Genomic DNA, 55,242 nt, shown 5'->3' with positions numbered 1-55,242 from the left:
CCCGAGGGAATCGGCCAGGCGGACCTGCGCCGCGACCTGGTCGCGGATGGTCAGGTAGGGGAAGCGGGATGCCCACTCGTATCCGGAGGGCGCGATGCTGGCAGGACCGGTTGAGCCCTGGCATCCGCCGAGCATGTTCGGGGCGATGACGAACCAGCGGTCGGTGTCGAGCGGTGCTCCAGGCCCGGTGACGTCCTCCCACCAGCCCGCGGTCGGGTGTCCCGCCCCGGCGCCGCCGCGCACATGACTGTCTCCGGTGAGCGCGTGGAGCACCAGGATCGCGTTGTCGCGGGCCTCGTTCAACTCGCCCCACGTCTCGAATGCGAGACGGATGCCGGGGAGCTCGGCGCCGCTCTCGGTCGGGAAGGGCCCGAACGAGGCGAAACTGCGTCCGCCCGCCGGGTCGCCATCTCGCCAGGCGCCGGTCGCGGGCGGTCGTGCGCGAAGCAGACGCACGTCGGCCTCCGTCACGGGCGCCGAGGGCACCGTGTCTTCAGAGGTCGTCTGCCAGTCCATGCTCCCATTCTCGCCTGGCACGCGACCCGTCGGCCGCACGTTACGTACCGGGGTGTGCCGCAGTCCGATGTGCCGACGCGTGGTCTCAGAAATCGAGAGTCGTCAGGGTCGCCAGGTGGTCGCTGCTGCCGGCTCGCACCGTGGTCGATTCGAGCACGGTCGCCCCTCGCACGAAGACGTGATCGATTCTGGCGAGCGGCAGAGACGCAGGCCAGGTGAACCCGAGGGTGCCGTCGGTCGGTCGAACCCAGTCGAGCTGCGACCGGACGGCCCCCAGCGCCGGGTCGGCGGAGGCGGCATTGAAGTCGCCGACGACGACGGATTCGGCGGTGTCGGCGGCGACCGCGTCGGCGATACCGGACAGCATCGCGTCTCGGTCGTCCTGCACTCCCGGCCGCACGGAGGCGGCGTGCATGACGTAGACGGCGACGTCGGCATCCGGCGCGTTCACCACCACACGCAATGCGCGCTTCCAGTCGAGGCCGAGCGACAGCGCCTGCGCATCGGCGATCGGAAGGCGGCTCCAGACGGCGACTGTGCCGATCGCATAGGAGTGCGGGTAGTCGGCGGCGAGCGTGTCTCGGGCGGCGGCGAGGCTGTCGGCGTCGAGCTCCGTCAGCGCGATGATGTCGGCGCCGGAGGCGGCGAGGTCGGCCGCGGACTCCGCCGCGCCGCCGGAGTGCGCGCGCACGTTCTGGCTGACGATCTCGACCGTGGACGTCTGGTCGGCGGCACCTGATGCGAATCCGGGGGCTGAGGGCGCGATCGCCAGCACCCAGACGAGGATGGGCACGAGCAGCACCAGGACGACGCGGCGCGCGCGGACGAGCGCGATCACCGACAGGACTCCGAGTGCGAGGCCCCACCAGGGGAGGAGCGCGGCGGCGGCCGTGCCTACGACGCCGGGGATCCAGACGCCCACGACCATGGCCAGCACCACGAGCCCAGCGACCGCGATGATGCGCCCCGCGCGCGCACTCGAGCGTCGGCGTGTCGGCGAATTCAGCGTGGCGGTGATCGTGAGCTCCTCTGGCAGGCCTCTCATTGTCGACCGAGCTGTCTGTGCACCGGCCGTACGCGCCCCGGAACGCAGCAGGTGCCCCGAGCCGAAGCCCGGGGCACCTGGTGTGTCCGACTGAGCGTCAGGCGCGTGCGGCCTCCGACACGCGGCGAGCCGCGCCGAGCGCCTCGTCGAGGTCGGCCTTGAGGTCGTCGATGTTCTCGATGCCGACCGACAGGCGCACGAGACCGGGGGTGACGCCGGCCGTGAGCTGCTGCTCGGGCGTGAGCTGCGCGTGCGTGGTCGACGCGGGGTGGATCACGAGCGAGCGCACGTCGCCGATGTTGGCGAGGTGGCTGAAGAGCGACAGGCTGTTCACGAACTCGCGACCGGCCTCGACGCCGCCCTTGAGCTCGAACGACAGCACCGCGCCCACGCCCTTGGGGGCGTACTGGTTCGCCTTGGCATACCAGGGGGAGGAGGGCAGGCCCGAGTAGTTGACCGACGCGACGTCGTCGCGGCCGTCGAGCCACTCGGCGATCTCCTGGGCGTTCTGCACATGGCGCTCGATGCGCAGCGAGAGCGTCTCGATGCCCTGGATGAGGTTCCAGGCGCTCTGCGGTGCGATGGCCGAGCCGAGGTCGCGCAGCAGCTGCACCCGCGCCTTGATGATGTAGGCGAGCGGGTCGCCGACGGCAGCGGTGTAGCTGGCACCGTGGTACGAGGGATCGGGCTCGGTGAGCCCGGGGAACTTCTCGACGTTCTTCGACCACTCGAAGGTGCCGCCGTCGATGATCGCGCCGCCGATGGTGGTGCCGTGCCCGCCGAGGAACTTGGTGACGGAGTGCACGACGATGTCGGCGCCGTGCTCGAACGGGCGGATCAGATACGGCGTGGCGATCGTGTTGTCCACGATCAGCGGCACGCCGCCCTCGTGCGCCACGTCTGCGACGGTGCGGATGTCGAGGATGTTGATCTGCGGGTTTCCGATGGTCTCCGCGAAGAACAGCTTGGTGTTCGGGCGCAGGGCGCGTCGCCACTCTTCGGGGTCGTCCTGATTCTCGACGAACGTGACCTCGATGCCGAGCTTCGCGAGCGTGTACTTGAACAGGTTGTAGGTGCCGCCGTAGATCGAGCTCGACGACACGATGTGGTCGCCCGCCTCCGCGATGTTGAGCACCGCGAACGTCGATGCAGCCTGGCCGCTGGCGAGGACGAGGGCGCCGGTGCCCCCCTCGAGTGCCGCGAGACGCTGCTCCAGGACGTCCTGGGTCGGGTTCTGGATGCGGGTGTAGATGTTGCCGAACTCGGCCAGGGCGAAGAGGTTCGCCGCGTGGTCGGCACTGTCGAACACGTACGACGTGGTCTGGTAGATCGGCGTGGCGCGGGCCTTGGTCACCGGGTCGGGAGCAGCTCCGGAGTGGATCTGCTTCGTCTCGAAACGCCAGGTCTCGGGTGCGGACATGTGTTCCCCCTGGAACTGTTGGAAGGTCGGTTCGACTGATGTCGATGATGCGACAGTACGGAATATCGCCGGCTGTCAACAGCGGGTGGGAAATGTGACGTAATGAACTCGGGCCGAATTCGTGGGCTGACGGGCGGGTGGTTCAGGCCTGACCCAGCAATCTCGCAGCCCACGTGCGAGCGATCATGAACGGCTCGGCGAACGTCGTCATCCCGACCGTCACGATCGCCCCCTCGTACAGCAGCATCATCGCCTGTGCCATCGCCCGGGGATCGGGGATCAGCGCCTCGGCACAGAGCTCCTCGAACACGTCGAGCAGCCAGATCTTCTGACGCGACACCTCGGGGAACACCGGGTGGTCGTCGTTTCCGTCGCCGATCTCGGCGCGGGCGTTGATGGCGCTGCATCCCTTCGGGCTGTTCTCGTCGGACCAGGTGATGGCGGCGTCGAAGATGGCGAGCACGCGCTCAGGGCCGGGCAGGGGCACACGGGCGAGATGTGCGGCCACATGCTCTCTCCACCGGGCGTCGCGGTGCTGGAGGTAGGAGACGACGAGCGCCTCCTTCGATCCGAAGCGGTCGTAGAGCGTCTTCTTCGTGACGCCGGCCGCTTCGGCGATCGTGTCTACTCCGACGGCATGGATGCCGCGTTCGTAGAAGAGCCGGGACGCGGCGTCGAGAACACGCTGCCCTCCGGGGGTGAGCGGGGCGAGCTCGGGAACGGGCGTCGTCATGCGATCGACTATACCAGTCTGTATAGTCGATCGCATGAGTAAACAGATCGGTCTACTTCATGCCCTCGTGACGGTCGCCGCGTCCGTCGCCTTCATCGTGACCTGGAGCGCGGGATTCATCATTCCCGCCTACGCCACGGTGGAGGTGTCGCCGTTGACGCTCCTCGTATGGCGTTTCGTGCCCCTGGCAGTCCTCCTCCTCGCCGTCCTCCTTCTCTCCGGTGGAGCGAAGGGGCTGAGCGCCCGCGATCTGCGCACCCAGGCCACGATCGGACTCTTCGCGCAGTTCGGATACTGTCTCGCGGTCTATGGCGCCGTCGCGGTGGGCATTGCGACCGGGACCGTGGCCCTCATCGACGCGGTGCAGCCGCTCGTCGTGGCCGTGCTCGTCGGCCCGGTGCTCGGTCTGCGGGTGAGAGGTGCGCAATGGGTGGGGCTGGTCATCGGAGCGATCGGCGTGCTGCTGGTGGTGCGTTCGCAGTTCGGTTCCTCCGAGGCGCCTCCACTGGCGTATCTGCTCCCGGCCGTCGCGATGGTGTGTCTCATCATCGGCACCCTGCTGCAGCGGAGATCTGCGGTGAAGAGCGGCGTGCTCCTCACCCTGACCGTCCACGTGACGGTCACCGCGGCGCTGCTCCTCCTCATCGCGGTGGTGACCGGAACTCTGATCCCGCCGGCGTCGGCCTCCTTCTGGCTCGCGGTCGTGCTCACCGCGGTGTTCCCGACACTCGCCGCCTACGGCCTGTACTGGTGGCTGCTGCAACGGGTGGGCATCACCGCGTTGCAGGCTCTGCTCTTCCTGATCGCGCCCGCGACGTCGCTCGCCGGCAGCATCCTGCTGGGAGAGCCGATGACCGTCGTCACCGTGGCAGGGTTCGCACTGTGCGGAATCGGTGTCGCGGTGGTGCTCACCAGCGAGGCGAGGTCGCGGGAGACGAACGCATCGTCGACCCGAAAGCGCGACGTGGCCGTGCACGAGGCGAGATAGTCGCCGGAACATCGTACGGTGGAGGAATGGTGAACAGGCGTGCGGTCGTGACGGGTGCGAGTTCGGGTATCGGAGAGGCCACGGTACGAGCGTTGCGCGCGCGAGGCTGGGGAGTCGTCGGAGTCGCACGACGTGCGTCCCGGCTGGCGGCGCTCTCAGCCGAGACGGGTGCCTCGACGATCGCGTGCGATCTGACGGATCCGGATGCCGTGGCAGCGCTGGTGACGGAGCTCGAGGCCTCTGGACCCGTGCATGCTCTCGTCCAGGTCGCCGGCGGCGCGCGAGGGACGGACCGGGTCGAGAACGCGTCGATCGACGACTGGCAGTGGATGTACGACGCGAACGTGCTCTCGAGCCAGCGTCTGGTCGCAGGTCTCCTGCCTCTGCTGCGGCGGGCCGCGGCGGCGGACGGGCACGCCGACACGGTGTTCGTGACGTCGACGGCCGCACAGGTGGCATACCCCGGCGGAGGTGGCTACAACGCAGCCAAGGCCGCACAGGCGATGCTGGTGCACGCTCTCCGCCTCGAGCTGAACGGTGAGCCGATCCGTGTCGCCGAGATCGCTCCGGGCATGGTGCACACCGAGGAGTTCACCCTCAACCGGCTGGGCGGCGACTCGGTCGCTGCAGAGGCTGTGTATTCGGGGGTCGAGGCGCCGCTGCAGGCCGAGGACGTCGCCGACGTGATCGCCTACGCGCTGGATGCCCCCGGCCATGTGAACCTCGACCTCATCACGATGCGACCCGTCGCGCAGTCGGCGAACCACCTGCTCGCTCGCGGCCCGCTGCGCGTGCGACCCATCGACTGAACGATGGCTGCGCGAACTCTGGCCCAGCTCGCCGACGACGGCCTCATCGATCCCGAGTGGGCTGACGCGCTCGCTCCGGCTCAGCAGACGATCACCGCCCTCGGCGAGCGACTGCGCGACGAGCAGGCCGCAGGGCGGGGCTATCTCCCCGCGGGCGATCATGTGCTCCGGGCGTTCGAGCGCCCGATGTCCGACGTCAAGGTGCTCATCACCGGTCAGGACCCCTATCCGACTCCCGGGCATCCGATCGGCCTGTCGTTCGCCGTCGACAGCCACGTGCGTCCGCTGCCGCGCAGCCTCGGGAACATCTACAAGGAGCTCGAGAGCGACCTCGGCATCGAGTCGGCGCCCCATGGAGATCTGACCGCGTGGAGCGACCAGGGCGTGCTGCTGCTGAACAGGGTGCTGACCGTGCGCCCAGGGGAGGCCGGCTCCCATCGCCGATGGGGGTGGGAGCAGGTGACCGAGCTCGCGATCCGCGCCCTCGTCGATCGCGACCGACCGCTCGTCGCGATCCTCTGGGGAAAAGACGCCGCGAACCTGCAGCCGCTTCTCGGCGACACCCCGGTGATCGTGTCGGCGCATCCGTCACCGCTCTCCGCCAGTCGGGGATTCTTCGGCTCCCGACCGTTCTCGCGGGCGAACACGATGCTCGAAGGACTCGGCGCGAGCCCGATCGACTGGCGCATCGGCGGCGAGCCCCCTCTAAGCTGATCGCATGCAGTTCGAGCCCGGTGATCGCCGACGTGTGCTGCCGCGCCATCTGCGCCCGCAGCCCGAACCCGAGGTGTTCTCCTATTCGATCCGCCCTGCGCGGTCGGGCGATCTGCCGTACGTGCGCGAGATCTACAACCATTTCGTCAGCAACTCGGTCGTGACCCTCGATGAGCGGCGCAGCAGCATCCCCTACTGGCGGGAGAAGTTCGCACTGCTGAGCAAGCTCGGCCTGCCCTTCCTGGTGGCGGTCTCGCCGGCCGGTGTCGTGATCGGGTATGCGCTGGCGCAGCCGTGGGCCGGGAAGAACGCGTATCGGTATACCGTCGAGGATTCGATCTACCTCGGACCAGGGGCCGGAGGCAAGGGCCTCGGGGCCGCCCTGCTGCAGGCGCTCATCGACGCATGCGAGCACCTCGGTATCCGCGAGATGGTGGCCGTGATCAGCGACACCAAGGCGGATGCGTCGATCCGCCTGCACGCCAAGCTCGGATTCGTCGAAGCAGGGCGCATGGGTCGCGTCGGACACAAGTTCGGCCGCGACCTCGGCACCGTCTACATGCGACGAGCCCTGCGCCCGAGTCGTCGGCGGAAGTTCTTCAGCACGAGCTCCGGGCGCTGACAGCCGCACTCACACCGGGGGAGCGGGGATCACCGGGATCGCTGCCAGAAGCGTCTTCGTATAGTCCTGCGTCGGACGCAGCAGCACGTCTGCGGTGGCACCTCGCTCGACGATACTGCCGTCCTTCATCACGACCACGGCGTCGCAGAGGTTCTGCACCACCCCGATGTCGTGCGACACCAGGACCAGCGTGAGGTCGGCGGTGCGCCGCAGCTCGATCAGCAGCTCGAGGATCTGAGCGCGAACGGTCACATCGAGTGCTGACAGGGGCTCATCGCCGACGAGTATGCGCGGACGGTGCACGATGGCCCTCGCCAGGGCGATCCTCTGCCGCTGTCCGCCCGAGAACTCATGCGGATACCGGTCGCCCATATCGGGCTCCAGGCCGACCTGCTCGAGGACCTCACGCACCCTGGCGCGATGATCTCCGTCGATCCCGAGCGCCCACAGGGGCTCACGGACGATCTGCGCGGCGGTCATCCTCGGGTCCAGCGATGCGTAGGGGTCCTGGAACACGAGCCCGGTCTGACGGCGCAGCCAGTGCAGCGATCGCGCGGAGGCTGAGGCGTCCACCGTCCTGCCATCGACCGTGACGGTGCCGGATGTCGGGCTGTCGAGGCCGAGAAGCAGCCGGACGAGAGTGGACTTGCCCGATCCGGACTCGCCGATGATGCCCACGGATGACCCCTCGAGGATGTCGAGATCGGTCGGTGCCAGTGCGGTCTGTCGCCGGGTGCGTTCGAACGTCGACCGCTTCGGGACCACGAAGTCGCGTCGCAGCGCCCGGGCCTCGATCAGACTCATCGCACGCCCCCTTCCGGTCGCCAGAGGGTGGCGGTGGCATCGCGGAGAAGCCCCTGCGTGATCGGGGATGCCGGAGCGGTGAGGAGTGTGCTCACGGGGGCGGCCTCGACCACGAGTCCGTGTTCGAGGACGACGCCCTGGGTCGCCACCTGGGCGAGCACCGCGAGATCGTGCGTGATGAACATGAGCGACATGCCCTGCTCCTCGACGAGATTCAACAGCAGCGAGAGGATCTCCGCCTGGATCGTGACGTCGAGAGCGGTCGTCGGCTCGTCGGCGATGAGCAGGCGGGGCCGGCACGCGAGCGCTATCGCGATCGCCACTCGCTGTCGTTGACCGCCGGACAGCTGATGCGGATAGCGATCGACGATCGCTGCGGGGTCGGGCAGTCGCACGCGCGCTGCCTCCTCGATCGCCCGCTCGCGGGCTTCCCGCCGACCGATGCCCTCGTGGATGCGGATCGACTCGGCGATCTGTCTGCCGATCGTGCGGATCGGGTTCAGTGCGGTGCGGGGCTCCTGGAACACGATCCCGATCTCGTCGCCGCGCAGTCTCGCGAGTTCGCGATCGGGCAGTCCGATCAGCTCGGTGCCGTCCCAGCGGATGCTGCCGCTCGCGACCGCGCCATCGGGGAGCAGGCCGAGCACCGCGAGAGCGGTCAGTGATTTGCCGGAGCCGGATTCGCCGATCAGTCCGAGGCGGGATCCGTCCGGCACCTCGAACGAGATTCCGTCGACGACGGGACGCCCGTCGATGCGGACGACGAGGTCTGTCACCTCGAGGCTCATGCGATCACCGCCGGTGTGTGGGTCTCCGCAGCGCGGTGGCGCAGCGTGGGGTCGGTGGCCTCGCGCAGGCCGTCGCCGAGGAGGTTGAGAGCGAGCACGGTGATCGTGATCGCGAGACCGGGCCAGATGACCGAGAGCGGATGCACCCCGATGTAGCGCTGGAGGTCGGCGAGGAGCAGCCCCCAACTCGGCTCGGTGACCGAGGCGCCGAAGCCGAGGTACGACAGTCCGGCCTCGGCGAGCACCGCGACCGCCATCGACCACGAGAGCTGCACGATGAACACCGGGGCGACGTTCGGAAGAAGATGGCGAGCGAGGCTCTGTCCGGTCGTGAGGCCTGACGCCCGCGCGGCGAGGACGAAGTCGCTCTGCTGCACACGGCGCAGCTCGGGTCTCGTGACACGTGCGATGTTGACGCCGAAGCCGATGCCGACCGACCAGATCACCACCCACAGCGAGCCGCCCCAGACCGAGGAGATCATCATGGCGATCAGCAGCACAGGGAAGGCGATCAGGATGTCGACGAGCACGGCCACCGTCTCGCGCAGCCAACGGGCGGTGAGCGCTCCGAGTGCGGCGAGGGCGATGCCGACGAGGGTCGCGATGACGCCGGCGCCGATGCTGACGAACAACGTCGTGCGAGAGCCCGCCATGAGGAGGCTGAGGATGTCGCGCCCTGTGTCGTCGGTGCCGAGCAGATGCGGCCAGCTCGGGACCGACCAGCGAGCGCGCAGGTCGGATTCCTGTGGATCGAACGGTGTCCAGAACAGCGAGACGAGGGCGGTGAGCGCGACGACGGCGACGACGATCAGGCCGAATCGCCCGGTGGCGGATCGCGCCAGCCTCGGAAGCCAACCGGGCATCACGCCTCCCTCTGCCGCGGATCGATCGCACGATGGATGAGGTCGACGACGAATCCGACCACGAGCACGAATCCGGTGAGGACGAGGAGTTCGCTCTGCACCTTGATGAGGTCGCGCGTGCCGACGTCGGCCACCAGCATCCGTCCGATCCCCGGCAGCGTGAAGAGCTGCTCGATGACGACCGACCCGACGATGATCCCGGCGATCTGGAGTCCCAGCACGGTGATGATCGAGAGCCCCACGGCGGGGATGCCGTGCGAGATGAGGGCGCGGGTGCGGGTGAGCCCCTTGGCCGCCGCCGTGCGGACGAAGTCCTGGCCAGCCGCCTGAAGGGTGGCGCTGCGGACGAAACGCATGAGCATCGCCCCCTCGACGATGCCGATCGTCAGTGCGGGCAGCAGGAGCGACTCGATCGCCTTCCAGGGCGTGGCCCATCCTGTGCGAGGGAAGCCCTGCGGCGGAAGCCAGCCGAGCCAGACCGAGAAGACGACGATGAGCATCATCCCCGCCCACACGACCGGCACGGCCGCGAGGGCCTGTGCGCCGACGCTGAGGGCCGTGCCGCCGTGGCCCCCGCGACGCAGCGCGGCGAGGATGCCGAAGGGCACTGCGATGAGAACGGCGATCAGCAGGGCGAGCATCCCGAGCGGAACCGTCACCTGCGCCTTCTCGAGCAGCTCCTCGCCGACTGATGCGCCCGAGAGCAGCGACGTGCCGAGATCGCCGCGGAAGATGCCCCCGATCCACTCGGCGTACTGTGCCGGAAGGGGGCGGTTGAGGCCCAGCGATTCGCGGAGCGCCTCGACCTCGGCGGGGGAGGCCTGGGTTCCCGCGATCAGTTGTGCGACGTCGCCGGGAAAGACCCGCAACGTCAGGAAGATCACTGCACTCGACACGAGGAGCCCTGCGATGAGCAGGACTCCTCGGACGAGCGCGTAGCGGATCACGAAGTGCGCGTCATCACTTCTCGGTGGCCACGGTGACGCCGGCCAGGTTGATGCGCGAGTTGATCGAGTCCTCGGGGAAGCCCGTGACGAGCGGGCTCACGGCAGTGATCGTCGCACCGTTGTACAGCCAGTCCGCGGCGTGGTCCTCGGAGACGATCCGAGCGGCCTCGGCGAGCAGGGCTGCGGACTTGTCCGGGTCGACCTCGGCCAATGCCTCGGTGTACAGGCCCTGGACCTCGGCGTTGTCGTACCCGAAGTAGTACTCGGGGTTCGCGAAGTTGCCGAAGTCGCGCGGCTCGACGTGCAGCACGAAGCTCAGGTCGTAGTCGTGGTTGGTGTAGACGTCCTCCAGCCAGGCCGGGAACTCGACCGAGTCGACGTCGAGGGTGACTCCGACCTTCTGGAAGTCGGAGATGAGAACCTTCGGAACAGTCGTGCCGTAGAAGTTCGGGATCGTCAGGGTGAGCTCGAGATCTTCCTGCCCGGCTTCGGCGAGCAGTTCCTTGGCCTTCTCGGGGTCGTAGGAGATGACGTCGGAGAGGTCCTCGTAACCGGGATCCAGCTCGGGGATCGGTCCATAGAGGGTGGAGCCCGCGCCGACGGCCTCGACGAGAGCCTCGTGGTCGATCGCGAGACGCAGTGCTTCGCGCACCCGGACGTCATCGAGGGGCGCCTTGGCGTTGTTGAACGCGAGCGTCGCCTTGTCGGTGGTCCGGCCGGTCGTGAGCGAGAAGTCACCGGACTCCTCGAGCTGCGGGGCGAGATTCGGATCCACCGCCGTGAGGACCTGTACACCGCCGTCGAGAGCCGTGTTCACCCCTGCCGTGAAGTCGGGGATGTACTGGAACTCGACCTCGGCGACCCCTGCCGGCTCGCCCCAGTAGGCCTCGTTGCGGGCGAAGGTGATGGCGCTGCCCTTGTTCCATCGCGTCAGGGTGAACGGCCCCGTGCCGTTCTCGGCGGTCTTGAGATCGGTCGTGTCTCCGGTCTGGAACACGAGGCCGGCAGGACCCGTCAACGAGAACAGGAAGTTCTGGTTCGGCTCCGTCAGCACGATCTGCACGGTGGTCGGGTCCGGCGCTGTGATCGACGCCACCGAGGTGAACTCGGCATTGCCCTGCAGCGTGGGGTCCGTGCGCACGGCCTCGTACGAGGCGACGACATCGGCGGAGGTGAGCGCGGTACCGCTGTGGAAGGTGATGCCGTCGTTCAGGGTGAACGTGTAGGTGAGTCCGTCTTCGGAGACCTCGTAGTCGGAGGCGAGCCGCGGCACGATCTCGTTCTCCTGCGTCCGGCTGATGAGACCCTCGTAGATGTTGTCGATCAGGATCTGCTCCAGCGCGGCGCCGCTGGTGTGACGGATGTCGAGGTTCGTGGGCTCCAGAACGAGGCCCACCTGGAGCGTCGCGTCGGGATCAGGCTCTCCGGCCGGTTCGGTGGTCTCCGGCTCTGCGGCACCTGCGCAGGCGGTGAGGACGATGGCGCTCGCCGCGATCGCGGAGATCAGCGCGAGTCGTCGCGTACGTCGGAACATGGGTTGTTTCCTCTCGGTGCGGCAGTTGCTGTGTGCCGTTGGATCGAGCCTAGGGATGTGTCGGGCGGTGAGGGCGGAATGTGGAACGGAACGTCACATTCCGCGAGGTGGAAGGGACGAGGAGATCAGCGACGCCAGTTCGGCGGGCGCCGTCTCCTGAACATTGTGGGTGGCCTGGATGGCGGTGACGCGTGCATGCGGCAGGCGCTCGCCGAACTCCTGCGCATCCGCCTCGCTCACGAAGCCGTCGATTGCCCGGACCAGGGTCACCGGGGCCGTCGTCTCCGCGAGATCCTGCCATCCGGTGGTGTGGAGCGGGGACGGCGCCGAGACGTCGCCACGGTCGTGCGCGGCCAGCGTCTGAGCGGCCAGGTGCGCGAAGTGGTGCTTCCACTCGACACGGCCGTCGTCACGCACACGGGTGTTCAGGAACACGCCGCGCTCGGTGTCGGATCGGGCGCCTCCGAACCCGAAGGAGATCGCGCGATCGACGAGCTCGTCGCGGGTCTCGAAATCGGTCGGGCCCGCGTAGAACTCCCGCAGGGCGGCCGGTCCGGCAGAGGTGTCGATGCCAGGGGTGATGTCGACGACGATCAGCTCCGAGACGAGGTCGGGGCGGGCTGCAGCGAGGGCGGCGCCGGTGAGGCCGCCGAGCGACTGGCCGACGACCAGCTGTGTGCCATCGGTCCAGGCGTCGAGTGCTGCTGCGACGTCGATCGCGAGCGTGCGAGGGGTGTAGTCCACGTCGCTGCGCCACGACGAGTCGCCGTGCCCGGCGAGGTCGATCGCGAGCACCGGCTGCTGCAGTGCGAGCACCGTCGTGTCCCACGTGTGGGCGTTGAGACCGGCACCGTGCAGCAGCGTGACGCGGGGCGTCTCGTCGCCGAACAACAGCGCGCTGACATGACGGCCATCGGGGAGTGGCAGGGTCACTCGTCGGACGGGCGGCACGGGGACCCCCATCGCCTGCGCCTGTGCGGGAAGATAGTTGAACTCGTTGGTGTCGTTCGCCACCTGCATATTCTGCTCTGCTTTCCGGGTGCTGCGGAAATGCGAGGTCAATTTGTGAAGCGAGAACGCCGCTACGGCGCACAGAACGCTCATGAGAGCGCCTACTTGCTTATTGTTCTGCATTCACGGCCACTCGCATCAACTCGCCGGGACGAGTGCATTTCGGAATATCATTGAGGCATGAGCGAGACCCGAGTGCATCTCTCCAAGACCGAGCCAGCGGCCTATCAGGCGCTCGACGCGTTCGCCCGCACGGTCGGGGACATCTGCGCCGCGAACGGCATCGACGATCGGATCAAGGAGATCGTGATGATCCACTCCTCGCAGCTGAACGGATGCAGCTACTGCACACGTCTGCACGTCGACAGGGCGCTGAAAGCCGGCATCGACACGGACACGCTCATGCAGATCGCGACATGGCGTGAGAGCGATGTCTTCAGCGACCGCGAGGAGGCTGCGCTCGAGCTCGCCGAGGCCTTCACGTTCATCTCCGAGGAGGGCATCTCCGACGAGGTCTACGACCGTGTCGGCGGTGTCTTCACAGAGAAGGAGTACGCGGCTCTGAGCTGGGCCTGCGTCTCGATCAACGCCTTCAACAGGGTCGTCATCGCCGGTCGATACCCTGTTCCGCCGCGTGCCCCGCAGGCGCAGGCATGAGCGTCCTCGAGATCGACGGCGTCAACAACTTCCGCGACGTCGGCGGGCTCCCCGCTGGCGGCGGGCGGATCCGCTCGGGGATGCTGCTGCGCTCCGGCCAGCTCTCCGCCGCCACCACGGCCGGTGTGAATGAGGTTCGTCGTCGTGTCGCCCACATCGTCGACCTCCGCGACGGTGAGGAGGTCGCCGCGGAGCCGACCGAGATCGAGGGACCGGACACCACCCACCTTCCGCTCTTCCTCGGTTCCGTGCGTTCGTTCTTCGAGACCGACACGAGTCTGGAAGACCTCTATCTGCATCTTCTGGAGGAGAGCGGCGAGCGGCTCGTCGCCGCCATCCGCATCATCGCGGCCGGAGAGCCGACCCTGGTTCACTGCACCGTCGGCAAGGACCGCACCGGGGTGACGGTAGCCCTCGCGCTCGCAGCAGTGGGTGCCGATCGTGAAGCGATCGTCGAGGACTACGCCCTCACCGAGTCGCTGCTCCCTGCCGAGCGATCGCACCGGATCGCCGCATACCTGAGGTCGCAGCATCCGCAGGCGGTGCACGCCGTCGCGTTGGCCACGCAGTCTCCTGCGCCGGTCATGAGGGCTCTGCTCGAGCAGGTCGACGAGCGGTGGGGCTCTGCCGCCGGCTATCTGCGCGCGAACGGAATGACGGATCAGGAGCTCGCTGCTCTCCGGTCGGCGCTCGTGGAAGAAGTCGTCGAGCAAGGTTAGGCAACCCTTCACGTGCTGTATGATTGTTGAATCATGGAGACCTTCGTCGAGACTCGCAGCACGCGTGCCGAGCGCCGCGCCGCACGTCGTCGCGCTCACCACCTGGTCACTGCCGACGAGCATTCGCTCGTCGAACTCGAGGTCTTCCTCTCGACTCTGCCGCTGTGCGCATCGGGCCGGATCTTCATCGAGGTCGCGGACGCGTCGGACATCGGCGTGATCGAGGCCCCCGGACGCATGACGGTCACCTGGCTCGCACGAGCTCAACGATCGGGTGCACCCGGAACGGGCCGCGCCTGCGCTCCTGGTCAGGCGCTCGCGCGAGCGACCTGCGCCTGGGCTGATGAGATGCTCTGCGACGACGAGCTCGAGACGCACATCACCCTGTTGGGCGGATACCTCGGCACTGCCGACATCGTCGAGCACCTGACGGACACCCTCGACATCCAGCCCGCTCAGATCCACGCGCCCGAGCGGTTCGGACTTCTGCCCCTCGAGCGCTGAGGGCTCTGCGCTTCCAAGGCGGAGGGCTCTGCCCCCCCTAAAGCGAGGGCTCCGCTCGTCTACGGCGGAAGGCTCTGGCCGACTACGGCGCAGACCTGCTGCGGCGGACGTAGTTGCCGTCTTCGAGGCCCGCCTCGATCTCGAAGCGGTTGCGCAGCGGGTCCCGACCCGCGAAGAGATAGAGCACCGGGAGCAGGAAGCCGTAACGCAGCCACTGTGCTTTGTGCACGGCCTCATGTCGCAGCATCGCGTCGCTCGGACGCGTGTCTCCGGTGAGGAAGCAACCGCCCACGCAGACCCCACCGCGATTGAACGTCCATTTCGGCATCCCGCGGAACACCCAGAGTCCCGCTCGTCGCTCGACGGGGCCGGTGCTCCACAGTGAGCCCCAGATCCAGCCGACGGCCGTGCCCCACCAATAGCCGATCCGGCTGATGGGCGAACGGAGGAGGAACGCGGGGATCCGTCGGTCGAGTCGTCGACCGCGGGCCAGGGCGAGCTCGGCGGCCGGACGCCAGTCAGCAGTCATGCGACTGCACCGACGAGACGAAGCAGCGCGCCGAGATCATCGACCGCATCGGCAGGCGACCGAGGGGCGAACCCCGCGATGGTGGCGCCTGCCAGCGGCACGCGTGCCCGCAGCGCGCGGATCGCTGCGCTCAGAGCTGCGGGCGCGAGTCCGAACGGGGCAGGAGAGGAGACTCCGGCGATCTCGGCGGGGTCGAGCACATCGACATCGATATGCACCCACACGCGGCGTGCGCCTGTCGCCTCGACCGCGTCGGCCAGGGCATCGGGCGACTCGAGATCTTCGACGGAGAGCTGTGTCAGGCCGTCCAGAGCGGTGAGCTCGGCATCATCGAGGTTGCGCATGCCCACCGTGACCACTCGATCACGGGGAATCCCGGGCGTCACGGCGAGCTGAGTCTCGCCCTCGCCGAGCACCGCGCGGAGCGCCATACCCGAGAAGGCGCCGGAGGGCGAGGTGTCGGGCGTGTGCATATCGGCGTGAGCGTCGCACCACACGACGGCGAGGTCGTCTGTCCCACCCGGCAGAGCCGCCAGGGCCGCGACCGTCACGCTGCAATCGCCGCCGATGATCACCGTGTCGGCCGACATGCTCGCATCGACGAGCTCCCTGGTGCGCATGAGTGCGCTGAGGCGGCGAACGCCCGTGCCCAGAGACTCGCCTGCCTCCACCGGCACATCGAGCACGGTGGTCGCCGCACGCGGAAGGTCACCGGCGATCGCCGAGGCGCCGTCGACGAGAAGCATCGCGCGGGCGGCGGGGGAGCCCTGCCACTGCGGGACGACGAGGAAACGCACCATGGGTGCCTCCAGCTGAGAAAGAGGAGCGGGTGCCTCGGACACGAGGATCCGAGGCACCCGCAGGTGTGTCAGGAGCCTTCGATGGCCTGGCGAGGGGCGGAGCCGCCCGCCTTCAGCTCGGCGAGACGAGCTTCGACCTCGGTGAGCTCACCGAGGTCCTCGAGGCTCTCGAACTGCGCGTCGAGGCTCGATGCCGCGAGTTCGATCTTGCCCTGCGCAAGAGCCTCCTGGCGGCGGACCTTGTCTTCGAAACGGCCCAGCTCGCTGGTGGGGTCGAGGACGTTGATCGAGGAGACCGCGTCCTGCACCTTCGTCTGCGCCTCGGCGACCTTCGCGCGGGCGAGCAGCTCGCTGCGCTTGTTCTTCAGCTCGCCGAGCTTGTCCTTCATGCCGTTGAGGCCGGACTTGAGCTTGTCGACGATCTCGGTCTGTGCGGCGATCTGGGGCTCTGCCCCGGTCGCCTCCCGCTCGGCGCTGATCTGGCGCTGGAGAGCGATCTTCGCGAGGTTGTCGAACTTGTCGGCGTCTGCGGCATCGCCCTTGGTGCGCATCTCGTCGGCCTTGCGGCTCGCCGCGAGCGCCTTGTTGCCCCACTCGGTGGCCGCCTGGACGTCTTCTTCGTGGTCGCGCTCCAGCAGACGCAGGTTGCCGATGGTCTCGGCGATGGCCGACTCGGCGTCGGCGATGCTGTTCGTGTAGTCGCGAACGAGCTGGTCGATCATCTTCTGCGGGTCTTCCGCAGAGTCCAGAAGCGAGTTGATGTTCGCGCGGACAAGGGTCGAGATACGTCCGAAGATGGACTGCTTGGTCATGCGTGGTTCCTTTCAGAGGGTCGGACTCGATGTCTGGGGTCGATAGATGTGCGGTTCAGAAGCGTCGCCCTCCCGAACGGCCGCTGCGGCCACTGGAGCGGCTGCCGCCTCCTCCGCCGAAACCGGAGCTGCGGAAGCCACCGCCTCCGCTGGATCGCCAGCTGCTGCTGCGGGAGGACCCGCCGCCGCCTCCGCCGCCGGAGAGCAGGCCGCCGATGATGCCGCCGAGGATGTCTCCTCCGAGGCCGGATCCGCCGGAGCTCGAGCCGCCGAAGATGCTGCCGCCTCCGCCCCATCCGTCGTTCTGGTACCGGCTCGGGTTCATCGCCTCGACGTCGGCCTGAGCGGACGACGTGGCCTGGCGGACGAGGTCGAGTGAGCGCCCGGCCTCGGTGAGCGCCGCTTCGGGGTCGGATGCGCGCAGGTTCAGCGCCTGTGTCAGCGAGGCTTCGGCCTGCGAGAGCCGAGTGCGCGCAGTGGACCCGACCGTGCCGCGGCGGGTCTCGATGAACTCCCGCGCTGCGCGGATCTCCGAGCCGGCCTGGGTCAGTGTCTGCTCGAGCATCTGCTGTGCTCGGCGGGCGCGCTCTGCGGCCTGCGTGCCCTGGGCGATCGCGGCATCGATCTGCGCATTCGCCGCGGTGAGGGCGTCGAGGACCCGCTGGGGGCTCCGAGAGGTGCCGGCGAGACCGGTCTGCGCCTGCTGCAGCTGCTGGACGGTCGCCGCAGCGACGGAGGAGATGGTTCCACCGGAGTCGGGCAGCTGCTGCGCGGCGGCGATGTCGGCCTGCAGCTCTGCGACGAGGGCCTGCGCCCGGGCTTCGATGTCCGTCAGCTCCGCGCCGAGTGCGGTGATCGCGTCGACCAGCTGAGCGGCCTGGGCGATCGACTGCTCGGCCGTGCGGATCGCGAAGGCCGCCTCGCCGGATCTGCCGGCAGCGATCGCCTGAGCTGCGGCCTCGATCGAACGGTCGGCGAGCAGTGCTCGCTCCTGGGCCTGCACAGGGTTGTCGGCGACGGTCGACAGGGCGGTGGCGTCGTAGGTGTCGGCGAGCGCCGACAGAGCGGAGGAGGCGCCGGCGAGAAGAGGGGTGAGCGCTGCCCGCTCGCCCCTGACCCGCTCGAGCTCCTGCGGCGCGTTCTGCTCGAGCTTGCGAAGGGCGTCGAACGCCTCGGTGTTCTCGTCGAGGACGTCGTCGATCTCGTCGCAGATCTGGATGATGCGGATGTGCCAGGCCCGGCGATCGTGGACAGTGTCCTCGATCTCGTCGTCGAGCTTCTGCTTGAGGTCGAAGGCTTCGGACATCTTGGCCTTGGCGGTCTCGACGGCACCGGTGAACGCCGAGGTGGCCGCCTCGCCGAACTGAGCGACGGCGAATCCGAGTTCCTCCCGGCTCGAGGTGATCGCATCGTCGGCCTGCACGAGTGCAGCTCCCGCCTGCGTCTGCACCTGCTCGTCGGTCAGCGTCGAGAACGGATCGTTCGGATCGGGCTTCTCGGGCATGGCCCCGCGCCTGCGGATCTCTGCGTTCCGACGGGAACGGCGCATGAGAGAGACGACGAGCCAGACGATGAGGCCGAGAGCGATGATCCCGACGACGATGAGCGTGGCGCGGAGCGCGCCGGCGCCGCCGTCACCCTGGATCTCGTCGGCGGCGAGGACGATCATGCCCTCCCAGTCCTCCTGCGCAGCCAGGCCCTGGATCTTGTCTTCCACGTCGTCGAGCTTGCTGTCGCTGAGCGGACCGTCGGGTGCGGCAGAGATGTAGTAGCTGCGCCCGTCCACCGCGATGGCGAGGAGGTACTGCTCGGAGCCCAGGTTGTTGTTCTCGGCGACCGTGTCGGCCCACTGAGCGTTGTCGGTCGGCGAGGTGAAATCGTCGACGAGGACGACGAAGAGATCGGAGGAGGAGTTGTCGCTGAGCGTCTGAAGCCGAGCCTCGACGGCATCCTCTTCGCTCGCACTGAGCACGTCGGCGTCGTCGGTCACGTATCCCGAGTCGAGCGTGACCGGATCGGTCGCAGACGCAGCCGAGACGGAGAAGGCTCCTGCGGCTGCTGCCGCGGTCATTGCGGCCAGCGCCAGCCACCGTGTCTTCATCGTGTTCCCTCCGACCGGCAGCCGAGCCCCATGGCACGAGTCTATGCACTGAGGCCGACACGCGACAGCTTCCGAGCGGGGATGACCGTTCGCCCTCAGCGGAGACACATACGCTGGATGGCATGGACGACAGGTACGGATCGGATGTGCTCGCGGCTGGTTGGCGGGAGCGCGCGGCGAAGCCGGTGCCCCAGATCCCGGCCGAGCTCGATCTCGTCGTCGAGGTCGCGCAGGACGGATTCTGCGGAGCGGTCACTCGGGTGCAGGGCGGCAACGTCGAGCTCGAGGACCGGGTAGGACGCAAGCGCCTCTTCCCCCTCGGCGGCGGATTCCTGATCGACGGATCGCCGGTGCGGCTCACCCCTCCCGCGGCGAAGGAGCAGGGGCTCCGCCGCACGGCATCCGGATCCTTCGTGGCCGCCGACCAGCGGGCGAGGGTCGCTCTGCCCAGCCGTATCCTCGTGGAGGGCAAGCACGACGCCGAGCTCGTCGAGAAGGTGTGGGGAGCCGACCTGCGGGTCGAGGGCGTGGTCGTCGAGTTCCTGCAGGGAGTCGATCTGCTCGACGACCTGCTCGCTGCGGAGCCACCCAGCGCGTCACGCCGCTACGGCGTGCTGGTGGATCATCTCGTTCCCGGTTCGAAGGAGTCGCGCATCGCGGATGCCGTGGCACGAGGTCCGCACGGGAAGCACGTGCGGATCGTCGGTCACCCCTTCGTGGACGTCTGGCAGTGCGTCACACCTCGGGCTCTGGGTATCGCGAAATGGCCCGAGATCCCTCGGGGAACGGACTGGAAGACCGGAATCTGCCGAGCATTCGGGTGGCCATACGAAACGCAGGCCGACACGGGGCGGGCGTGGCAGCACATCCTGTCGAAGGTGCACACCTACCGGGACCTCGAGCCCGCGCTGCTGGGCCGGGTGGAAGAGCTGATCGACTTCGTGACGGCACCAGCGCCCTGAGCCGCGGTCGGTGGCGTTCCTCGTCGCCGACTACCCTGGAAACATGCCCGAACCCCGCACCTTCCGCGACGAACCGGTCTCGTTCGTGCGCCGCAGCGGCCGGATGTCCGACGCCCAGGAGCGGGCGTTCGAAGAGCTCGGACCGCATTACCTCCTCGACGTTCCTCGCGATGTCGCCTGGACCTCGGTGCATCCCGAGGCGCGCCTCGATCCTTCCGTGGAATACGGGCGCGATGCCGATCTGTACGTCGAGATCGGGTCCGGTCAAGGTCACGCGATCGTCGCCGCGGCATCGTCGCGTCCCGCTGACGACTTCCTCGCGGTCGAGGTCTTCCGCGCCGGCCTCGCCCGGACGATGCTCGATGCCGACCGCGAGGGCGCTCGCAACGTGCGGGTGGTCGAGGCGAACGCTCCGGAGGTGCTCTCGTCGTACCTGCCCGAGGCTGCTGCTGCGGAGGTCTGGATCTTCTTCCCCGACCCCTGGCACAAGAAGAAGCACACGAAACGGCGCCTCGTCCGCCAGGGGTTCGGCGACACCGCCGCCCGTGCGCTTCGCGACGGAGGCCTGCTCCGGCTCGCGACCGACTGGGAGGACTACGCCCTGCAGATGCGCGAGGTGCTGGACGCGGAGCCGCTGTTCGAGCGCGCTTTCGACGGTGAATGGGCGGAGCGGTTCGACGGACGAGTGATGACGGCCTTCGAGCGCAAGGGGATCGCCAAGGGGCGCGACATCCGCGATCTCGTGTATCGGCGGAAGTCGCGCGCGTGACCGCGGGGCAGCGCACATCGACGACGGTGCCCGCTCTCGTGCCCGCGCTGCTCGTGTGTGCGGCGGCACCGGCCTTCTTCGTGGTGCAGATCGCCTGGCTCGGCTGGGTGCTGCTCGCGCTCGGCGTCGGTGGTGCGTGGCTCGTCGAACGACGGGTGCCCTCGCCGCCGGATCAGACGGTGAGCGTCGGCGTGCGGCCCGAGAGTGCTCGCGTGATCGGAGTGAGTCGTCAGCCCTCGCTCACCCGTGACCTCTCGCTGATCGCCCTCGGCATGCTCATCGTGAGCGTCATCCCGTTGGCGGCGGAGCTGGACAACCTCGCGATGCTGCGATTCACGCTGGCGCTCGGCGGGGCGGTCGCGGTGCCGTACGTCGTCTCCCGCTTCGTCTTCCGAGACCGCGCGATCGGCTTTCCCTGGCGTGCGCACCGGCGGTGGGGGCGCCTGCAGTGGGGCTGGCTGGTGGCGGTCCTCGTGCTCGGCTGGTTGATCCTGCCCTTCTACTTCATCACGAGCGGCGTCTACCAGAACTGGCCGGTCGTCGACTCACCCGAACTCATCGCGCGCCTGTTCGTCGGCGTCGGAGCGGTCGGGATCTGGGACGAGCTGTTCTTCATCTGCACCGTCTTCGCACTGCTGCGCCGGCACTTCCCCGATGCGCTCGCCAACGTGCTGCAGATGATCGTGTTCGTCTCCTTCCTGTGGGAGCTCGGCTACCGCGAGTGGGGTCCGCTGCTCACGATCCCGTTCGCCCTCCTGCAGGGCTTCATCTTCGTGCGGACGCACTCGCTCGCGTACGTCGTGACCGTGCATCTGCTGTTCGACGCCGTCGTGTTCGCCGTGCTCGTGCACGCGCACAACCCGGGGCTGCTGCCGATCTTCCTGATCTGACGGCACGCGCGGGTCGATACGATCGAGTCATGCTCATCGTCGGACTCGTCCTCGCCGCGGCCGCTGCCGCCTTCCACGTCTTCATCTTCGCGCTCGAATCGCTCAGGTGGACGGAGCCCGAGACGAGGAAGATCTTCGGAGTCGCCAGTGAGGCCGACGCGGTCACCATGAAGGCCCTCGCATTCAACCAGGGCTTCTACAACCTGTTCCTCGCGCTCACCGCGCTGCTCGGTGTGGGTTTCGTGATCATCGGCCTCACCACGATCGGGCTGACCCTGGTCTTCGCCGGCACGGGGATGATGCTCGCCGCCGCGCTGGTGCTCGTGCTCTCGGATCCGAGCAAGCTGCGTGCGGCCGCGATGCAGGGCACCCTGCCGCTGCTCGCCGTGATCGCGACGGCGATCGGCGTCTCGATCGGCTGACGTCCGCGCGCTGATGGTGTCCGAGGGGTGACTTCCCGCCCGACTCGGGCCACACTCGTTGCATGAGCGACTGGGTTCTGCACGTGGACATGGACCAGTTCATCGCTGCCGTCGAGGTGCTGCGCAGGCCTGAGCTCGCCGGGCTCCCCGTGATCGTCGGCGGCAGAGGGGATCCGACGGAGCGCGCCGTCGTGTCGACGGCGTCGTACGAGGCGCGCGAGTTCGGCATCGGATCCGGGATGCCGTTGAAGATCGCGGCACGCAAGGCCCCGGAGAACGCTGTCTTCCTGCCGGTGGATCATGACGCCTACGAGGCGGCATCGACCGAGGTGATGTCGACGCTGCGCACGCTGCCAGGGGCGGTGCTCGAGGTCATCGGCTGGGACGAGTGCTTCCTCGGCGTCACGACGGACGACCCTGAGGGGGTGGCGCGCATCGCTCAGAGCGCTGTGCTGGAGTCGACCGGGCTGCACTGCTCGGTCGGGATCGGCGACAACAAGGTGCGCGCCAAGATCGCCACCGAGTTCGGCAAGCCCCGAGGCGTGTTCCGACTCACCGCCGAGAACTGGTTCGCGGTGATGGGTGCACGGCCGACGCGGGACCTGTGGGGTGTCGGCCCGAAGGTGCAGAAGAGGCTCGCCGCCCACGGCATCACGACCGTGCGCGAGCTCGCTGACGCGGAGGAGGGGCAGCTCATCGCGGAGTTCGGACCGCGGATGGGCGTCTGGTATCACGGGCTCGGTTCTGGCCTCGGACCTGCCGTGGTCGACGACACCCCCTGGGTGGCGCGCAGTCATAGCCGTGAGACGACGTTTCAGCAGAACCTCACGACGGCTGCGGAGGTGGAGGCGGCGCTGGTCGAGTTGGCAGGGCATGCCTTCGAGGACTGCGCCGCCGAAGGGCGGCCGGTCGTCCGCGTGCATTTGAAGGTGCGGTACGCGCCCTTCGACTCCAGGACGTTCGGTAGAAAGCTGTCAGAGCCGGCGAACGAGCGCGCCGCGGTCGTCGACGCGGCTCTCGCCCTCGGGGCCACTCTCGATCGCGACCGGGAGGTGCGACTGCTCGGCGTTCGTGCCGAGATGGCGATGCCGGACGGTGGTGACTCGACCGAGCGGACACCGGTGCGGGGCAGGATCTGAGCCGCTGATCCGGGGATGTCAGCCGTGGATGACAGCGGCGATGGCGCTCACCTCGATCAGTGCGCCTGGCACGCCCAGTCCGGCCACGAGCGCAGCGGTCACCAGGGGAGGTGCGCCATCGCGTGCGAGCGTCGACGCGACGGCGCCGTAGGCAGCACGGAGATCGGCATCCTGGTGGATGTAGATGGTCCAGCTGATGACGTCTTCGAGGCTCGCGCCCGCTGACTCGAGGGCGATGCGGGCGTTCTGGACGGCTCGGAGCGACTGCTCGGCGGCATCCGTCGAGACGAGTGCGCCGGTCTCATCGACGCCGTTCTGGCCGCCGACGTGGATCGTCGTGGCCCCAGGAGGGATGACGGCGACGTGACTGAAGGCGGGGCTCACGACGAGTCCTGCCGGCTGTGCGAGTGTGATCTCCATGTGCAGAGTCTGCACCTGGGCGCCGACATCCGCACCGAGTTCGGCGGCTGACCACCAGGCGAGCGCGAGGCTGTGGCGATGGTGGTCAGCCGCTCGACTCAGAACTGCAGGAGCACCTTGCCCACACGGCCGGCGGTGTTGCTCGCACGCACAGCGTCAGCCGCATCGGCGGCGTCGAAGACGCCGGCGACAGGCAGGGTCAGGGTGCCGTCGCTGACACGCTGGATGAGTTCGCCGAACAGGGCGCCGCGTGTGGCGGCATCCATCGTCTGAATGACCTTGCTGCCCCAGAACCCCTTCACGGTGGCCTGCTTGAAGATCACGTCGCCGGATGCGATCTCCATGGTGGGGGAGTTCATCGCGCCGAAGGCCACGAGCGTGCCGCCTTCGCCGAGGAGCGACAGCACGTCGCCCGCCGACGAGCCGCCCACCGAGTCGATGCCGAAGGCGACGTGCGCACCGCCGGTGATCTCGGCGACCTGCTCGCGCCAGCCGTCCTGGTCGGTCGCCACGACGTTCTCGATGCCCTGCTCGCGCAGTTCGTCGACGCCGGCCGCGCGGCGGACCAGACCGATGACGTTCACGCCACGAGCAGCACCGAGCTGGGCAAGCATGCGACCGACCGCGCCGTTCGCCGCGTTCTGCACGATCCAATCGCCCTTCTCGGCGCCGAGGAACTGCAGCAGGCTGATGGTGCTGAAGGGCATCGAGACCAACTGCGCGGCGCTCTCGTCGCTCAGCGACTCCGGCACGGGGATGAGTCCGGCTGCGTCGGCGACGACGTACTCGGCCCAGGCGCCGAACGTGCCGCCCGTGGCGACGCGCTGACCGACGGAGAGGTTCTCGACGCCTTCGCCCAGCGCATCCACGATGCCGAGCGCCTCGGTGCCGGATGCCGCCGGGAGCTCGGGCTTGAAGCCGTAGGTGCCTCGGATGGTCCAGAGGTCGTGGTTGTGGATGGGGGAGAGGGCGATCCGCAGACGGACCTGGCCGGGCCCGGGGTCCGGAGTCGGACGCTCGGTGACGGTGAGTACCTGCTCGGGATCGCCGAACGTGTCGTGAGTGAGGGCGCGCATGATGTTCTCCTTGTGGGATCGGTCGTGGGGATGTTCGAGGGGATCAGTCGTCGGTGACGGTGATCGTGACGTCGATGTTGCCGCGAGTCGCGTTGGAGTACGGGCAGACCTGGTGGGCTGCATCCGCGAGCGACTGCGCCTGCTCATGAGGCAGGTCGGGGAGGACGACCTCGAGCTGCACGGCCAGGCCGAAGCCGCCGTCGCCGTTGGATCCGATCTGCACGCGGGCGCCGACCGACGAGTCGGCGATCTTCACCTTCTGCGCACGGGCGACGGTCTGCAGCGCGGAGTGGAAGCACGCGGCGTAGCCGGCGGCGAACAGCTGCTCGGGGTTGGCTCCGTCCCCGCTGCCTCCCATCTCCTTCGGGATCGCGAGGTCGAGGTCGAGTCGGCCCTCGCCCGTGGTGACGCGGCCGTTGCGGCCTGCTCCGGTGGCGAGTGCTTCGGCGGTGTAGAGAGCGTCCATCGTGTGGATTCCTTCCGGGTTGTGGTCAGTCGGTGTGCTGCAGCCGTGTGGTGAGCTGCTGCAGCTCGGTGATCAGGCGGTGACGCTGGTCGTCGTCCTGCATGCCGGCGAGGGCCGCGACCTTGGTGTGAACGGGTGCGACTTCGGTGCGCAGCGCCGTGCCGGCGTCTGTCAGCTGCACCATGACGACGCGCTCATCGGTCGAGCTGCGGACACGGGCCACGTAGCCGGCCTGTTCGAGCCGCCGCACGAGCGGCGACAGCGTGCCCGAATCGAGTTGCATGGCGTCGCCCAGTGAACCGATGGTCTGCTCGCCCTCCATCCACAGGATGGCGAGCACGAGGTACTGCGGGTAGGTCAGCCCCCAGGGCGCGAGGAGGGCGCGGTACGCCTGCGTCGTCGCGCGGGCGGCGGAGTACAGCGAGAAGCACACCATCTCATCGGTCACGGCCATGACTCAAGTATTGCACGCAATTAGATCGTGCACAATTTAATGGCGGCAGACCCGGCGAGACGACGCACGACCTCATTCACAGCAGCCCCGAGATGCCCTTCTGCAGCTGAAGGGCGCCGATCACCAGCAGCAGAGCGGCGTTCATCACGTGGGTGTTCCCGGCGACCCAGCGGCGGGCGGCGTCGAGCATCGGCTGAGAGCTCTCGCCTCGGATCGCGACGTAGAACACCGGCACGGCGATCGGAAGCGTGCCGACGACGATGAATGCCAGAGCGACCCAGACGGCATCGCCGCCGATCTGCGCGAGAGAGATGTCGAGCGCGGCGATGATGGCGCAGGACGCGTCGACGGGGTTGAGCACGAAGAGCGCGAGGCCGAGGAACCCGGTGCGCACGGGACGGAAGGTCTCGACCGCATGCAGCCACCCCGGGAGCTGCGGCGCGGCCGCGACCACCTGCTGCGGAGAGGATGCGGCGGCCATCTGACGGATTCGCGCGGAGCCTCTGCGATACACCCACACGGCGGCGCCCACGAGGAAGAGTCCGATGAGGAGGCGGAGGATCGGCACCCAGAGCGGCGGTTCGCGGAGCCCGTGCACCTCGAAGACGCCGAACAGCCAGAGCGCCAGCGCGAGGAGACCGGCGAGACCGACGACCCACCCGATCAGGAACGCGATGCCGTTCGCACTCGCCCGTCGAGACAGCAGCACGGCGACCAAGGCCATGATCGCCAGCGGGCTGAGCACGACTCCGAGCGCGACGGGGATGAGAGTGATCAGCAGCTCACTCATGGCCGCCCTCATCCGTCATCGAGAACCCCCTGCGCACGAACTGACGTGCTGGTCTCAGAGTGCACCGACGGCGGCGTGAATGGTGGGTCTCTCACCCCATGCGGGTGAGGTCCTGCCGCGAGTGTCGATGTGGGAGCGCTCCTACGCGGTGACATGACGACTGAGAGACGGCCCCTTGTCCGATATACCGGCCATCGCTAGGTTGAGGGCATGGCCTCCCCCACGCGCCTGTCTCGTCCTGTACCCGCTGTGCGTTTCCGCCCTCCGGAACGACAACCGGGAGGCGTGCGGCGAGCGCGTGTGAACGATGCACTGATCGACGCGGCGACGGGACGACAGCTCAGCGTCGTCAGCGCTCCGAGCGGATACGGCAAGACGACGGCGGTCGCCGAATGGGCATCCGGCACAGACGAGCTCTCCTGGCTCGCGCTCACTCCGTCGGATGCTGAACCCGGGTTCCTCGCGCAGGGAGTGGTCGATGCGCTGATCGTCGGCAGTGAGAGAGCGGGCCGCTCCCTTGCGCTCACACGCGGCCTCGTCGACCCCATGCGCGCCTACGCCGAAATCTGCGACGGGCTCGATGCGGTCGACGCTCTCGTGCACCTCGTCATCGACGACGCGCAGCGCGCGGGTGAGCACTGGCGAGACGGACTGCTCGGACTGCTGGCCGATCAGCCGCCGGACAATCTCCACCTGGTGCTCGTGGGGACGACCCTTCTGGACATCACGCTGTCAAGGGAGCATCTGATGGACCCCGGCGCGTTCGTCGGACCCGACACTCTGCGCTTCACGCGGTCCGAGATCGAGCGGATCGCGGGCGTGGGGGCGATGGGGCTGGACGCGGAGACCATCCTCCGCGAGACGCACGGATGGCCCATCGCCGTCAAACTCGTGGCGATCGGGGGAGCGCGGCCGTCATCCGATGCCGCGACGGCATCCGCGTTCCTCGGCGACTACGTGCGCGACCACGTGCTCAGCGCTCTTTCGCAGGAGACCGTCGAGTTCGTGCTCGACGCCGCCATCTGCCATGAGCTCACTCCCGAGCTGGCGAGCGCCGTGACAGGTCGCGCCGACGCAGGGTCGCTTCTCGACGACTGCGTCAGGCTGGGGCTCTTCCTCGATCGGTTCGAAGGACCCCACGGTGTCGTCTACCGCTGGCACGGCTCGTTCGCCCGTCAGTGCATCGAGATCGCCCGCAAGGATCCGAAGCGCAACGCCGAGCGCCACAGACGCGTCGCGCGGTTCCTGGAGCTCACCGACCCGCTGATCTCGGTCGCCCATTCGCTGCGTGCGCAGGATCCGGACCGGGCCAGGGCGACATTCATGAGCCAGTGGATGCGGTTGGTCATGGGCGCGCACGCGGCTGAGGTCGAGCGCGTCGCCACCGTCCTTCTCGGGCACCACCCGGACGACGCCGAGATCCTCGCCGTGCGCGCGTGTGCGACCGATGTGCTCGGAGAGCACCATCTCGCTCGTGAGCTGATCGATCGTGCCGAGGCCGCTCACACGAGGGCCGGGGGAGGATGCTCCACGACGCTCGCGATCGCGCAGCTCTTCGTCGCCGACGACCGCGAGCACGCCATGTCGGCAGGCTCCACTCTGCGCTCCCTGCTTTCCGGCGCGCAAGAACTCGTGAGCGATCGGGCGGCCGTCAACTATCTGATCGGCTGGTCCGAGATCCGGTATCCAACGAATCCCACGCTCCCCGCGGAGTACTTCGGCGCCGCTGCCAGGGAGATCGAGGGGTCAGGGGACGTGGGGCTGTGGAAGCGAGCACTCGGGCACCTCGCCTTCGGCCAGACCTGGGAGGGCCGCTTCGTGGATGCCGCGAGAACGCTCGCCGAGATCGATGCTCCCGGTCCCGCCCTGTCGGCGGCCGTCGGCTATGCGGGAGGCAGCACAGCGGCAGCGGCCGGTCTCGTCGCCTACTGGGCGGGCGAGACGGACGCCGCTGCGTGCCACTTCGAGACTGTGCTGGCCACCAGCGGTCATGACCCGTCGTTCACGGCGATCGCGCGGATGATGTTGGCATACGCTGCCGCGGAAGGCGGCGAGACGGCGGCATGCCGACGAGCAGCCATCGGGGTTCAGGACATCCCGCTCGAGATGCTCCACGGTGTCTCGTGGCCCGTGTTCCGAGAGTCGGCCATCGCGCTGCTCGAAGAGGCCGTCGGAAACGGCGACCGCGCCCTGCGGATCGCCCGACGACACCTTCCGATCCCCGACCTGCCGCTCATCGGCGTCGCGCTCGCCGGGGTGCTCCGGCGCGGAGGCGATTACGCCGCCGCTCTCGAGATGCTGCGCTCGATGCGGATCTTCGCCGAGGTCTCGTACGTCAAGTCGTCGACCTTGATCACCGCGGCAGTCATGCGCCGCCATGTCGGCGACCATGACAAGGCCCACGACCTGTGCGAGGCGGCGATTGCGGTGGCATCAGGCGAGAACGTTCGTCTGCCGTTCGGTCCGCGGGAGACGGCCGTCCGCCGACTGTTGAGCGAGCACGTGCATCACGGCACCGAGTTCGAGGACTTCATCGGCCGGTGCCTCGCCTCAGACACCGCAGGCCCCGCGTCGGGCTCTCTGTCGGAGCGAGAGAGAGATGTCTTCCGGCAGCTGCAGACCTCTCGGACCCTCCCCGAGATCGCGCGAGAGCTGGGGCTGTCGATCAACACCGTCAAGACGCACCAGCGTTCGATCTACCGCAAGCTGGAGGTGTCGTCGCGTCGGGAGGCCGTGCGGAGCACACTCTGAGAGGGTGCCGAGCACGCGGGCCGCAGGTCACGTGCGGCGGCGCGCTCGATCCCACACCGCGTTGGCCGTGGACGCAGACACGGAATGCGTGTCGATCAGGGGATGACCGAGACGGGCGAGGTCTGACGAGAGTCGCGCGAACGACACCGCGTCGAGCAGCTCGATCGGCTCGACGAGGACGACTGCCGCCCACGCGCCGAGGGGCAGGTCCATCGCGATGCGCCGGGCGTCGTCCGTGCCGACCAGACCGGCGATCTGCAGCGACAGCCCGGCGAGGGAGAACTCGGACTCGTCGATCTCGGTGAGGTCGTAGCCGCCTTCGGTCCGTCGATGCAGGAGGAAGAAGTCGAGGAGTTGAAGAGTGCCGGCTTCGACCTGGCGCAGCAGAGCCTCGAGCAACCCCGGACTGGGGCGGTCGGAGCCGATCCTCACGACGAGGATCTGCACATCCCCGAGATCGCGAGTCATCGGTCCGACCACCCCAGTCCTGGGCGTCAGGCCAGGGCCCGAGCCTTGATCGACGCGAACTCCGCCTCGGTGATCGTGCCCGCGGCCAGGAGCCTGGCCGCCTTGTCGATCTCGTCACTCGGGCTGCTGCCGGCGACGCTGCGGATGTAGCTGTCGGCCGCGTGCTGCTGCGCCTGCATGGACGAGACGTTGCGCTCTGCCATGCCGGGGCCGCGGGCGATCAGGTAGACCAGTGCGGTGAGGAAGGGCACGAAGATCAGGAAGATGATCCACAGCGCCTTGAGCCATCCGTTCAGCGCGTGGTCGCGGAAGAGGTCGGCGATGATGTTGAAGAGCACCATCAGGTAGGAGATGAATACGAAAGCCCAGAAGAACCACCAGATGATGGCCCAGAAGCTATCCCATATGGACATTGCAGACTCCTCTCGTTGAGTTTCTGTCTGTGGTGATATTGGCACCGCGGATCACCGAAGTCGCCGCGCCCTCACCCGGAGCGGGCGAGCGGCCATCCGGGCCGTCCGGACGCCTCGGTACAGTCCTCGTGTGGACCAGACGGAACGGCAGGATCCAGCGGCCGTGCCAGCGAACGCATCGCGGTGGGGCCGACTGCAGCGAGTGCTGCCTGCGCATCCGCTGCGCTCCGGTTTCGCGGTGGCTCTCGGTGTGCTCCTGGCGATGGCGCTCGCCGCGACCATCGCAGGCATCTCGACGGTCCTCATGTCGATCTTCCTCGGTGTGTTCCTCGCGCTCGGGCTCGACCCGGCCGTGCGCGCTCTGGAGCGTCGCGGCGTGCGCCGACCGATCGGGGTCGCGATCGTCGCCGTCGCGTTCCTGCTCCTCGTCGTCGTGATCCTCCTGGTCGTGGTTCCGGCCACGGTCCGTCAGCTCGCAGCGGTGGTCGTCGGCGCGCCTGAGGCGATCGACTCGATGCAGCAGAGTGAGTGGTATCTCGATCTCGAACGCAACCTGGGCGTGGATCTCTCGGCGGTGATCGCCGAGGGGCTGCATTCGCTCACGACCCTGTCGTCGTTCCTGACGATCTCGGGGGGAGTGCTCAAAGCGGGGTTCGGTGTCATCGGTGCGGTGTCGAGCTTCGTGATGGTGTCGGTGCTGACGCTCTACTTCGTCGCGTCGCTCGAGAGCATCAAGGCGGCGGCTGCTCGACTCGTTCCCGCCTATCGACGAGCGACCTTCTCGAGACTGCTCGACGAGGTGACGTCGTCGGTGGGCGGCGTGGTCGCCGGGGGAGTCACACTGTCGTCCATCAATGCGGCCGTGGTGCTCGTGCTGCAGCTCGTCGTGGGGTCGCCGGCGCCCGTGGTGCTGGCGATCGTGGCGTTCTTCATCACGCTGGTGCCGATGATCGGCTCGCTGGTCTTCCTCGTGATCGGCGGAGTCGCCACGCTCTTCGTCAGTCCGATAGCCGCCCTGATCTTCGTCATCGCGTACTTCGTCTACATCCAGATCGAGGCCTATATCGTCACCCCGAGGGTGATGGGTCGAGCGGCGGCGGTTCCGAGCGTGCTCGTGATCATCGGGGCGATGATCGGAGCGACGCTGCTGGGCCTCCTCGGCGCACTCGTCGCGATCCCGATCACGGCGTCGATCCTGATCATCGTCCGCCAGGTGTGGATCCCGCGCCAGGACAGCGAGACATCGCCTCCACTGGAGTGATCGACGCCCTTCACCCGCTTGGGGTGAGTGGCGACGTCGTGGTCGCGGCGCCGATGTCAGCATGGGCACATCGCCCGCACCGAGGGCGCGAGCACGGAGGTGACGAGGTGCAGAGACCGCTGGTCGGCGTCACACGTCGGAATCTCGTGAGCGAACTGCTCGCCGGCGTGACCCTCCTCGCGATCGCGATCCCTCTCAACATCGGCTACGCGCAGATCGCCGGTCTGCCCGCGACCGCCGGGCTCTATGCACTGGTGGTCCCGACGATCGTCTACGTGCTCGTCGTGTCTTCCCGACAGCTCGTGGCGTCGCCCGATGCGGCGGCAGCCGCGCTCGTCGCCTCCTCGATCGGAGGCCTCGCCGCGGCCGGGTCCGACGACTACGTCACCATGGCCCTCGCGCAGGCGATCATCTGCGGCGTCATGTTCGTGCTGCTCGCCGTCTTCAAGCTGGGGTTCCTCGCGAACTTCCTCTCGAAGCCGATCCTGGTCGGATTCGTCGGCGGCCTCGCCCTCGACATCCTCGTCTCGCAGATCGCCAAGATGCTCGGTGTCTCGATCGATTCCGGTGGAGAGTTCGTCGACAAGGTGGCCGGGCTCATCGGCGGACTCGGAACCACGAACCCGTGGTCGCTCGCGATATCCGCGGCATCCGTCGCGGTTCTCATCCTCGGGCGGCGGCTGTTGAGAGCGGTGCCCTGGGCGCTCGTCGTGATGGTGGTCGCCACCGTGCTGGTGCTCGGCACCGGGCTCGCGGATCGCGGCGTCGCCGTCCTCGGCGAGGTGCCTGCGGGCGCACCGACCCTCACCTGGCCCGTGCTCGACTGGCAGACCTGGCTGCTGCTCGTCCCGTCGGCGATGGCGCTCACTCTCGTGACGACGGCCGAGGGGCTTCTCGTCTCCCGCTCGTACGGCGAGAAGCGGCACTACCGCACGTCTCCGAACCGCGATCTCCTCGCGTTCGGGGTCGCGAACATCGCCGCCGGGGCACAGGGCAGTTTCGCGGTCGGATCGTCGACCAGCCGCACCGCGGCGATGGACCAGTCGGGTTCGCGCACCCAGCTGCCCTCGCTGGTCCTCGCCGCCGGGACCCTGCTTCTGCTGCTGTTCGGCACCGGGCTCCTCGAGGACATCCCGTCTCCGGCCATCGGGGCCATCGTCGGGGTGGCGATCCTCCCGCTGCTGGGCATCAAGGAATTCGCAGCGCTGTGGCGCATCGATCGCTTCGAGTTCGCCATCGGCGCCGTGTGCTTCCTCGTGACGCTGTTCGTCGGCTCGATCCCCGGCATCCTCATCGCCTTCGTGCTCGCCCTCATCAACCTGGCCCGACGCGCATCGAGCCCGGCGATCGATGTGCTCGCCGACGACGACCGGCCGACGGCTTCGCTCCTCGACGCCGCGCAGCCGGGCACGATGACGGCACCAGGGATCGTCGTCGTGCGTATGGCGGCGCCGCTGTTCTTCGCGAACGCGGATGCCTTCGCGACCGCCGTGCGATCGGCGGTCGAGGCACCAGGGCCGGGAGCTGTGCGCCACGTCGTGATCGACATGGAGGCGGTCACGGACGCCGATGTCACAGCTGCGGAGTCGTTCGAGAGCCTCATGGAATCGATGCGCTCCCACGGTGTCACCGTGTCGTTCAGCCGCCTGCGCGCCACGGCAGTCGACCGTCTGAAGAGACTGGGCATCCTCGACGACCAGAGGGTCTTCGACACCAATCGTGCGGCGATCGAAGAGCTCAGCGAGCACGCGCCGTCAGAGAGAGGAACACGAGATGAATGATTTCCGCTACGGACCCGTGGAGTACTACCTCGTCGGGTTCGAGGGGAGGCATCCGGATCCGAGCATCTTCGGAGCACTGGACGACCTCATAGGCGCGGGGACGGTGCGGTTGCTCGACATCGTCGTCCTGGCCAAGTCCGACGACGGCGAGATCGAGATCTTCGACCTCGAAGACGGCGATCTTCCCGGCCTCAACGAACTCGAGCCGCTCGCAGCCGGACTGGCCGGCGACGAGGACATCGAGACGCTCGCCGAGACCGTGCCCCCGGGGAGCTCGGCGGCCATCGTCGTGCTCGAGCTCGCGTTCGCGCGGACGCTGGCCGAGAACCTCGCACGAGCGGGAGGAGAGGTGCTGCGGACCGACCGCATCCCCGCTCCCGTCGTCAACGCCATGATGGACATCCTCGAGCAGGAAGGAGAGTGACATGCCACTGAGGAGATTCGGCCGTCCGGGACTGATCGGACTCGCCGCGAGAACAGCAGTCGTCGCAGGCACCGCATCCGCGGTGTCCGGCGCATCGATGCGTCACCAGCAGCAGAGAGCGGAGGGACAGTACGAGCAGCAGCAGTACGAGGCGGCGCAGCAGCAGGCGCAGATCGACGCGGCAGCCCAGAACGCCGCGGCTCAGTATGCTCCGGCAGCTCCTGCGGCTCCGGCCGCCGGAGGCGCGGACGACATGATCGCCAAGATCCAGCAGCTGGCGTCGCTTCGTGACTCCGGCGTGCTGTCGGAAGAGGAGTTCGCCGCAGCGAAGCAGAAGCTGCTGGCCTAGTCGGTGGGGCGGGGCGAGGAGAGGGAGGCGTCATGGGTCAGGTGATCGGTCAGCTGCTGCCGCTCGCGGTGGGAATCGCGATCAGCCCGCTGCCGGTGATAGCCGGCATCCTGATGCTGATGTCTCCGCGCGCGCGGTCGACGGGCGTCGGGTTCCTCGTCGGATGGCTCGGGGGGATCGTGATCGTGGCAGTGCTCTTCGCCGCACTCTCATCGATCCTTCCCGAGCAGTCCGGTGATGAGGCCACCCCGATTCTGGGTGTCGTGCAGCTCGCTCTCGGTGTGCTGATGCTGCTCATGGCCGTTCGCCAGTGGCGGGGCAGACCGAAGCCGGGCGCGCAGCCGGAGATGCCGAAGTGGATGCGTCAGATCGACGGGATGACGTTCTTCACGGCTCTCGGACTCGGACTGCTGCTCGCGGCTCTGAACCCCAAGAACCTGCTGCTCGGAGCCAGTGCAGGCGTGACTCTGGGCGGCGCAGGGCTCGGTGTCGGAGACATGGTCGTCGTGGTGGTGATCTACACGATCCTCGCGTCGTCGACGGTGTTGATCCCGGTCGTCGGATTCCTGCTCGCGTCGGAGCGCCTGCGCGCGCCGCTGGGCAGACTGCGCGACTGGCTGCAGGCGGAGAACGCCGTCATCATGACGGTGCTGCTACTTGTGCTGGGTGTGGTGATCATCGGCAAGGGCATCGCCGCCTTCGGGTGAGCGACGCAGAACGGAGGGGACTCGGATGAGTGAACTGGATGAGCTCCGCGAGCGCGTCGTCGCGCTCGAACGGGAGAACGACGAACTCCGCACGCCGAAGAAGCGACGATTCCGAGCGAAGAGCGTCGTCGGTGCGATCCTGCTCGTGCTGGCGGTGGTGCTCGCGCCCGTCGCCGCGATGGGGACCTGGGCTCGACTGCAGCTGGTCGACACCGAGCGTTTCGTCGCGACATTCGCCCCGCTCGCGTCCGATCCGGATGTGCAGGATTTCGTTGCCGATCAGGTGACCACCGCGATAGACGAGCAGGTCGACATCTCGGCGGTCGTCGGCGAGGTGTTCGACGGCATCCGGTCGCTCGGGCTTCCGCCGCGCGCCGACACGGCGATCTCGCTGCTCGAGGGCCCCGCCGCGAACGGCGCGATCTCGCTGATCGACGGAGTGGTGCGCGATGTGGTGCGATCAGACCAGTTCGCCGACATCTGGACGCAGTCGCTGCGCTTCACCCATGAGCGGGCCACGGCGATCATCCAGAACGCACCGGGCACGGCGGTGCAGCTCGGCGACGACGGCGCGGTCACGATCGAACTCGGAGTGGTGATCGACCGGGTCAAAGAGGCGATGTCGGAGCGCGGGATCGGCCTCGCCGACGTGATCCCCGAGATCGACAGGTCGATTCCCATCGCCCAGGCGGATGCCCTCGCGCTGGTGCGCACGGTGTACCAGGTCGCGGACATCGGCGGTTTCTGGTTGCCGTGGCTCGTGCTCGGCCTCTTCGTCGCCGGTGTGCTGCTGATGCGCGATCGTCCCCGAGCTCTGTTCTGGTCGAGCGCAGGTTTCGCTCTCGTATTCCTGCTGCTCACGGCGGGCATGGGCATCGGGCGAGGTGTGTTCATCCGCGCGGTGAGCCCATCGATCATGTCGGCCGCGGCGGCGACCGCGCTGTTCGAACAGCTCACGTCGCTCCTTGCGGGAACGATCGCCGCGCTCGCCCTCGTCGGTGTGCTCATCGCGATCTGGGCGTGGCTCGCAGGCTCGGGTCGAACGGCGGTCGCTTTCAGGGGTCTCCTCGAGAGCGGGTTCTCGGCCGTGCGCGGTGCAGCCGAGCGGCGGGGCCTCACGACCGGTGCCTTCGGTCGAGGGGTGGACCGCTTCCGAGGTCCGATCTTCCTCGTCGGTGCGCTCGCGGCGATGACGCTGCTGATCGTCACGAGGCCGGTCTCCTTCGGGGCGGTCATCGGAGTCGGAGTGGGCCTGCTGGTTCTCGCGATCCTCATCGAGCTGCTGCGGCGGCCGGAGGGGGACGCGGAGGCGGAGGTACCGGCACGTGATCCGCGCGAGGAACGGTTACCGGAGCCTATGACGGAGCCTGCTCCGGATGCCGTGAGCTAGCCCGGCCTCGGCGGCACTCACCCTCGACGGGTGAGCGCCGCTGCATTCGACACGGATCAACGCAGAAGATGGGCGCATGACGGACGATTCGACACCCGAACGCACGAGAGCCACGCGGATCCTCGACGTCGTCACGGTCGTCCTGCTCTCGATCACGGCGGTCGTCACGGCATGGTGCGGATTTGAGGCGTCGAAGTGGGGCGGCGAGATGTCGATCGCCTTCAGCCAGGCATCCAGTGCCCGGGTGCAGGCGGCGTCGGCCCAGTCGACCGCCCAGGCCGCGCGTCAGTACGACCTCACCATCTACACCGAGTGGGTGCTGGCGGAGGCGGACGGCAGGCAGGAGTTGGTGCAGTTCATCGAGCAGCGGTTCACCCCCGAGTTCACGATCGCGTTCGACGCCTGGATCGCTGAAGACCGCGAATCGCAGGGGCCGTTCGTGATGGAGGAGTACGTGCCCCCGGGCACGAGGGAGGCCGAGGAGCTCAACGCGCGAGCCGACGCGAAATTCGACGAGGCCCTCGCCAACAACCAGCGCGGCGACGACTATTCGCTGCTGACGGTGCTGTTCGCCCTGGTGCTGTTCTTCGCCGCACTGTCGCAGCACCAGAGCGCGGTCTGGCGGCGCAGGACATTCCTCGCACTCAGCGGTGTGATCGCCCTCGTGGGGCTCGTGATCCTGCTGACGTTCCCGATCAAGATCTGACTCCGCTCCGATGCAGATGACCGGGGACGAGATGCGACAGCGCTGGCTGCGCTATCGGCGTCGCTTCGGCTCGAGACGCACCATCCTCAGCGACCTCAAGGCCGGAATCGTCTTGGGAGTCGAGAGCGTTCCGGACGGGCTCGCGTCGGGTCTGCTCGCCGGGGTGAATCCCGTGATGGGGTTGAACGCGTACATCGTTGGTACTTTCGCGGGCGCACTCGCGACGGGCTCCGTCTTCATGTCGGTGCAGGCGACGGGGGCGATGGCGGTGATCATCGCCGATGTCCCCGAGGTGCACGGAGACGACGGCATGGGGGCGATGGCCATGTTGACCGTGATGGCCGGGGTCGTGATGCTGGTGCTCGGCATCGCGCGACTGGGCAGCCTCGTCCGCTTCATCCCGACCGCCGTGCTGATCGGCTTCGTCAATGCGGTCGCCGTGAACATCGTGCTGAGCCAGCTCGAGAACTTCACCGGGTTCGACAGCGACGCGGACGCTCGACTGCTGAGGGTCGTCGACATCGTCGCCAATGTGCTGCAGATCAGCTGGTGGTCGGTCCTCGTCGGCGCCGTCACGATCGGGTTGATCCTCGTGCTCGAGCGCACGCCGCTCGGTGCCCTGTCGATGGTCGTCGCGATCGTCGTCGGATCCGTGCTCGCCGTGGTGTTGCCGGACGGAGCGGTCGCGACGATCGCAGACGTGGCGGAGGCGGGACGCAGTCTTCCCTCGATCTCGCTGCCGGACCTGTCGACGTTCTTCGTCCTCATCGTGCCCGCCCTGTCGCTGGCGCTGGTCGGCCTCGTGCAGGGCGCAGCCATCTCCGGATCCATCCCGAATCCAGACGGACGATACCCCGATGCCTCCGCCGACTTCCGAGGACAGGGCATCGCGAACATCGCGACCGGGATGCTGCAGGGCATCCCGGTCGGCGGCTCCATGTCGGCGACGGCGCTCTCCCGCGCGGCCGGTGCGCGCAGCGCGGCGGGCAACCTCATCGCCGCCGTCGTGATGGTGCTCAGCATGCTCCTGTTCGGACCTCTGATCGGATACATCGCGATGCCCGCGCTCGCCGGCCTCCTGATCCTCGTCGGAGTCAGAACGGTCAAGCCGCACCAGATCGTCATGGTCTTCAAGACCGGCGCTGTCCAGATCGCCGTGTTCCTGGTCACCTTCGCGCTCACGCTCCTGATCCCTCTGCAGTATGCGGTGCTCGCCGGAGTCGGGCTCGCCGTGGTGCTGCAGATCGCGCGGCAGTCGAATCGCGTGCGGGTGCGCCGATGGGTCTTCGACGAGCCGAACGGACGTCCGATCGAGCAGGATCCGCCGGCAACTCTCGAACCGGGCGAGACGGTCGTGCTGACCCCGTACGGCAGTCTCTTCTTCGCCTCCGCGCCCTCGTTCCGCCAGCAGCTTCCGGATGCCGAACACAGCAGCCCCGGAGCCTTCGTGATCATCCGCCTCCGCGGCACGGACGAACTCGGAGTCACATTCCTCACGATGATCCGCACCTACGCGCAGGAGCTCTCGGCGGTAGGGGCCACTCTGATGGTCGCGGGCGTCGGACCGCGGGTGCAGGCGCAGCTGGCATCGACGGGGGTTCGCGCCGTCGTCGGCGAGGAGAACATCTTCGTCGAGCAGCCCCGACTCGGAGATGCGCTGCAGGACGCGCTCGCCGAGGTGGCGCGCCGCCGAATCGATGCCGGATGACATGACGTTGCTCACCCTCCGCGGGTGACACGCGGGGGCGGGCAGCCCTCGTCGTGGCTAGCCTCCTCGGGACGGGCCATTTCTCACACGGTGACGAAGGAGAGACGATGTCGGAATTCAACGCGGACTTCTCGGGCAAGATCGAGCTGGACGTCCGGGAGTCGGTGCCGGACTGGTCGCCGTACGAGCTGCCGGTCGCACCCGAGGGCGCGCCGAACGTGCTGGTGGTCCTCTACGACGACACCGGCCTCGCCTCCTGGTCCCCGTATGGCGGACGCATCAACATGCCGACCATGGATCGGCTCGCGCAGTCGGGCCTCACATACACGCAGTGGCACACCACCTCGCTGTGCTCACCGACCCGGTCGACCATGCTCACCGGCCGCAACCATCACGTCAACCGCGCGGGCGTGATCATGGAGGGCACGAACGGCTTCCCCGGATTCGCGGGACGTCTCCCGGCCGAGTGCGCCACGGTCGGTCAGATCCTGCAGCAGAACGGGTACTCGACGTTCTGGGTCGGCAAGAACCACAACGTCCCGGAAGAGGACGTCTCCCCGGGCGGGAACCGCTCGATGTGGCCCCTCCAGCTCGGATTCGATCGCTTCTACGGCTTCCTCGGCGGTGAGACGAACAACTGGTACCCCGACCTCGTCGAGGACAACCATTTCATCGAGGCCCCCGCGACTCCAGAGGAGGGGTACCACCTCTCGAAGGACCTCGCAGATCAGGCGCTGCGGATGATCCGCAATCAGCAGTCCTCGAACCCGTCGAAGCCCTGGTACATGTGGTTCTGCCCGGGTGCCAACCACGCGCCCCACCACGCGCCGCAGGAGTACATCGACAAGTACAAGGGCGCGTTCGACGACGGCTATGACGCCTATCGCGAGTGGGTGCTCGCCCGCATGGTCGAGAAGGGCATCGTCCCTGAGGGCACCGCTCTGACGCCCATCAACCCGCTGCCGGACGACGTCGCGAACCCCGCGGACGAGGTACGCCCCTGGGATGAGCTGAACGACGATGAGAAGCGCCTGTTCGCGAAGTTCGCCGAGGTGTTCGCCGGGTTCTCGGAGTACACCGACGCGCAGGTGGGCCGGATCATCGACTATCTCGAAGAGAGCGGTCAGTTGGAGAACACGCTGGTCTTCTACTGCGCCGACAACGGCGCGTCAGGGGAGGGGTCGCCCAACGGCTCGGTCAACGAGAACAAGTTCTTCAACGGGTATCCCGACGACCTCGCCGAGAATCTGGCGATGCTCGATCGTCTCGGCTCCGCCGACACCTACAATCACTACCCCACAGGGTGGGCGGTCGCCTTCTCGACACCGTTCCAGATGTTCAAGCGCTACTCGCAGTTCGCCGGCGGCACCTGCGATCCGATGGTGATCCACTGGCCCAAGGGGATCCAGGCGCAGGGAGAGCTGCGTCATCAGTACCATCACTCGGTCGACGTCGTCGCCACGGTGCTCGACGTGGTCGGCATCGAGATGCCGGAGACATTCCGCGGCGTGCAGCAGCATCCGCTCGATGGGGTCTCGATGAAGTACAGCTTCGATGCGGAGCCGGATGCCGCAAGCGAGAAGAAGACTCAGTACTATGCGATGCTCGGCACGCGAGGGATCTGGAAGGACGGCTGGAAGGCGGCCGCCGTGCACGCCCCGCTGACCGGCAAGGGGCATTTCGAGGACGACGTGTGGGAGCTCTACAACGTCGAGATCGACCGTTCGGAGTCGAACGACCTCGCAGCCAGTGAGCCGGAGAAGCTGAAGGAGCTCATCGCCGCGTGGTTCGAGGAGGCCGACGCCAACTTCGTCCTTCCGTTGGACGATCGCTCCGCGAGAGAGCAGCTCACCATCGATCGGCCTCAGGCCGAGAGGCCCCGGGAGCGCTACATCTACTATCCCGACACCGCAGCGGTGCCTGAGAGCGTCGCCGTCAACGTCCGAGGGCGCTCGTACAAGATCATCGCCGACGTCGTGCTCGATGAGGGCGCGCAGGGAGTGCTTTTCGCCCATGGATCGAGGTTCGGCGGGCACTCCCTGTTCATCAAGGACAACCGCCTGACGTACGTCTACAACTTCCTAGGGATCCCGCCGGAGCAGACGTTCACCTCCGGGCAGCTGACTCCCGGTCCGCATACCCTCGGCGTCGAGTTCGTCCGAGAAGGCGCGGGGGAGCACGGAGAGTCGCTCGGCACCGCCACTCTCTACGTCGACGACCAGGCAGTCGCCTCCGGGCCGATGCGCGCTCAGATCGGCAAGTTCACGCTGTGCGGCGACGGTCTCTGCATCGGATGGGACAGCGCCGATCCTGTGAGCAGCCAGTACGGTGTCCCGTTCCCGTTCACCGGCGGCAAGCTGCTCGGGGTCGGTGTCGATGTGAGCGCCGAGCAGTATCTCGACCTCGAACTCGAGGCCGCAGCGATGCTGTCGCGCGAGTAGCGAGCCGAGCCCCCGCCGCTACTCGGTCGCGGTGAAGGCCTCCTCGACGCTCGCGTGCACGCGGCCCTCGGCGATCATTCGCTGATACCACTCCGTCTTCACCGCGATCGAGGTGGCGCGCTCCGGAAGCGCGGCGATGTGCAGCGCGATGCCCATCGCCGCCAGCTCGCGATCGAGGTCTTCGAGTGTGTCGAGGACGGTGATGGTCACGATGTCCAGTCGTAGGGCGTCGAGGATCACCACCCGAATCGGCTCCGGCCGGCTGCCCGCGATATCGATGATGGCCCGCTCGCACGCGAGGGCGTTGGCGGTGTAGAGCCCGCGGACGGTATGGATCGCGATGCGTCCGTCACGTTCTCCGACGATGTCGAGCTTCGGGATGTTGAGCTCGCGCAGAACCAGGATCAGCGTGAGGGCCACCCCGGCCGCCACCGCGGCGAGCAGCCCGACGGTCAAGCCGAGCACGGCGACGAGCAGGGCGATCCAGAAGTCGATGGGACTGATGCGAGCCCAGCGCACGAGCATCGGGATGTCGATGAGTCCGGCGACGGCGAGGAAGACCATCGCCGCGAGAGTCGCCTGGGGAAGCATCGAGACCACCGGCCCGAGGAAGACCGCGACGACGATCGCGAGCGCGACCGTGACGAGGGTCGCGAGCTGCGTCCTGGCGCCGGCATCCCGGTTGACAGCGCTCTGCGAGAATCCACCTGCGGCGGGGAGAACGGTGAAGAACGTGCCGGCGAGATTGGCGGCCCCGACCGCGACGAGTTCCTGGTCCGCGTCGATCGCCGGTTCCGACATGCGCCGCATGCTGCGCGCGACCGCCGCGGTCTCGAGGAACACCATGACCGCGATCGCGAGTGCTCCGGGCAGCAGTGCACCGATCTGAGTGAGGTCCGGCAGGCCCGGTGTCGGCAGCCCCGACGGCACGCGATCGATGAGTTCCACGCCCTTCTCGTCGAGGTCGGCCAACGCCACGAGGACGATGCCGGCCACGACCACGACGAGAGTGCCAGGGACCCGCGGTGCGAACCTCTTCAGCAGCAAGAGCACGATCAGGCTTCCGACCGAGAGGGCGAGGGTCGGCAGATTGATGCTCCCTGCAGCCGTGATCGCGGCCCCGATCGTGCGAAAGAACCCCTCACCCGAGACTTCCGTCGTCTCGCCGAGGAGCTTCGGGAGCTGCCCGACCGCGACCGTCCCGCCGACGCCGATCTTGACGCCCAGGATCGTCGCCGCACTGATGTTCTCGACCAGTGACCCCCATCGCAGCAGCCGCGCCCCTACCAGCAGCAGACCCACCAGCATCGCCAGGGTCATCAGGCTTCCTGCCGGGTCCTCGACACTCGACGCGACGGATGCCGTCACCAGCGTCGTGGCCGTGAGGGTCGCGATGGTCGAGGTCGTCGACACGCTCATCGCGCGGGAACCGCCGAGCAGCGCGTACACGAGCATCGGGATGATGCAGGTGTAGAGGCCCACCTGCACCGGGAGGTTCGCGATGGTGGCGTAGGCCATAGCCTGCGGCACCACGACGGCGCCGGCTGCGAGACCGGCGACGACATCGGGCACGAGCCATTCGCGACGGTATCCCGCCATGCTCGGCAGGAGAACTCGCGGGGCGCGCCGCGGGGCGTGGTCGCTCATGTGCTCATGTTGGCATCGCTGAGCGGAGCGCTCTGCGGCACGTCACCCGTCGCGGGCGAGGCGTCATCGGTCAGACCTCTTCTCGGGTCTCTTCCCGGTGGGTGATCCGCCGCACGCGGTCACCGATGTAAGAGATGACGAGCGCCGAGGTGGTGCCCACGATCGCGATGCCGCCGATCATCAAGCACACCGCGTACACCCGTCCGAGGGTCGTCACCGGGTAGGTGTCGCCGTAGCCGACCGTCGCGATCGTGACGCACGCCCACCAGATCGCCGTGCCGAAGTCGACGATCGTCGCGTCGGGGGCGCCTCGCTCCACCTGCAGGGTGGCGAGAGAGATGAAGTACACGAACAGCACCGTGTAGGCGAGGGCGAAGGTGATGATCTGGGCCCTGACCGCGTTGCCCGTGCGGCGGTGGAAATAGGGCAGCCCGCGAGCGAGCTCGACCACGCGGAACGCCCGGAACAGGGGGACGAGAACCGAGAGGACCTCGATGGGATGGTGCACGAGGAACGCGATCCGCCCGCCGGCCGGGGTGAGCACCACTCGCACGATGAGGTCGACGACCAGTGCGAGCCAGGTGATCGCGATCTCGACGCCGAGCATGATGCGCACCCATGCGGGGAGGTCGGGCACGAGCACGAGCACGGAGTAGGCGACGATGAACCCGAGGCCGAGCACCGTGAGGGGGACGGTCGCGGCGGACTCCCAGCGATCCAGTGTCGTCTCGGCATCCGCGGGGCTGGAGTCGTCGGCTATCGGGCCGCTCATGCTGCGGGCTCCGGTCGCGCCTGCGCGGGTGATCCCTCGGGCGGTGGGTGGATCAGCATCTCGGGAGCGCGCGAGACGAGCAGCCACGTCGGAAGAACGGCGATGCAGAGCACGGCGAGCACCGTGACGCTGCCGGTGACCGCCACGGCGATGAACAGCGCGATCCACCCGTCTCGGGCGATGGCGAGCACCATCCCGAGCACCCCGCTGGCGACCGCGAGGCTCACGGGGATGTCAGGGATCACGGCGTTCGCGAGGACGCCGATCGCCGTTCCGATGAACACGGCGGGGAAGACGCGCCCGCCGCGGAACCCGGCAGCTGCGGCGATCATCAGCGCGACGACCTTCACCGCCACGATCACAGCGAGGTCGGCGGCGCTGTAGTCGGCACGATTCACTGTGATGGCGGCGGTCTGTTCGAGGCCCTTGAACAGGGTGATCGGGCCGCCGATGATCCCGAGCACCCCCAGCAGCGCCCCGCCGAGTGTCACGTACAGCGCGGGGTGGCCAAGAAGGCGGAACGTGCGGTGCACCAGCGGGAACAGAGCGGCGGCTCCGATGCCGATGGCTGCGGCGACGAGCGCTATGACGCTCGCACTCAGCAGGTCGATCACGGCGACCGTGTCGTAGGCGGGAAGAGGGACGGCGAACTCGGGATGATGCAGCAGCGACATCGTCACCGCGCCTGCCCCAGCGGCGAGCAGCGGCAGGAAGAGCTTGTCCCAGAGTGCGCCGGTCGCCATCGAGCCGACGACGCCGGTGAAGACGAGAGCGGCGGCCACCGGTGTGCCGAACAGCGCTCCGATGGTGCCGGCGGCGGTGACCAGCACGACGAGCTCTCTCGAGACGCCGGGCCACAGGCTGCCGAAGGCTGCGACGAGGATGCCGGTGTTGATGGCGATGATGGGGCTCTCGGGCCCGAGGCTGACTCCGCCGGCGAGGCCCAGCACAGTGACCAGGGCGAGGGAGGGCAGCGCGGTCAGGGGCAGAGGCGGCGCGATGAGATCTGTCGTCGCCGAGTCGCGTCCGCCGTGCCCGGGGAGCAGCTGGATTCCGAGCCCGACCGCGAGTCCGGTGAGGGTGAGCACCGAGAGGATCCACCACGGTGAATCCGGGTCGATGCCGGTGAGCGCCGGCAACCCCGACCACAGCGCCTTCTGCAAGACCGCCGCCAGCTCGTCGAGACCGAACAGGATCAGGGCCGAGACGACGCCGATCAGCACGCAGGGGAGCGAGAGGACGAGCAGGCGGCCGACGGTCCAGCGCGGCAGTTCTCGGGCGGTGCCGGTCATGTCGTCGGTCATCGCGACCACCGCCTGATGCGATGTGCATCCCAGGGGATGCGACGAACGACGCGCCCATCCCTGGTCGCCGATGACGGGCGAGCGCCGCGGTCTCCCGATACCCAGCGCAGCCAGAGGGTGTCGTCACTGCCTTCGAGAAGCAGAGTGCGCGCCAGGAGAGTCAGTGGCACAGCCAGCAGAGCGCCGACCGGTCCGATGATCACGGTCCAGAACACGACGGCGAAGAAGCTCAGCGTCACGCTGAGCCCGACGGCATCACTGACGAAAGCCGGCTGCACGAACACCTGCAGAACGACGTTGACGACGCAGTACACGATCACCACGCCGAGAAGCAGCGGCCACCCACCCACCGCGAGGGCCAGGATCGCCGGGGGCACGAGCCCGATGACGAAGCCGATGTTGGGGATGAAGTTCGTCACGAAGGCCAGGACCGCCCACAGCACGGGCGCCGGCACTCCGAGCCACCACAGCGCGAGGCCGTCCAGAGTCGCGACGATGGCGCCGAACACGGTGTTCACCACGTAGTAGCGCCGGATGTTCGTGTTCAGCCGCGATATCCGCGCGATCGTCTCGGCCTTGTGAGCGCCGAAGACGATCGAGGCATTCTGATATCGCCCGGCATCCACCGCCATCACGACCACGTAGGCGCAGACCAGGAATAGAGCGACGGCGATGCCGAGGACGGCGCTGCTCACGCCCCGAGCGACGGCGACGAGAGCGGGCACGACGATGCGCGCGGCGTCACCGGAGTCCGAGCTCGGGGCTCCGGTGCCCAGAGCGGCCCAGGTGTCGAGCTGCGATGCGACATGCGTGAGATCGCCGCCGGGGGAGAGGTCGCCGAGGAGATCGACGAACTGCACTCCGGCGATCCACACCAGTGCGCCCATCGTGAGCAGCACAGAGTAGGCGAGGAGGATGATCGCCGTCACGCCGAGTCCCCGCGGCCACCCGCGCCTGACGAGAGCGCTGCTCGCCGGGCTGCAGATCACGACGACCACCAGAGCGACCGCGAGCGGCGCGATCACGTCGCGAAGAAGCCATACTCCCGCCAGTGCGATCGTCGCGCACGCCAGCACCACGAGGACGTGGGTGCCGGCGGCGCGGGGGGTGCTCACGGCACGTCTGCGGGTGATCCGGAAACGCCCGGGAACACCGTCTCCCAGTCGTCTCGCACGCTCACGACGATGTAACCGGCGTCGACGGCGCTCGCGAGTGCCGTCTCGGCACCGGCATCGTACGGAGTGTCCTCGCGGGAGTCGTCGTCATGGTGGATCAGCAGGGCCAGGCCCGGACGGGGACCTCGGCGAGCGAAATCGAGCATCGGCACGTCGCCGTTGGAGTTCCCGGCCGCGAAGAGCGGTCGGCGTCCGATCCTGCTCCAGATCCGCACGGGCTTCTCCGGCCCGTCGTCGAAGAACGCCAAGGACGGCGCGTAGCGCACCACCGCCTTCTCAGCGTCGTAGCCGAGCCCGAACGCCGAGCCGATGACACGTTCCGGCGGGATGCCGTAGTTGCTCTGCGTCATGGGTCGCATGAAATCGCGCTCGCCGCCTGACACGATGTAGCAGGTGAAGCCGTGCTGCTCGAGATACCGGAGCAGCTCCACCATCGGCTGATAGACCGCGTCGGCGTAGCGTCGCTCCAGCACGGGATGTGTCGCGGTCGCGAAGAACTCCGCCACCGACTCGGCGTACTTCTCCACGCTGACGCCATCGGTGAGTCCGCCGAGGGCTTGGAGGATGACGCCCAGATCCGAGTCGTCACCCGAATAGTGCTTGTCGATGGCCGCGCCCAGCCATGCGAGATCACCGCTCACGGCGGCGCGGTACGGCTGCTTCTGCGCCAGCTCCGGGTCGAGCTCGGCGGCCACACGCCACTGTTCGACGACATAGTGGAGCTGCGTCGGCATGGGCTTCTCCGACCAGAGGGTTCCGTCGTTGTCGAACACAGCGATTCGGTCCTCGACGGGGACCGCGTCCGGACCCTCTGTGACCGACAGGACGAAGCGCTCGATCGCGTCGCGCGTCGCACCCTGATTCCAGGATCGCAGCTGTGCCGGGTCGTCCATCGCGCTCTCGATTCTCTCGATAGTGGTGCGTCATGTGGGCCGTTCGTCGGCCCATCCTGACACCGGCCGAGCGTGCGGTGGAGATCCCGTCACCCGCTTCGGGCGAGGGTGCGCAGCAGTGCCCGGGCCTCAGTCGGCTGACGCGGTGGGGCTCCACCCGGAGTCCGGTCCGATAGCGGACGAGATCCGTCGACTGATGGTTGCGAGCTGTCGAGCTTGCGCGGAGGTGATCGCGTCGAAGACGAGCTGCTGCACGAGAGCGTGGTGGGCGGGCGTCGACCGCGTGACCTTCTCGTGTCCCTCGGCCGTCAGCACTCCGAGCGTGAAGCGCCCGTCATCGGGGTCCGCGACGCGACGCACCCAGTTTCTCGATTCGAGGCGGGTGATCGCCCGTGAGAGGCGAGAGAGCGTGCAGCTCGCGTACCCGGCGAGCACACTCAGGCGCAGCGATCGTTCGGGCGCCGAGTCGAGAGCGAACAGTATGCCGTGCTCGAAGTGCGTCAGACCGCTGTCGCGTTGCAGCTGCGCGTCGAGCGCGGTGGGCAGCCGTTCGATGAGCGTGGCGACGGATGCCCAGATCTCGAGCTGTTCCGTGGTGAGCGGGGAGGGGTCCGGCTGCTCTGACATGCCCTCAGACTAGGTCATCGTGCCGCTGGGATGGTGATCCGCGAACTTGCCTGAGCAAGTCTCAGGACCTACGGTTAACTTTCCCAAGCAAGTAAAACGGCGCGTGCGCGTCGAGGAGAGGAAGCACCATGGATCTGCAGCTGCACGGGAAGACGGCGTTCATCAGCGGCTCGACGCAGGGCATCGGGTTCGCGATCGCCTCCGCGCTCGCCCGCGAGGGTGTGGACGTGACGGTGAACGGACGTGATCAGCGGCGTGTGGATGCGGCGGTCCGGCGATTGCGCGCGGAGCACCCTGGCTCGACGGTCTCAGGACTGGCGGCGGACTTCGCGAGGCGAGAAGACGTGGGCCGCCTGACGGAGGTCCTGGGCGACGTCGACATTCTCGTCAACAACGTGGGAATCTTCGGCCTCGCCGAGTTCGAGACGATCACGGACGACGACTGGACTCGCTACTTCGAAGTGAACGTCATGAGCGGGGTCCGGTTGTCCCGGCACCTTCTCGGAGGCATGCTTGCGCGCGGTTGGGGTCGCATCGTCTTCATCAGCAGCGAGTCGGGGGTGAACATCCCCGCCGACATGGTGCACTACGGCACGACGAAGGCCGCGATGACCGCCCTCGGCAGCGGGTTGGCGAAGCGCACCAGGGGCACCGCGGTGACCGTGAACACGATCCTCGGAGGGCCGACGTATTCAGACGGGGTGGCGGCGAGCGTTTCAGCGGTGGCAGAGGCGCAGTCCCTTCCGCCCGAGGTGATGAAAGGCTCCATCATCGGTCAGAACCGCACTACGCTGCTCGAGCGATTCATCGAGCCCGATGAGATCGCGAGTCTGGTGACCTACATCGCGAGTCCTCGCTCATCCGCGACCAACGGCGCGGCGCTGCGGGCGGACGGGGGAGTGCTCACCGCGATGTTGTAGCCGCAGCCGTCCCGATAACAAGAAAAACTGCACGCCTCGCATATTGCTAGCTAAGCTAGTAGTCATGGAACGCTACAATCGCCTGCGCTGGGTGGGCCTGGTCTTCATCAGCATCGCCGTCTCGCTGATCATCGTCGATTCGACGATCGTGAACGTCGCGATTCCGGCGATCGTGGATGATCTCGGCATCACCTCCACCGAGGTGCAGTGGGTGCAGGAGGCGTACACGCTGGTGTTCGCCGCGCTGCTGCTCGTGTTCGGCAGCCTGGCGGACCGGTTCGGGCGTCGGCGCGTGATGATCATCGGCGTCGTCGTCTTCGCGGCATCCTCGGTGCTCGCTGCATTCGCCCCCGACGGAGGGATGCTGATCCTCGCCCGTCTTGCGCAGGGAGTGGGCGGATCGATGATCCTGCCGACCACGCTGTCGATCATCAACGCCACCTTCCGCGGGCGCGAGCGGGGGATCGCCTTCGCGGTGTGGGGCTCGACGATCGGCGGAATGGCGGCGGTGGGGCCGCTGCTCGGCGGATGGCTGACGACTGCCTTCTCCTGGCGGTGGGCGTTCGGGATCAACATCCCGCTGGGCATCGTCATCATCATCGGCGTGCTCCTCACGGTGGAGGAGTCGCGCAGCGACCGGACGTCGAAGATCGATGCGGTCGGGGCGATCCTCTCGGTCGTCACCATGGCCAGCCTCGTGTTCGGCCTGATCGAGGGGCGTACGTACGGCTGGTGGCTGGTCGAACAGCGCCCGCAGGTCGGCGACTGGACGTGGCCGCTGGATGTGTCTCCGATCCCCTTCGCCTTCGCACTGGCGATCGTGGCACTCGTCGCGTTCATCGCATGGGGTGTGCATCGCGAGCGGCAGGGCAGGTCCACGCTGCTGGCTCTGCGTCTGTTCTCCATCCCCTCGTTCCGCAACGGCAACATCGCGGCGACAGTCGTGTCGCTGGGAGAGTTCGGCATCATCCTCGCTCTGCCTCTGTGGTTGCAGTTCGTTCTGGGTTTCGATGCGCTGCAGACCGGGCTCCTGCTGCTCGCGCTCGCGCTCGGATCGTTCGTCGCGAGCGGTGCTGCCGGCGCGGCCAGCCGGAAGATCGCGCCGGTCTGGGTCGTGCGGGCAGGGCTCATCGCCGAGATCGTCGGGGTCGCGGGTGTCGGCTTCGTGATCGCTCCTGACGCCTCATGGGTGCCGCTCGTCCCGTTCCTCTTCGTCTACGGACTCGGTGTCGGCCTCGCGACCGCTCAGCTGACGGGCGTCGTGCTCGCCGACGTGCCGGTCGACGACAGCGGTGCGGCGTCGGGCACACAGTCGACATCTCGACAGCTCGGCGCAGCACTCGGAGTCGCCGTGCTCGGGACGGTGCTGTTCACGAGCACGGCAGGGATTCTCGCGTCATCACTCGACGCTCGAGGAATCCCTGCTGACCAGCGCGAACAGATCGTCTCGACCGTCGTCGACAGCGCCGGAGCGGCGATCAGCGGGCTCGAGGCGCAACCCGAAGCGGCGGAGATCGCTGAGGATGCGAAGGCCGCGTTCTCCGACGGCACGCGCTTCGCCGCGTGGACCGCCGCGGGCTTCCTCTCCCTCGGCCTGCTGTCGACGATCTCCCTCGGTGCGACCGCGAAGAATCGGCGGGAGGAGGACGCATCGGCGTGAGCGCCCCGCGCAGTGCGAGGTCACCTCGTCAGGGTGAGCAGCTCGTGCCGAGACGGTGAGCAGTCGATAGAACTGGAGGTATCACGACGGGGAGAAGACGCACATGACCACTGAGCTTCCGGGAAGCGTTCTGCCGATTCCTGACCAGACCTACGTGGGTCCGATGGTCCTGGATGCGAAGAAGATGGAGGACAAGCTTCCGCCCATCGAGATGAAGCGTCCGCCGAAGACAGCGCCGAACGTGCTGCTCGTGCTGCTCGACGACGTCGGCTTCGGGGCCTCCAGCGCCTTCGGGGGGGCCGGTGCCGATGCCGACCGCCGAACGTCTCGCCGCGGGAGGTCTGCGGTACAGCAGGTTCCACACCACGGCCATCTGCTCACCCACCCGGGCCGCGATGCTCTCGGGGCGCAACCATCATCAGGTCGGTATGGGGCAGATCACCGAGACCGCGACACCCTCGCCCGGATACCGCTCGACGCGTCCGAATTCGTGCGTGCCACTGCCCGAGATCCTGCGACAGGCCGGGTACAACACCGCGCAGTTCGGCAAATGCCACGAGGTTCCCGTGTGGGAATCCGGGCCGACGGGGCCCTTCGACCACTGGCCCGCCTTCAGCGGGTTCGAGAAGTTCTACGGATTCATCGGGGGTGAGACGAACCAGTGGACGCCCGCGCTCATCGATGGCGTGAGCTTCGTCGAGGCCCCCGACGATCCCGACTATCACCTCATGCCCGACCTCGCCGATCGGACCATCGACTACATCAACCAGCAGAAGGCGCTCACACCCGACAAGCCGTTCTTCGTCTACTTCGCGCCGGGAGCGACGCATGCGCCGCACCACGTGCCGAAGGAGTGGATCGCCAAGCACAAGGGAAAGTACGACCAGGGGTGGGACGCGCTGCGCGCTGAGACCTTCGAGCGGCAGAAGGCACTGGGCGTGATCCCCGAGGACGCAGTGCTCACTGAGCGCAGCGAGGGCATCCCCTCGTGGGACGAGGTGCCTGAGGAGCGACGCCCGATCCTCGCGCATCAGATGGAGGTCTACGGAGCCTTCCTCGAGTACGCCGACCATCACACCGGGCGTGTGATCGATGCGCTCGAACAGCTCGAGCTGCTCGACGACACCCTCGTCCTGTTCATCATCGGCGACAACGGCGCGTCTGCGGAGGGCGGCCTCGAGGGGGCATTCATCCTCTCCACGGCCGCCAACGGAGGATCGGAATACGAGACGGTCGAGTTCTGGCAGGAGAACCTCGACAAAGTGGGCGGTCCTGAGGCCTACAACCACTACGCGGTCGGCTGGGCCCACGCCATGTGCACCCCGTACCAATGGACCAAGCAGGTGGCGAGCCACTACGGCGGAACACGCAACGGCACCATCGTGCACTGGCCGGGACGCATCGCCGCCAAGGGGGAGGTGCGCGACCAGTGGCATCACGTCATCGATGTCGCCCCGACGATCCTCGAGCTCGCGGGCCTCGCTCAACCGCACACGGTCAATGGCGTGACCCAGGTCCCGATGCACGGCACCTCCTTCGCCTACTCGTTCGACGACGCCTCGGCGGCGGAGCGCCATCACACGCAATACTTCGAGATCATGGGCAACCGGGGGATCTACAACCGCGGTTGGACGGCCCAGACCCGCCACCGCACGCCGTGGGACGTCGTGAGCGCAGCACCGGACTTCTCGGAGGACGTGTGGGAGCTGTACGACACGACGGTCGACTGGACGCAGTCGAACGACCTGTCGAAGGAGCATCCCGAGAAGCTCGCTGAGCTGCAGCAGCTGTTCCTGATCGAGGCGACGCGCTACAACGTCATCCCGCTCGATGATCGCGCGGCGCAGCGCATGAACCCCGAGTTCGCCGGCAGGCCGACGATCGTGCAGGGAGAGACGCTGCGGCTGTACCCGGGGATGACGCGGCTCAACGAGAACGTCGCGATCAATGTCAAGAACCGGTCATGGTCGGCCACCGCCGAGATCGTCGTCCCGGACGACGGAGCCCTCGACGGTGCGATCCTCGCGCAGGGCGGTCGCACCGGAGGATGGTCACTGTTCGGTGAGGGCGGCAAGGTCGGCTTCCACTACAACTACTGCGGGCTGCTCCGCAGCACGGCGCTCTCGGCAGATCCTCTGACCCCTGGCACACATCAGGTGCGCTCCGAGTTCGCGTACGCCGGCGGCGGCATCGGTCGAGGCGGGACGGTCACCCTCTTCGTCGACGGTGATCCCGTCGGCACCGCGGAGGTCGTCCGCACGCACCCGATGTACTTCTCGTTCGACGAGGGGCTCGACGTCGGACAGGACACGGGGATGCCCGCATACGAGGGATATGCGACAAAGGGAGGTGTGTTCTCCGGCACGATCCATTGGGCACAGATCGACCTCGGACTCGACGACCACAACCACCTGGTCGACCCGGAAGCGTGGCTCGAGGCGGCCATGCGGCACCAGTAGAGCAGGACCCGCCGACGGCACGCGCCGGAGAGTCGAAAGACGGACGACCCATCAGGATGGTCCCTCTTCACGTGACCGGCAGCAACGCGAGGTAACTCTGCGAGGCCAGCCTGTCGTTCAGGTGAGAGGCCCGGTCACTTGTCGATGGAGACCATATTGGCTTCGTCGTGCCGTTCTCCGGACGCGGGTTCGAGTGCCGTCAGCCGGTCGGCCTGGTCGGCAGTGAGCACGATGGCATCTGCGGCGGTGTTCTCCTCCACGCGCGCGATGCGGCGCGTTCCCGGGATGGGGGCGATGTCGTCGCCGCGGGTGAGGATCCATGCCAGCGCGGTCTGCGCGGGCGTAGCGCCGATCTCGGCGCCGATGGAGCGGACCTCGTCGACGAGACGGAGGTTGCGTGTGAAGTTCTCACCCACGAACCGCGGATTGGTCTTGCGCCAATCGTCGTCGGGGATCTCCGCCGCAGAACGGATCTGGCCCGTGAGAAGGCCGTGGCCCAATGGCGAGTAGGGGACGAACCCGATGCCGAGCTCGCGGAGCATGGGAAGGATCTCTGCCTCCACGTCGCGGGTCCACAGCGAGTACTCGGTCTGGAGCGCCGCGACCGGCTGCACGGCGTGGGCGCGGCGGATGGTCTGCGCCGACGCTTCAGACAGTCCGAAGTGCAGCACCTTGCCCTCGGTGATGAGGTCGGCGACCGCGCCTGCGGTGTCTTCGATGGGCGTGTTCGGGTCGACCCTGTGCTGGTAGTAGAGGTCGATGTGGTCGGTCCTCAGACGACGGAGGGAGCCTTCGACGGCTGCCTTCACGTTAGCCGGGTTGCTGTCGATCGCTCCGGGCCCACCGCCGGAGTGCGAGACGAGGCCGAACTTGGTGGCGATCTTCACCTGGTCCCGGCGACCCTCGATCGCCTGTCCGACGATCTCCTCGCTGAGGTAGGGACCGTAGATCTCGGCCGTGTCGATGTGGGTGACCCCCAGGTCGAGGGCGCGGTGGATGGTGCGGATGGACTCGCCGTCGTCGAGACGGCCACCGGTCGTGTAGGTGCCGGCCATGGTCATGGCGCCGAGGCCGATGCGGGAGACCTCGAGGGCTCCGAGATGTGCGTTCTTCATGTCATGTCCTTCTGTCGCCGACTGATGATCCGAGTCAACGCTCTTTCGTCGGCGTCAGCGTGGCCCTACCTATGGGTGCCCCGACAGGGCCCCTCACGATCGCAGGCACCGGCGTAGTTTCGATGTCATGGACACTCATGCCGCCATCAGCGACTTCCTCACCACGAGGCGCGCGAAGCTCACTCCGGAGCAGGTGGGGCTGCCGGACTTCGGCGGCCGCCGCCGCGTCCCCGGGCTGCGTCGCGAAGAGGTCGCCCTCGTCGCCGGGATGAGCTCGGAGTACTACAAGCGTCTCGAGCGCGGGAACGCGGCGGGGGTGTCGGAGTCGGTCATCGACGGGGTCAGTCGAGCGCTTCAGCTCGATGAGGCCGAGCACGCGCATCTGCATGACCTGATCCGGGCGGCCAACGCGGGCGCGCATCCGCAGCAGCGACGGCGCCCTGTCCGCACGACGCAGCTCACCTCCGGAATACGTCAGACCATCGACGCGATGTCCACCGTCCCGGTGTATGTGCAGAACGGCCGGCTCGACGCCATCGCCACGAACGCGCTCGGTCGTGCGGTCTTCTCCGAGATGCTCGACCACGCGCGCCCGCCCGCGAACGCGGCACGCTTCGTCTTCCTCGACGCGCGCGCCCAGACCTTCTACCCCCACTGGGAAGGACAGACTCGACAGATCGTCGCCCTGCTCAGAGCCGAAGCAGGGCGATCGCCGTACGACCGGCAGCTCACCGACCTCATCGGCGAGCTGTCCACCCGCAGCGATCTCTTCCGGAAGCTGTGGGGAGCGCACGACGTCCGCGAGCACCGCACCGGGCTCAAGATCGTCCACCACCCGGTGGTGGGCGACCTGGAGCTCACATTCCAGGCGATGGACCTCGCCTCGGACCGCGGACTCCAGATGATCGTCTTTTCGGCCGAACCCGGATCCGCCACCCACGAGCGCCTGCAGCTGCTCGCCAATCTGGCCGAGACGACAGCCGAAAACGTGATTCGTTGACGATCTCGAAGCAGTCCCGTCGTCGCCTTCGCGGGGAGCGTGAGGGATCCGAGAACAGGGGGCAACGAGAAAGGCCGCCTGAAATCAGGCGGCCTTTGGCGTTGTGGTGTGTGCCCCCGACAGGAGTCGAACCTGCGACCTACGGTACCGGAAACCGGCGCTCTATCCACTGAGCTACGGAGGCGTACCGATCGACAATATCACTGCTCGGGAGTGGTCTCCGACCCACCCGCTTCGGTCACCGGCGCGTCGCCCAGTTCACCGAGCGCCGCGGCCAGCTTCTCGGCGAGGTAACGGTGGCCGTCGGTCGACGGATGCTTGCGGCCGATCTCGACATCGATGACCGACAGATAGTTCTGGTCGGTGATCCAGTCCTGCGCGACGGGGGAGATGTACCACCAGCTGCGGGCCGCGGCCAGTTCGCTGAGATCGGCGTCGATGCGAGCGGTCTCGGCTCCCACAGGCAGCTCATGCGGCGCCGGGCCCAGAATGACGATCGTCGCCTCCGGGTACTTCGCCGACATCGCGTCCCAGGCGGCGGTGACGGCTTCTCTGTACCCTGTCTCACCCTGAGCCCGGTCGTTGATCGACCCCTGCAGGATGATCAGGTCGGGAGTGAGCGTGGGATCCAGGGCGGCGATGCGCTCGCCGAAAGCGGGGCCGTCGAGGCCGGGCTTGAGGTAGCCGCTGCCCCGGACGCCCTCGACGATCGTCTCGCCGCCGATCAGGTCGGCGAGCCGATACGCATAGCCGAGGGTCGGGTCGGTCGCAGCCGAGCCGTAGGTCCAGGAATCGCCGAACACGAGAACAGTCGGATGCTCGGGAAGAAGCAGCGGAACCGGCGCGATCGCGACGGCGTCGCCGGTCGACGCGGCCGCGCCGACGGGCGCTGAGGACGGCACCGGAACCCATGGGCGCCAGATGCCGAGGACGACCGCGGCGAGCGCCAAGATCACTGCGACAGCGA

At 67.8% G+C, this 55,242-nt stretch carries 55 protein-coding genes and 1 tRNA gene (2 of these 56 cut by a window edge); 26 read left to right on the top strand and 30 right to left on the bottom strand.

Annotation, left to right across the window (positions count from 1 at the left end; all coding sequences use genetic code 11):
- The 4 genes from ACIP5T_RS04925 to ACIP5T_RS04910 form a co-directional block, all read right to left on the bottom strand.
- On the bottom strand, window positions 1–516 hold the start of the coding sequence (locus ACIP5T_RS04925) for a homoserine O-acetyltransferase (protein WP_400861048.1). It extends 693 nt beyond the left edge of the window; only the first 516 of its 1,209 coding nucleotides appear in the window; the start codon lies at window positions 514–516; its stop codon lies beyond the left edge, outside the window.
- Window positions 517–601: 85 nt separating this feature from the next.
- Entirely contained in the window at window positions 602–1,561 is a 960-nt protein-coding gene (locus tag ACIP5T_RS04920) for an endonuclease/exonuclease/phosphatase family protein (RefSeq protein ID WP_400861047.1), read from the bottom strand.
- Window positions 1,562–1,658: 97 nt separating this feature from the next.
- Window positions 1,659–2,981 carry a bifunctional o-acetylhomoserine/o-acetylserine sulfhydrylase gene (locus tag ACIP5T_RS04915; RefSeq protein WP_400861044.1) on the bottom strand — a complete coding sequence of 441 codons (1,323 nt, stop codon included), beginning with the start codon at window positions 2,979–2,981 and terminating at the stop codon, window positions 1,659–1,661.
- Window positions 2,982–3,123: 142 nt separating this feature from the next.
- A complete protein-coding gene (locus ACIP5T_RS04910; RefSeq protein ID WP_400861041.1) occupies window positions 3,124–3,714 on the bottom strand; it encodes a TetR/AcrR family transcriptional regulator in 591 nt (196 codons plus the stop codon).
- A 34-nt stretch (window positions 3,715–3,748) separates the two neighbouring features.
- On the opposite strand from ACIP5T_RS04910, the gene ACIP5T_RS04905 reads away from it, so the two are divergent.
- Genes ACIP5T_RS04905 through ACIP5T_RS04890 form a run of 4 tightly spaced genes read left to right on the top strand, consistent with a single transcriptional unit; the run spans window position 3,749 to window position 6,847 of the window.
- Window positions 3,749–4,702, top strand: a complete 954-nt coding sequence (locus tag ACIP5T_RS04905) for a DMT family transporter (protein ID WP_400861039.1) — start codon at window positions 3,749–3,751, stop codon at window positions 4,700–4,702.
- Between the two features lie 26 nt (window positions 4,703–4,728).
- Window positions 4,729–5,511, top strand: a complete 783-nt coding sequence (locus ACIP5T_RS04900) for an SDR family oxidoreductase (RefSeq protein WP_400861037.1) — start codon at window positions 4,729–4,731, stop codon at window positions 5,509–5,511.
- Between the two features lie 3 nt (window positions 5,512–5,514).
- On the top strand, window positions 5,515–6,225 hold the full coding sequence (locus ACIP5T_RS04895) for a uracil-DNA glycosylase (RefSeq protein WP_400861035.1): 711 nt from the start codon (window positions 5,515–5,517) through the stop codon (window positions 6,223–6,225).
- A gap of 4 nt (window positions 6,226–6,229) precedes the next feature.
- Complete coding sequence (locus ACIP5T_RS04890; protein ID WP_400861033.1) at window positions 6,230–6,847, top strand: GNAT family N-acetyltransferase; 618 nt, start codon at window positions 6,230–6,232, stop codon at window positions 6,845–6,847.
- A gap of 9 nt (window positions 6,848–6,856) precedes the next feature.
- On the opposite strand, the gene ACIP5T_RS04885 is transcribed toward ACIP5T_RS04890, so the two are convergent.
- From ACIP5T_RS04885 to ACIP5T_RS04860, 6 genes are all read right to left on the bottom strand, one after another.
- Window positions 6,857–7,651 (bottom strand): ABC transporter ATP-binding protein, encoded by a 795-nt coding sequence (locus ACIP5T_RS04885; protein ID WP_400861031.1) that lies wholly within the window; start codon window positions 7,649–7,651, stop codon window positions 6,857–6,859.
- Window positions 7,648–8,439 carry an ABC transporter ATP-binding protein gene (locus tag ACIP5T_RS04880; RefSeq protein ID WP_400861029.1) on the bottom strand — a complete coding sequence of 264 codons (792 nt, stop codon included), beginning with the start codon at window positions 8,437–8,439 and terminating at the stop codon, window positions 7,648–7,650. Before ACIP5T_RS04880 ends, ACIP5T_RS04885 begins: the two co-directional genes overlap by 4 nt.
- The gene (locus tag ACIP5T_RS04875; RefSeq protein ID WP_400861027.1) at window positions 8,436–9,302 is read right to left on the bottom strand and encodes an ABC transporter permease; all 867 of its coding nucleotides are present in this window, start codon (window positions 9,300–9,302) and stop codon (window positions 8,436–8,438) included. The genes ACIP5T_RS04880 and ACIP5T_RS04875 overlap by 4 nt, the downstream gene beginning before the upstream one ends.
- Complete coding sequence (locus ACIP5T_RS04870; RefSeq protein WP_400861025.1) at window positions 9,302–10,249, bottom strand: ABC transporter permease; 948 nt, start codon at window positions 10,247–10,249, stop codon at window positions 9,302–9,304. Before ACIP5T_RS04870 ends, ACIP5T_RS04875 begins: the two co-directional genes overlap by 1 nt.
- 13 nt (window positions 10,250–10,262) lie before the next feature.
- Window positions 10,263–11,783, bottom strand: a complete 1,521-nt coding sequence (locus ACIP5T_RS04865; protein WP_400861024.1) for an ABC transporter substrate-binding protein — start codon at window positions 11,781–11,783, stop codon at window positions 10,263–10,265.
- Between the two features lie 93 nt (window positions 11,784–11,876).
- Complete coding sequence (locus ACIP5T_RS04860) at window positions 11,877–12,803, bottom strand: alpha/beta fold hydrolase (RefSeq protein WP_400861022.1); 927 nt, start codon at window positions 12,801–12,803, stop codon at window positions 11,877–11,879.
- Between the two features lie 171 nt (window positions 12,804–12,974).
- On the opposite strand from ACIP5T_RS04860, the gene ACIP5T_RS04855 reads away from it, so the two are divergent.
- The 3 genes from ACIP5T_RS04855 to ACIP5T_RS04845 are packed head-to-tail and all read left to right on the top strand — an operon-like array spanning window position 12,975 to window position 14,674.
- The gene (locus ACIP5T_RS04855; RefSeq protein ID WP_400861020.1) at window positions 12,975–13,451 is read left to right on the top strand and encodes a carboxymuconolactone decarboxylase family protein; all 477 of its coding nucleotides are present in this window, start codon (window positions 12,975–12,977) and stop codon (window positions 13,449–13,451) included.
- Entirely contained in the window at window positions 13,448–14,170 is a 723-nt protein-coding gene (locus tag ACIP5T_RS04850) for a tyrosine-protein phosphatase (RefSeq protein ID WP_400861018.1), read from the top strand. The genes ACIP5T_RS04855 and ACIP5T_RS04850 overlap by 4 nt, the downstream gene beginning before the upstream one ends.
- 33 nt (window positions 14,171–14,203) lie before the next feature.
- Window positions 14,204–14,674 (top strand): SIP domain-containing protein, encoded by a 471-nt coding sequence (locus ACIP5T_RS04845; protein WP_400861016.1) that lies wholly within the window; start codon window positions 14,204–14,206, stop codon window positions 14,672–14,674.
- An 82-nt stretch (window positions 14,675–14,756) separates the two neighbouring features.
- Here ACIP5T_RS04845 and ACIP5T_RS04840 read toward each other — a convergent pair whose 3' ends face one another.
- The 4 genes from ACIP5T_RS04840 to ACIP5T_RS04825 all read right to left on the bottom strand — a co-directional run bounded on the left by ACIP5T_RS04840 (window position 14,757) and on the right by ACIP5T_RS04825 (window position 18,916).
- Window positions 14,757–15,203 (bottom strand): Fe-S oxidoreductase, encoded by a 447-nt coding sequence (locus ACIP5T_RS04840; protein WP_400861014.1) that lies wholly within the window; start codon window positions 15,201–15,203, stop codon window positions 14,757–14,759.
- Window positions 15,200–16,003 (bottom strand): arginase family protein, encoded by an 804-nt coding sequence (locus ACIP5T_RS04835; protein ID WP_400861012.1) that lies wholly within the window; start codon window positions 16,001–16,003, stop codon window positions 15,200–15,202. The genes ACIP5T_RS04840 and ACIP5T_RS04835 overlap by 4 nt, the downstream gene beginning before the upstream one ends.
- A 68-nt stretch (window positions 16,004–16,071) precedes the next feature.
- A complete protein-coding gene (locus ACIP5T_RS04830; RefSeq protein WP_042541884.1) occupies window positions 16,072–16,815 on the bottom strand; it encodes a PspA/IM30 family protein in 744 nt (247 codons plus the stop codon).
- 55 nt (window positions 16,816–16,870) lie between these two features.
- Entirely contained in the window at window positions 16,871–18,916 is a 2,046-nt protein-coding gene (locus tag ACIP5T_RS04825) for a TPM domain-containing protein (RefSeq protein ID WP_400861010.1), read from the bottom strand.
- 122 nt (window positions 18,917–19,038) lie between these two features.
- Between ACIP5T_RS04825 and ACIP5T_RS04820 the strand changes: the two genes are divergently transcribed.
- From ACIP5T_RS04820 to ACIP5T_RS04800, 5 genes are all read left to right on the top strand, one after another.
- A complete protein-coding gene (locus ACIP5T_RS04820) occupies window positions 19,039–19,878 on the top strand; it encodes a DUF3097 domain-containing protein (protein ID WP_400861007.1) in 840 nt (279 codons plus the stop codon).
- Window positions 19,879–19,921: 43 nt separating this feature from the next.
- Window positions 19,922–20,647: a tRNA (guanosine(46)-N7)-methyltransferase TrmB gene (gene trmB / locus ACIP5T_RS04815; RefSeq protein ID WP_400861005.1), complete on the top strand. Its 726-nt coding sequence runs from the start codon at window positions 19,922–19,924 to the stop codon at window positions 20,645–20,647.
- Window positions 20,644–21,537, top strand: coding sequence for a CPBP family intramembrane glutamic endopeptidase (locus ACIP5T_RS04810; RefSeq protein WP_400861002.1), 894 nt, complete (start codon window positions 20,644–20,646; stop codon window positions 21,535–21,537). The genes trmB and ACIP5T_RS04810 overlap by 4 nt, the downstream gene beginning before the upstream one ends.
- 29 nt (window positions 21,538–21,566) lie before the next feature.
- Window positions 21,567–21,959, top strand: a complete 393-nt coding sequence (locus ACIP5T_RS04805) for a DUF1304 domain-containing protein (protein ID WP_400861000.1) — start codon at window positions 21,567–21,569, stop codon at window positions 21,957–21,959.
- A 62-nt stretch (window positions 21,960–22,021) separates the two neighbouring features.
- Window positions 22,022–23,098, top strand: coding sequence for a DNA polymerase IV (locus ACIP5T_RS04800; protein ID WP_400860998.1), 1,077 nt, complete (start codon window positions 22,022–22,024; stop codon window positions 23,096–23,098).
- Window positions 23,099–23,116: 18 nt separating this feature from the next.
- Here ACIP5T_RS04800 and ACIP5T_RS04795 read toward each other — a convergent pair whose 3' ends face one another.
- The 5 genes from ACIP5T_RS04795 to ACIP5T_RS04775 all read right to left on the bottom strand — a co-directional run bounded on the left by ACIP5T_RS04795 (window position 23,117) and on the right by ACIP5T_RS04775 (window position 26,304).
- Window positions 23,117–23,518 (bottom strand): RidA family protein, encoded by a 402-nt coding sequence (locus ACIP5T_RS04795; RefSeq protein ID WP_400860996.1) that lies wholly within the window; start codon window positions 23,516–23,518, stop codon window positions 23,117–23,119.
- Between the two features lie 98 nt (window positions 23,519–23,616).
- Window positions 23,617–24,594 (bottom strand): zinc-binding dehydrogenase, encoded by a 978-nt coding sequence (locus tag ACIP5T_RS04790; RefSeq protein ID WP_400860994.1) that lies wholly within the window; start codon window positions 24,592–24,594, stop codon window positions 23,617–23,619.
- A 43-nt stretch (window positions 24,595–24,637) separates the two neighbouring features.
- Window positions 24,638–25,060, bottom strand: a complete 423-nt coding sequence (locus tag ACIP5T_RS04785; RefSeq protein ID WP_400860992.1) for an organic hydroperoxide resistance protein — start codon at window positions 25,058–25,060, stop codon at window positions 24,638–24,640.
- Between the two features lie 25 nt (window positions 25,061–25,085).
- Window positions 25,086–25,514 (bottom strand): MarR family winged helix-turn-helix transcriptional regulator, encoded by a 429-nt coding sequence (locus tag ACIP5T_RS04780; protein WP_400860990.1) that lies wholly within the window; start codon window positions 25,512–25,514, stop codon window positions 25,086–25,088.
- A 76-nt stretch (window positions 25,515–25,590) separates the two neighbouring features.
- Window positions 25,591–26,304 (bottom strand): GAP family protein, encoded by a 714-nt coding sequence (locus ACIP5T_RS04775; RefSeq protein ID WP_400860988.1) that lies wholly within the window; start codon window positions 26,302–26,304, stop codon window positions 25,591–25,593.
- 300 nt (window positions 26,305–26,604) lie between these two features.
- Between ACIP5T_RS04775 and ACIP5T_RS04770 the strand changes: the two genes are divergently transcribed.
- Window positions 26,605–29,055 carry a LuxR C-terminal-related transcriptional regulator gene (locus tag ACIP5T_RS04770; RefSeq protein WP_400860986.1) on the top strand — a complete coding sequence of 817 codons (2,451 nt, stop codon included), beginning with the start codon at window positions 26,605–26,607 and terminating at the stop codon, window positions 29,053–29,055.
- A 27-nt stretch (window positions 29,056–29,082) separates the two neighbouring features.
- On the opposite strand, the gene ACIP5T_RS04765 is transcribed toward ACIP5T_RS04770, so the two are convergent.
- Window positions 29,083–29,523: a DUF6325 family protein gene (locus tag ACIP5T_RS04765; protein ID WP_400860984.1), complete on the bottom strand. Its 441-nt coding sequence runs from the start codon at window positions 29,521–29,523 to the stop codon at window positions 29,083–29,085.
- A 26-nt stretch (window positions 29,524–29,549) separates the two neighbouring features.
- Window positions 29,550–29,936 (bottom strand): SHOCT domain-containing protein, encoded by a 387-nt coding sequence (locus tag ACIP5T_RS04760; RefSeq protein ID WP_400860982.1) that lies wholly within the window; start codon window positions 29,934–29,936, stop codon window positions 29,550–29,552.
- Window positions 29,937–30,099: 163 nt separating this feature from the next.
- On the opposite strand from ACIP5T_RS04760, the gene ACIP5T_RS04755 reads away from it, so the two are divergent.
- From ACIP5T_RS04755 to ACIP5T_RS04715, 9 genes are all read left to right on the top strand, one after another.
- A complete protein-coding gene (locus ACIP5T_RS04755) occupies window positions 30,100–31,197 on the top strand; it encodes an AI-2E family transporter (RefSeq protein ID WP_400860980.1) in 1,098 nt (365 codons plus the stop codon).
- A 107-nt stretch (window positions 31,198–31,304) separates the two neighbouring features.
- The gene (locus ACIP5T_RS04750; protein ID WP_400860978.1) at window positions 31,305–32,978 is read left to right on the top strand and encodes a SulP family inorganic anion transporter; all 1,674 of its coding nucleotides are present in this window, start codon (window positions 31,305–31,307) and stop codon (window positions 32,976–32,978) included.
- Window positions 32,971–33,402: a DUF6325 family protein gene (locus ACIP5T_RS04745; RefSeq protein ID WP_400860976.1), complete on the top strand. Its 432-nt coding sequence runs from the start codon at window positions 32,971–32,973 to the stop codon at window positions 33,400–33,402. Before ACIP5T_RS04750 ends, ACIP5T_RS04745 begins: the two co-directional genes overlap by 8 nt.
- A gap of 1 nt (window position 33,403) precedes the next feature.
- Entirely contained in the window at window positions 33,404–33,751 is a 348-nt protein-coding gene (locus ACIP5T_RS04740; protein WP_400860973.1) for an SHOCT domain-containing protein, read from the top strand.
- 32 nt (window positions 33,752–33,783) lie between these two features.
- Complete coding sequence (locus ACIP5T_RS04735) at window positions 33,784–34,458, top strand: GAP family protein (protein WP_400860972.1); 675 nt, start codon at window positions 33,784–33,786, stop codon at window positions 34,456–34,458.
- 25 nt (window positions 34,459–34,483) lie between these two features.
- Window positions 34,484–35,848 (top strand): hypothetical protein, encoded by a 1,365-nt coding sequence (locus tag ACIP5T_RS04730; RefSeq protein ID WP_400860971.1) that lies wholly within the window; start codon window positions 34,484–34,486, stop codon window positions 35,846–35,848.
- A 76-nt stretch (window positions 35,849–35,924) separates the two neighbouring features.
- A complete protein-coding gene (locus ACIP5T_RS04725) occupies window positions 35,925–36,554 on the top strand; it encodes a hypothetical protein (protein WP_400860970.1) in 630 nt (209 codons plus the stop codon).
- 16 nt (window positions 36,555–36,570) lie between these two features.
- Window positions 36,571–38,262, top strand: coding sequence for a SulP family inorganic anion transporter (locus ACIP5T_RS04720; RefSeq protein ID WP_400860968.1), 1,692 nt, complete (start codon window positions 36,571–36,573; stop codon window positions 38,260–38,262).
- A gap of 107 nt (window positions 38,263–38,369) precedes the next feature.
- On the top strand, window positions 38,370–40,703 hold the full coding sequence (locus tag ACIP5T_RS04715; protein ID WP_400860966.1) for an arylsulfatase: 2,334 nt from the start codon (window positions 38,370–38,372) through the stop codon (window positions 40,701–40,703).
- An 18-nt stretch (window positions 40,704–40,721) separates the two neighbouring features.
- Here ACIP5T_RS04715 and ACIP5T_RS04710 read toward each other — a convergent pair whose 3' ends face one another.
- The 6 genes from ACIP5T_RS04710 to ACIP5T_RS04685 all read right to left on the bottom strand — a co-directional run bounded on the left by ACIP5T_RS04710 (window position 40,722) and on the right by ACIP5T_RS04685 (window position 47,121).
- On the bottom strand, window positions 40,722–42,350 hold the full coding sequence (locus tag ACIP5T_RS04710) for a SulP family inorganic anion transporter (protein WP_400860965.1): 1,629 nt from the start codon (window positions 42,348–42,350) through the stop codon (window positions 40,722–40,724).
- A gap of 70 nt (window positions 42,351–42,420) precedes the next feature.
- Window positions 42,421–43,122, bottom strand: a complete 702-nt coding sequence (locus tag ACIP5T_RS04705) for a potassium channel family protein (RefSeq protein ID WP_400860963.1) — start codon at window positions 43,120–43,122, stop codon at window positions 42,421–42,423.
- The gene (locus tag ACIP5T_RS04700) at window positions 43,119–44,426 is read right to left on the bottom strand and encodes an ion channel protein (RefSeq protein WP_400860961.1); all 1,308 of its coding nucleotides are present in this window, start codon (window positions 44,424–44,426) and stop codon (window positions 43,119–43,121) included. The genes ACIP5T_RS04705 and ACIP5T_RS04700 overlap by 4 nt, the downstream gene beginning before the upstream one ends.
- Window positions 44,423–45,541: an AI-2E family transporter gene (locus ACIP5T_RS04695; protein WP_400860959.1), complete on the bottom strand. Its 1,119-nt coding sequence runs from the start codon at window positions 45,539–45,541 to the stop codon at window positions 44,423–44,425. The genes ACIP5T_RS04700 and ACIP5T_RS04695 overlap by 4 nt, the downstream gene beginning before the upstream one ends.
- Window positions 45,538–46,494: an HAD family hydrolase gene (locus ACIP5T_RS04690; protein ID WP_400860958.1), complete on the bottom strand. Its 957-nt coding sequence runs from the start codon at window positions 46,492–46,494 to the stop codon at window positions 45,538–45,540. The genes ACIP5T_RS04695 and ACIP5T_RS04690 overlap by 4 nt, the downstream gene beginning before the upstream one ends.
- 129 nt (window positions 46,495–46,623) lie before the next feature.
- Window positions 46,624–47,121, bottom strand: a complete 498-nt coding sequence (locus tag ACIP5T_RS04685) for a MarR family winged helix-turn-helix transcriptional regulator (protein WP_400860956.1) — start codon at window positions 47,119–47,121, stop codon at window positions 46,624–46,626.
- A gap of 128 nt (window positions 47,122–47,249) precedes the next feature.
- On the opposite strand from ACIP5T_RS04685, the gene ACIP5T_RS04680 reads away from it, so the two are divergent.
- The 3 genes from ACIP5T_RS04680 to ACIP5T_RS04670 all read left to right on the top strand — a co-directional run bounded on the left by ACIP5T_RS04680 (window position 47,250) and on the right by ACIP5T_RS04670 (window position 52,160).
- The gene (locus tag ACIP5T_RS04680; protein ID WP_400860954.1) at window positions 47,250–48,041 is read left to right on the top strand and encodes an SDR family NAD(P)-dependent oxidoreductase; all 792 of its coding nucleotides are present in this window, start codon (window positions 47,250–47,252) and stop codon (window positions 48,039–48,041) included.
- Window positions 48,042–48,105: 64 nt separating this feature from the next.
- Window positions 48,106–49,701, top strand: coding sequence for an MFS transporter (locus ACIP5T_RS04675; protein WP_400860952.1), 1,596 nt, complete (start codon window positions 48,106–48,108; stop codon window positions 49,699–49,701).
- 308 nt (window positions 49,702–50,009) lie between these two features.
- Complete coding sequence (locus ACIP5T_RS04670; protein ID WP_400860950.1) at window positions 50,010–52,160, top strand: arylsulfatase; 2,151 nt, start codon at window positions 50,010–50,012, stop codon at window positions 52,158–52,160.
- Window positions 52,161–52,294: 134 nt separating this feature from the next.
- Here the strand turns inward: ACIP5T_RS04670 and ACIP5T_RS04665 are convergent, their stop codons facing one another.
- Window positions 52,295–53,275 carry an aldo/keto reductase gene (locus ACIP5T_RS04665; protein WP_400860947.1) on the bottom strand — a complete coding sequence of 327 codons (981 nt, stop codon included), beginning with the start codon at window positions 53,273–53,275 and terminating at the stop codon, window positions 52,295–52,297.
- A 127-nt stretch (window positions 53,276–53,402) separates the two neighbouring features.
- Between ACIP5T_RS04665 and ACIP5T_RS04660 the strand changes: the two genes are divergently transcribed.
- Complete coding sequence (locus ACIP5T_RS04660) at window positions 53,403–54,275, top strand: helix-turn-helix transcriptional regulator (protein WP_400860946.1); 873 nt, start codon at window positions 53,403–53,405, stop codon at window positions 54,273–54,275.
- 111 nt (window positions 54,276–54,386) lie between these two features.
- On the opposite strand, the gene ACIP5T_RS04655 is transcribed toward ACIP5T_RS04660, so the two are convergent.
- Together ACIP5T_RS04655 and ACIP5T_RS04650 are read right to left on the bottom strand one after the other, a co-directional pair.
- Window positions 54,387–54,459, bottom strand: a tRNA-Arg gene (locus tag ACIP5T_RS04655).
- 16 nt (window positions 54,460–54,475) lie between these two features.
- Window positions 54,476–55,242 carry the 3' portion of an SGNH/GDSL hydrolase family protein gene (locus ACIP5T_RS04650; RefSeq protein ID WP_400860944.1) on the bottom strand. 43 nt of this gene lie beyond the right edge of the window, so only the last 767 of its 810 coding nucleotides appear in the window; its start codon lies beyond the right edge, outside the window — the gene reads right to left on this strand; its stop codon occupies window positions 54,476–54,478.

This window comes from Microbacterium sp. NPDC088619 (genome assembly GCF_044752825.1).
GTDB lineage: Bacteria > Actinomycetota > Actinomycetes > Actinomycetales > Microbacteriaceae > Microbacterium.
Note: the sequence above shows the minus strand (reverse complement) of the source record. Positions and strands in the feature narration are given on the sequence as shown.

Coding starts and splice junctions, on each gene's coding strand:
- ACIP5T_RS04780 (WP_400860990.1), bottom strand. CDS start 25,514: ATGGCCGTGACCGATGAGATGGTGTGCTTCTCGCTGTACTCCGCCGCC.
- ACIP5T_RS04845 (WP_400861016.1), top strand. CDS start 14,204: ATGGAGACCTTCGTCGAGACTCGCAGCACGCGTGCCGAGCGCCGCGCC.
- ACIP5T_RS04660 (WP_400860946.1), top strand. CDS start 53,403: ATGGACACTCATGCCGCCATCAGCGACTTCCTCACCACGAGGCGCGCG.
- ACIP5T_RS04920 (WP_400861047.1), bottom strand. CDS start 1,561: ATGAGAGGCCTGCCAGAGGAGCTCACGATCACCGCCACGCTGAATTCG.
- trmB (WP_400861005.1), top strand. CDS start 19,922: ATGCCCGAACCCCGCACCTTCCGCGACGAACCGGTCTCGTTCGTGCGC.
- ACIP5T_RS04700 (WP_400860961.1), bottom strand. CDS start 44,426: ATGACCGACGACATGACCGGCACCGCCCGAGAACTGCCGCGCTGGACC.
- ACIP5T_RS04730 (WP_400860971.1), top strand. CDS start 34,484: ATGAGTGAACTGGATGAGCTCCGCGAGCGCGTCGTCGCGCTCGAACGG.
- ACIP5T_RS04790 (WP_400860994.1), bottom strand. CDS start 24,594: ATGCGCGCCCTCACTCACGACACGTTCGGCGATCCCGAGCAGGTACTC.
- ACIP5T_RS04860 (WP_400861022.1), bottom strand. CDS start 12,803: ATGCAGGTGGCGAACGACACCAACGAGTTCAACTATCTTCCCGCACAG.
- ACIP5T_RS04880 (WP_400861029.1), bottom strand. CDS start 8,439: ATGAGCCTCGAGGTGACAGACCTCGTCGTCCGCATCGACGGGCGTCCC.
- ACIP5T_RS04825 (WP_400861010.1), bottom strand. CDS start 18,916: ATGAAGACACGGTGGCTGGCGCTGGCCGCAATGACCGCGGCAGCAGCC.
- ACIP5T_RS04905 (WP_400861039.1), top strand. CDS start 3,749: ATGAGTAAACAGATCGGTCTACTTCATGCCCTCGTGACGGTCGCCGCG.
- ACIP5T_RS04775 (WP_400860988.1), bottom strand. CDS start 26,304: ATGAGTGAGCTGCTGATCACTCTCATCCCCGTCGCGCTCGGAGTCGTG.
- ACIP5T_RS04735 (WP_400860972.1), top strand. CDS start 33,784: ATGGGTCAGGTGATCGGTCAGCTGCTGCCGCTCGCGGTGGGAATCGCG.
- ACIP5T_RS04740 (WP_400860973.1), top strand. CDS start 33,404: ATGCCACTGAGGAGATTCGGCCGTCCGGGACTGATCGGACTCGCCGCG.
- ACIP5T_RS04875 (WP_400861027.1), bottom strand. CDS start 9,302: ATGCCCGGTTGGCTTCCGAGGCTGGCGCGATCCGCCACCGGGCGATTC.
- ACIP5T_RS04670 (WP_400860950.1), top strand. CDS start 50,010: ATGCCGACCGCCGAACGTCTCGCCGCGGGAGGTCTGCGGTACAGCAGG.
- ACIP5T_RS04720 (WP_400860968.1), top strand. CDS start 36,571: ATGACCGGGGACGAGATGCGACAGCGCTGGCTGCGCTATCGGCGTCGC.
- ACIP5T_RS04685 (WP_400860956.1), bottom strand. CDS start 47,121: ATGTCAGAGCAGCCGGACCCCTCCCCGCTCACCACGGAACAGCTCGAG.
- ACIP5T_RS04665 (WP_400860947.1), bottom strand. CDS start 53,275: ATGAAGAACGCACATCTCGGAGCCCTCGAGGTCTCCCGCATCGGCCTC.
- ACIP5T_RS04915 (WP_400861044.1), bottom strand. CDS start 2,981: ATGTCCGCACCCGAGACCTGGCGTTTCGAGACGAAGCAGATCCACTCC.
- ACIP5T_RS04715 (WP_400860966.1), top strand. CDS start 38,370: ATGTCGGAATTCAACGCGGACTTCTCGGGCAAGATCGAGCTGGACGTC.
- ACIP5T_RS04885 (WP_400861031.1), bottom strand. CDS start 7,651: ATGAGTCTGATCGAGGCCCGGGCGCTGCGACGCGACTTCGTGGTCCCG.
- ACIP5T_RS04830 (WP_042541884.1), bottom strand. CDS start 16,815: ATGACCAAGCAGTCCATCTTCGGACGTATCTCGACCCTTGTCCGCGCG.
- ACIP5T_RS04705 (WP_400860963.1), bottom strand. CDS start 43,122: ATGAGCGGCCCGATAGCCGACGACTCCAGCCCCGCGGATGCCGAGACG.
- ACIP5T_RS04865 (WP_400861024.1), bottom strand. CDS start 11,783: ATGTTCCGACGTACGCGACGACTCGCGCTGATCTCCGCGATCGCGGCG.
- ACIP5T_RS04900 (WP_400861037.1), top strand. CDS start 4,729: ATGGTGAACAGGCGTGCGGTCGTGACGGGTGCGAGTTCGGGTATCGGA.
- ACIP5T_RS04795 (WP_400860996.1), bottom strand. CDS start 23,518: ATGGAGATCACACTCGCACAGCCGGCAGGACTCGTCGTGAGCCCCGCC.
- ACIP5T_RS04745 (WP_400860976.1), top strand. CDS start 32,971: ATGAATGATTTCCGCTACGGACCCGTGGAGTACTACCTCGTCGGGTTC.
- ACIP5T_RS04850 (WP_400861018.1), top strand. CDS start 13,448: ATGAGCGTCCTCGAGATCGACGGCGTCAACAACTTCCGCGACGTCGGC.
- ACIP5T_RS04910 (WP_400861041.1), bottom strand. CDS start 3,714: ATGACGACGCCCGTTCCCGAGCTCGCCCCGCTCACCCCCGGAGGGCAG.
- ACIP5T_RS04765 (WP_400860984.1), bottom strand. CDS start 29,523: ATGACTCGCGATCTCGGGGATGTGCAGATCCTCGTCGTGAGGATCGGC.
- ACIP5T_RS04675 (WP_400860952.1), top strand. CDS start 48,106: ATGGAACGCTACAATCGCCTGCGCTGGGTGGGCCTGGTCTTCATCAGC.
- ACIP5T_RS04710 (WP_400860965.1), bottom strand. CDS start 42,350: ATGAGCGACCACGCCCCGCGGCGCGCCCCGCGAGTTCTCCTGCCGAGC.
- ACIP5T_RS04760 (WP_400860982.1), bottom strand. CDS start 29,936: ATGTCCATATGGGATAGCTTCTGGGCCATCATCTGGTGGTTCTTCTGG.
- ACIP5T_RS04805 (WP_400861000.1), top strand. CDS start 21,567: ATGCTCATCGTCGGACTCGTCCTCGCCGCGGCCGCTGCCGCCTTCCAC.
- ACIP5T_RS04820 (WP_400861007.1), top strand. CDS start 19,039: ATGGACGACAGGTACGGATCGGATGTGCTCGCGGCTGGTTGGCGGGAG.
- ACIP5T_RS04680 (WP_400860954.1), top strand. CDS start 47,250: ATGGATCTGCAGCTGCACGGGAAGACGGCGTTCATCAGCGGCTCGACG.
- ACIP5T_RS04835 (WP_400861012.1), bottom strand. CDS start 16,003: ATGGTGCGTTTCCTCGTCGTCCCGCAGTGGCAGGGCTCCCCCGCCGCC.
- ACIP5T_RS04840 (WP_400861014.1), bottom strand. CDS start 15,203: ATGACTGCTGACTGGCGTCCGGCCGCCGAGCTCGCCCTGGCCCGCGGT.
- ACIP5T_RS04690 (WP_400860958.1), bottom strand. CDS start 46,494: ATGGACGACCCGGCACAGCTGCGATCCTGGAATCAGGGTGCGACGCGC.
- ACIP5T_RS04895 (WP_400861035.1), top strand. CDS start 5,515: ATGGCTGCGCGAACTCTGGCCCAGCTCGCCGACGACGGCCTCATCGAT.
- ACIP5T_RS04725 (WP_400860970.1), top strand. CDS start 35,925: ATGACGGACGATTCGACACCCGAACGCACGAGAGCCACGCGGATCCTC.
- ACIP5T_RS04890 (WP_400861033.1), top strand. CDS start 6,230: ATGCAGTTCGAGCCCGGTGATCGCCGACGTGTGCTGCCGCGCCATCTG.
- ACIP5T_RS04855 (WP_400861020.1), top strand. CDS start 12,975: ATGAGCGAGACCCGAGTGCATCTCTCCAAGACCGAGCCAGCGGCCTAT.
- ACIP5T_RS04785 (WP_400860992.1), bottom strand. CDS start 25,060: ATGGACGCTCTCTACACCGCCGAAGCACTCGCCACCGGAGCAGGCCGC.
- ACIP5T_RS04800 (WP_400860998.1), top strand. CDS start 22,022: ATGAGCGACTGGGTTCTGCACGTGGACATGGACCAGTTCATCGCTGCC.